Source organism: Methylobacterium planeticum, from assembly GCF_008806345.1.
Classification (GTDB): Bacteria; Pseudomonadota; Alphaproteobacteria; order Rhizobiales; family Beijerinckiaceae; genus Methylobacterium; species Methylobacterium planeticum.
Genome location: NZ_VZZJ01000005.1, coordinates 1 through 54,307, shown reverse-complemented (window position 1 = coordinate 54,307; position 54,307 = coordinate 1). Strand labels below are relative to the sequence as shown.

Below are 54,307 nucleotides of genomic sequence, written 5' to 3'. Positions count from 1 at the left end.
CCGTTGAGGCGCCCGAGCCGCCCGCCCGCCGGATAGGCCGGCCAGTGCGGCGGGCCCATGCGCTGCACCCGGCCGCCCTCCTGGTCGATCAGGATCGGCGCGTCGCCGCGGCCGACGGCGTCGCGCAGCGCCCCGGTCAGGGCCCGCACCTCGTCCGGCGTGCCGATGTTGCGCTTGAACAGGATGAAGCCCCAGGGCCGCACGTCGCGGAAGAAGGCCGCCTCCTCCGCGGAGAGGGTCCGGCCGGCGCAACCGAGGATCAGGGCACGGGAGGTCATCGGGGGGCTCGCGCGGGCAAGGTGGGGATCGGTCTGGCGGCGGAACGGGGAATCAACGCGGAACGGGACGATCGGACGCGGGCAGGATCGGATCGCCTCTGGGGTGCCGGCAAGGCGAAACCGGGGCGTGCCGCCGGGTCGGCCCCCGGGCCGCCGTCCGGTGTTGCATCCGGGTTTCAGCCGGGGGACCGCCGCGAGCCCGCGGCGTCCTTGGGCGAGCCCGCGGCGTCCTTGGGCGAGCCCGCGGCGTCCTTGGGCGAGGACGCCCCGTTCCCGTCCGGCCCGGACCTTCGGCTCCGCGCGTGGCGGCTCAGTTCTTGGCCACGAAGCACTGGCCGCCGGCGCCCTGGAGCTGGCTGCACAGGCTCGTCGCCTCGGTCTTGCCGAGGGGCCCGACGCGGACGCGGAAGATGGTCTTGCCGTTGACCTCGGCCTGCCGGATCAGCTCCGGCTGCCCGGCGAGCTGGGGATGCTTGGCCTGCATCTGCTTGAACGCGAGCTGCGCCTCGCGCTCGCTGGTGCGCACGCCGAGCTGGACCGAGAACCCGCCGACCGCGGCGCTGCTCGCCGAGGTGGCGGCGGTGGTCGCGGGCGGCTCGACCGGCAGGACGGCGTCAGGCGCCACCGAGGCGACCCGCTGGGGCGCCTTCGGCCGGGTCGGGGCCGGCGCGGCGATCACCGGCGTGGCCTCGGCGGGCGCCGCCGCGGTCGGGGTCGCCACCGGGGCCGGCAGGGCCGCGGCCTGCCGCACGGGGCGGGCGCGGGGGGCCGGCGCGGGCTCGTCGCCCGGCAAGGTCATGGTCGGGATCGGCGAGGGCGTCGCGGTCTCGGCCGCCTGGGCCTCGCGCTGCGGCGCCGGGGCCGGCGTGTCGGGCTTCACCGAGACGGTGCGCACCCGGCGCGGCTCGCCGAAGGCGTCGGAGAGGCCGCCCTGCGGGGTGGCGCCGCCCGGCGTGACGCCGGCCTCGGAGCCCCGGTTCGAGGAGCCCTGCGCCATGCGGGCGGCCTGGGCCACGTCGAGGGGCTGCTCCTCGCGGTTGACGATGCGGATCTGGCCGTCCTTCGCCTTCGGCTCGTAGATCTGCTTGTTCTGGTCGGGGATCTCGACGCCGTCGGCGGTCTTGGGCGCGATCTTGAGGGGGGAGGTGTCGGCCTGGATCACCGGCACGCCGCCGCCCGAATGGCCCGAATGCAGGCTGCGCCAGGTGAGCGCGCCCGTGATCGACACGGCCACCACCGCGAGGCCGGCGCCGACGGAGACGAGGCGCTTGCGCTGGCCCGTCCGCTTCAGGCCGCGGCCCTGGAACGCCTCGGGGGCCTGCGCGGCCTCGCCCTCGGCATAGGCCGGCTCGTTCGGGTACTCGCGCTCAACGGAGGCGAGGTACTGGTCGAAGGCATCGGCCGGGTTCGCCCCGTAGCCGCCCTGGGAGGGGCCCGCGCCGGAGGCGGCGGGCTGGGCCTGATTCGCGCCGGGTTCGCCCTGGGCCGTCGGCGCGCCGTAGGCGCCGTCGGCGTGATTCGCCGTTCCGGCGGGTTCGGAGCCGAAGCTCGGCTCGATCCGGCGCTGCTCGGCGCGGGCGCCGTCTCCGCCGCGTCGGCCGTCGCGGGCCTCGAGCAGGGCCCGGAAGGGGTCGTCCTGTCCGACGATGCGGGCGAGCTCGGCGAGGGGGTCGGCCTTCTGGCCCCCGGCCGGAGCCGGGGCCTGCGGCACCGGCCGCGGACCGGCAGCCGGCTGCGGGTGAGGCTGCTGAAGCTCGCGGGCGAAGGCTTCGAAATCGACTGTCGCGCGCGACGCGTTCGTCATGGCAGCATCCTCATATCACGCCGAATCACCTCACCGCATTTCGGCCGGCGCGGTGACACCCAGGATCGCGAGGCCGGAGGCGAGAGTGCCCCTGAGAGCCTCGACGAGGGCCAGCCGCGCCCGTGTGGACTTTCGGTCGGTTGGATTAACAAACCGTAATTGCGGCAAGTCTTTGCCCTTATTCCAGAAACTATGCAGGGAACTGGCGACTTCGTAGAGGTGGAAAGCGATGCGGTGTGGCTCGTGCGCCGCGGCCGCCGATTCCAGCACCCGCGGCACCTGCGCGATCAGCCGCATCATCTCCGCCTCCCCCGGATCGGTCAGCAGCGCGAGGTCGGCATCGGCCGCGAGACGTCCCGCCGAGAAATCCTCGTCCGGCATCGCCTCACGCGCCTGCCGGAACACCGAGTGGCAGCGGGCATGCGCGTACTGCACGTAGAAGACGGGGTTGTCCTTGGATTGCTCCACGACCTTGGCGAGGTCGAAGTCCAGGGTGGCGTCGTTCTTGCGGAACAGCATCATGAACCGGATCGCGTCGCGCCCGACCTCGTCGATGACTTCCCGCAGGGTGATGAACTCGCCCGCCCGCTTCGACATCTTCACGGGCTCGCCCCCGCGCAGCAGGCGCACCAACTGGCAGAGCTTGACGTCGAGGGTGGCCTCCCCCGCCGTCACGGCCTTCACGGCCGCCTGCATGCGCTTGACGTAGCCGCCGTGGTCGGCGCCGAGCACGTCGATCATGTCGGTGGCGCCGCGCAGGAACTTGTCCCGGTGATAGGCGATGTCGGAGGCGAAGTAGGTGTAGGAGCCGTCCGACTTCAGGAGCGGCCGGTCGGTGTCGTCGCCGAACTCCCGGGTGCGGAACAGGGTCTGCTCCCGGTCCTCCCAATCCTCCGGCACCTGTCCCTTCGGGGGCGGAAGCCGGCCCTCGTAGACGAGGCCCCGCGCGCGCAGGTCCGCGAGCAGCGCCGAGACCGAGCCCGGGCCCTCCCCGTGCAGGGTGCGCTCGGAGAAGAAGACGTCGTGGTGGATGCCGAGCGCCGCCAGATCCTCCCGGATCAGGTCCAGCATCATGGCGATGGCGGTCTCGCGGACCCGGGGCAGCCAGGCGGCCTCGGGCGCGTCGAGGAGGGCGCGCCCGTGCGTGCGCGCCAGCGCCTCGCCCACGGGCTTCAGGTAATCGCCCGGATAGAGTCCCTCCGGCACCGGCCCGACGGGCTCGCCCAGGGCCTCGCGGTAGCGCCGGTGGGCCGAGCGGGCGAGGACGTCGACCTGCGCGCCGGCGTCGTTGATATAGTACTCGCGCGTGACGTCGCGGCCGGCCGCCACCAGGAGGTTCGCCAGGGCGTCGCCGAACACGGCGCCGCGGCCGTGGCCCACATGCATCGGCCCGGTCGGGTTGGCCGAGACGTACTCGATGTTGACCCGGCCTCCCGGCATCCGGGCGCGCCCGTAGGCGGCGGGGTCGGCCAGCGCCGCCCGCACCACCGCGTGGAAGGTCGCGGGGTCGAGGCGCAGGTTGATGAAGCCCGGCCCGGCGACGCTCGCCTCGGTGACCCGGGGATCGGTGCGCAGCTCCGCCGCCAGCGCCTCGCCGAGCGCCTTCGGGTTCGCCTTCGCCTCCTTGGCCAGGACCAGGGCGGCGTTGGTGGCGAGGTCGCCGTGGGCGGGATCGCGCGGCGGCTCGACCACGACGCGGGACAGGTCGAGCCCGGCCGGCAGGGTCCCTGAGCGGACGAGGCTCTCCAGGGCTTCGCGGACGCGGGCCTCGAAGATGGCGAAGATGTTCATGGGGCGGACCGGCTATCGGGGGCTCAGCGACCCTCCGGACGATCCGCGCGGTGCGGCCGTTCCGGAAGCCGGCCGTGGGCGGCCGGGCTGTTCAAGGGCGGCGGCATAGCAAGTGCGGCTCCAAGTGTCACCGCAGGTCCGTCACCGCAGGTCCGTCACAGCAGGCCCGTCACCGCAGGCCCGTCACCGCAGCTCTGGCGGGCCGGGCCCGCCGCGCGGGCCGGCTCGTCCCGCCGCGGCGCCGGCCGCCGCCGTCGACGTGCCGCAAGACAGGCGAGCGATGCGGCAAGCAACCCGGGAAGCGATCCGGCACGCGGTCCGAGGACATCAGGTCGTCGCGCCCGGCACCAGTCCGGCCAGGGCCCGCCGGAGCGGCGCGGGCAACGCGACGGGGCGGCGGCTCTCCCGGTCGACGTAGACATGAACGAAGTGGCCCTGCGCCGCCGCCCTGTCGTCGTCCTCGCGGAACAGCCCGATCTCGTAGCGCACGCTGGAGCGGCCGAGATGGGCGACCCGCACCCCCGCGGTGACCCGGTCCGGGAAGGCGATCGGCGCGAAGTAGCGGCAGCCCGTCTCGACCACGAGGCCGATGACGGGGCTCGCCGCGATGTCGAGGACGCCCGACGCGATCAGGCAGCCGTTCACGGTGGTGTCGAAGAAGGCGTAGTAGACGACGTTGTTGACGTGGCCGTAGACGTCGTTGTCGCCCCAGCGGGTGCCGAGGGCGACGTGGCGCGGATAGGCCGAGCGCGGCTCTGGGCCTGAGCGCGGCTCTGGGCTTGAGCGCGGCTCGGGGCCGGGCGGGGCGGGCTCGCGCGTCATCTCAGGGCTCCGCCAGCGGCAGGCCGCGGCTCTCCGGGCTCCAGTGCAGGTCCGGCGTCGTCGGGAACAGGCGCCGGTGGGCGAGGACCGCGTAGGTGTCGGTCATGCCCGCGATATAATCGGCGATCCGCCGGGCGACACGGCCCTCGCCCGCGCCCTCGAGGCCCGCGCTCCACTCCTCGGGCATGCGGGCCGGGTCCGCCGTGAAGGCCGAGTACAAATCGGCGACGATCTCGGCCGCGTGCGCCCGCACCGCCATCACGCCGGGGTGCCGGTACATGCGGGCGTACAGGAAGGTCTTGATCGCCGCGTCCGCCTCCGCGATCGCCTCCGAGAAGGCGATCACCGGCGCGCCGGCGGCGCGGATCTCCGCGACGCGCCCCGGCGCGAGGGCCGACAGGCGCCGGCTGCTCTCCGCGATCACGTCCTCGACGAAGCGGGTGATGACCCGGCGGGCGAGTTCGTGGATGCGCCGCGAGGTCTCGAGGCCCGGATGCAGCGCCTCGATCTCGTCGAGGAGGCCGCGCAGGAAGGGCACCTCCGCGAGGTCGGCGAGGCCGAACAGGCCGGCCCTGAGGCCGTCGTCGAGGTCGTGCGAATCGTACGCGATGTCGTCGGCGAGCGCGGCGGCCTGGGCCTCGGGCCCGGCGTAGCGGGCGAGGTCGAGGTCGTTCAGGGCATCGTATTCGAGGATCGCCGCCGGGATGCCGGCCGCGGCGTAGCGGGGCGTCGGGCGCCCGTCCGGCCGCAGCAACGGGCCGTTGTGCTTGACGAGGCCCTCCAGGGTCTCCCAGGCGAGGTTGAGCCCGTCGAAGCCGGCATAGCGCCGCTCCAGCCGGGTCACGATCCGGAGCGCCTGGGCGTTGTGGTCGAAGCCGCCGTGGCCGGCCATGCAGGCGTCGAGGGCGTCCTCGCCGGTATGGCCGAAGCAGGTGTGGCCGAGGTCGTGCGAGAGGGCGAGCGCCTCCGCCAGGTCCTCGTCGAGGCCGAGCGCCCGCGCCAGCGCCCGGGCGATCTGGCTCACCTCGAGGGTGTGGGTCAGGCGGGTGCGGTAATGGTCGCCCTCGTGGTGCACGAAGACCTGGGTCTTGTGCTTGAGGCGCCGGAAGGCGGTGGAGTGGATGATCCGGTCGCGGTCGCGCTGGAAGTCGCTGCGGGTCGGCGAGGCGGCCTCGGGGATCAGCCGCCCGCGGGTGGCCGCCGGGTCCGTGGCGTAGGGCGCGCGCCAGCGCTCACCGTTCTGCCGCAAGGCCGCTCCCTCATCCTTCGTCCGCCCTGGACGGGCTGCCGCGTTGCAGCGGGCGGTCCGGACCCATATCTTGTGGTCCGGGCCGCTCCTGGCAATCGCCAAAATGCCCGGCGGCCCGATTGGCCCCAGGCGAAACGCATGTCGAAACACATGTCGAAACGCATCCCGAGGCCGGTTCCCGAGAGGCAGAGTCCGACAGACATGGCCGAGATCACCCTGACGCCCCGCGCCGCCAAGCGCATCAACGAGATCATGGGCGCCGAGCCCCCCGGCGCCTCGCTGCGCATCAGCGTCAATGGCGGCGGCTGCTCGGGCTTCTCCTACGCCTTCGACGTGACGCGGGGCCGCGAGCCCGACGACGTCGCGATCGAGCGCGACGGCGCCACCGTCCTGGTCGACGCGGTCTCCCTCGAATACATGGCGGGCTCGACCATCGATTTCGTGAACGACCTGATCGGCCAGTCCTTCAAGATCGAGAACCCGCAGGCCACGGCCTCCTGCGGCTGCGGGACCTCGTTCTCGCTCTGAGCGGTCGTGGCGCCTCGACGACAGGCCGGGGCCCGCCTGCGGGCTCCGGGCACCTGCCCGATTGCCTCGACCCGGAAACTGCGGCACGGATGCGGGCCGTAGCGTTCGCCTTCCCGACCGACCTGAGACCAGCGCATCCCGCCAGCGATCCGGACAAGCTCATGACTGACCCGAAGGGCCGCGCCCGTCTCGCGCGGGCGGCACTGGCCTCCGTCTGCGCGCTCGCCCTCCTGACCGGGGCCGGCTCGCTCGCGGGGCCGAGCCTTGTGCTCGCCCAGGAGGCGGCCTCCGCCGTCCAGGACGTCACGCTGCAGGACGTCGCCCTGCCCTTCGGCGCCACCGTCCTGCGAGCGCCCCGCATCACCGTCAGCGGGACGCGCCTGTCGAAGGACGACCTCGTGGCGATCCTCAAGCCGGATTCCGCCGAGCCCTGGGCGAGCCGCCTCGCCCGCCTCGATGCCGCCAGCCTGACCATTCCGGAGCTGCGCTCGGACCATGCCGGCCCCGGCGCCTCGCGCCAGACCGTGGTCTACCGCGACGTCGCCGCCCGGGACGTGCGGGCGGGCCGCGCCGCCGAGCTCGTCGCCTCGGGGGCCGCCGTCACGGTGACGGGCGGGCCCGAGACCGGCTCGGGCACCTACGGCCGCATCAGCGCGACCGACCTCGACCTCGCGGCGCTCGCCCGCCTCTACGCGGTGGCGGGCGACGGCAAGGGGCCGGTCCAGAAGGTCTACGCCGCCGTCTCGATCGCCGACGTGGTCTACACCGACGACCGCGGCACCACCGTGAAGCTCGCCCGCATCGAGGGCCGCGACCTCGGCGGCCGCCAGATCCCGGGCGGCTGGACCGGCGCCCTCGCGGCCTTCTCGGGCGTCGACCTCGACAAGGCCGATCCGGCCCAGCGGGCCCGGATCACCGGCGCGGCGGCCGACCTCGTCGAGGCGGTCCATGTCGGGGCCCTGGAGGCGCGGGGCCTCAGCCTCAGCGAGACCAAGGGCAAGGACCCGCTCCTCGTCGAGATCGGCCGGATGGCCTACGCCAACCCGCTGGCCGAGCCCGGCCGCGAGGCGACCGCCCTCCCGGGCGCGGCCGCCAGCATGAACTTCGAGGACGTCGCCTTCGCGCAGGGGGGCCTGCGCTCGCGAGTCGGGCGCCTGTCGCTCACCGGCTTCTCGCTGGCGCCCACCGTCGCGACGCTCCGCCGCCTCGCCGGGCCCGACGCCAAGCCCACCGACGAGGAACTGCGCCGCCTGACCCCGGTCCTCGGCACCCTGGCGATGCAGGACATCAGCCTCGACCTCCCGGCCGACGAGGTCGCGGCGGCCAAGGACGCCGGCAAGGACTTCGGCAAGGACGCGGGCAAGAGCGCCGGGAAGGATGTCGGCAGGGACGCGGCCCGGGAGACGCGCCGGGAATCGGCCGCCGACCCCCTGGCCGAGGCGGCGCGCCGCGGCGCCGCGCCGGCCGTCCCGAAGCCCGGCGCCAAGGTCGGCGCGCCCGTCCACGTCACCCTGCGCAACGCCGCCATCACCTTCGGGCCGCCCCAGGACGGGGTCCCGACCGCGAGCCGCATCAGCCTCACGGGGCTGACCCTGCCGGCCTCGACGGTGGCGGGCCTGCCCGGCCTCGGGTCCCTCGCGGCCTACGGCTACCAGGACCTCGACCTCAACCTCGTGGCCGACACCGCCTGGGACGAGGCCAAGCGCGAGCTCGCCCTGCGTGAGGTCTCCGTCTCCGGCAAGGACATGGGCACCCTGCGGCTCGCCGGCACGCTCGGCGGCATCAGCCCCGAGATGTTCGATCCCGACGCCTCGGTCTCGGGGCTCGCCATGCTGTCGGCCACCGCCAAGGCCGTCGACCTGACCATCGAGAATACCGGCCTGTTCGAGCGCTTCATCTCGGCCCAGTCCAAGGTGCTGAGCCTCAAGCCCGACGAGCTGCGCCAGGAATACGTCACCGCGAGCGTCCTCGGCGTGCCGGTGATCCTCGGGAACTCCCCCGCCGCCAAGGCGATCGGCGCCGCGATGGGCCAGTTCGTGACGAAGCCCGGCCGGCTCTCGGTGAGCGCCAAGGCCAAGGACGGCGCCGGCCTCGGCGTCGCCGATTTCAGCACGGCCGGCTCGCCCGCCGCGCTGCTCGACAAGCTCGAGGTGAATGCCAAGGCGAACTGATCCGCCGCACTGACCCGCCGCGTCGGCCTGCCGAACTGAACCCATCGGGGCATCGCCGCGGCCGCGGCGCGCCCCTGCGCCGCAAGATCTCGGGGCATTGCCCCTGTTCTCGTCTGACTTGGCTGTATTTTTAATCCAGTGTTCAGGCGGGAAACCAGATGATCCCCCGAATGGGGAGCGCGGATGGGCCGTTTTGGTGTTTCTGTCCCGACGACGGAGACCGATACCATGTGCGCCGCGAAGGCATTCCGGCGCGAGGGCGGCGCCGGGGACGAACGGCGCGGGCGAGTCTCGTGCTGCTCCTGATCGGCCTGACCCTCGGCGCCGGCGTCACCACCGCTCTGGCGGCCCGGCGCCGGCCGCAGCATCGCGTCGGCTACGAGCGCGCGGCGGGCCTCCTCCTCCTGACCGGGCTCGTCATGCTCGGGATCGGCCTCGCGGGCTTCCTGCGGTTCTGAGGTCCCGGAGCATGTCCGCGCCGAAGCGCCGGCCGGCCGGGCGCGGGACGGCGCCCTAATCCGCGATCACCCCGGGATAGCGCGCCGCGAGGTCTCGGCGCTTCGCGTCCGCCCAGGCGCGGCCGCGCCCGCTCCGGGGCAGGTCGAGGGACACGGTGCCGACGAGGCTCGCCGGCCGGGGCGAGAGCAGGAGCAGCCGGTCGGCGATCTCGATGGCCTCGCCGACGTTGTGGGTGACCATCAGCACGCTCATGCCGAGCCGGTCCACCGCCCCGATCACGAGGGCGCGCAGGGCGGCCGCCGCCGCGTCGTCGAGGGAGACGAAGGGCTCGTCGAGGACGAGGAGGCGCGGCTCGTCGGCGAGCGCCCGGGCCAGGGCGACGCGCCGCTGCATCCCGAGCGAGAGGGCGCCCGGGTAGCGCCCGCGCCAGGGCGTCAGGCTCAGGGATTCGAACAGGGCGTCGAGGGGCCGGTCGCGCCGCGCGCGGGGGAGCGCGAGGCGCACGTTCTGCTCCACCGTCCGCCAGGGCAGCAGGCGTGGATCCTGGAACACCATGCCGGTCCCGGTGCCCCCGTCCCGGGGATCGGGCTCGACCGCGCCCTCGAAGTCCCGGTCGAGGCCGAGGAGGATGCGCAGCGTCGTGGTCTTGCCGGCGCCGGACGGGCCGATCAGGCAGACCACCTCGCCCGGCGCCACCGCGAAGGCGAGGTCGCGCACCGCCTCGACGGGCTCGCTGCGCCTGGCCCGGTAGACCTTGCGCAGGACGCGCACGCGCAGCACCGGCCGGATCCCGGCCTCCTGGCCGGTCTCCTGGCCGGCCTCCAGCCCGCCGATCCCCTGACCGGCCCCGTGACCGGCCCCTTGGCCGGCGACCCCCGCGGTCCGGGCGGATCCGTCAGCGCCAGCGTCGGACATGGGCGTCGAGGGGCTGCAGGACCAGGGTGTCGAGGGCGAGCATGACCGTCATGAAGACGAGGCTGTAGCCGATGACGGCGGTGACGTCGAAGAGCTGGAAATAGTAGTTGATCGCGAAGCCGACCCCGTTCGGACGGCCGATCAGCTCGACCACCAGGACGATCTTCCAGGCGAGCGAGATGCCGGAGCGCGCCGCCGCCACCGCGAAGGGCTGGAGCTGTGGCACCAGCACGTGGGCGATCCAGGTGCGCCGGTCGAACCGGTAGGTGCGGGCCATCTCCTCGAGCCCGGGATCGAGGCCGCGGGCGCCCTCGCGCATGATCACCGCGACGTTCGGCAGCTTGTTCAGGGCCACCGCCACGATCGCGGCGGTCTCGGTGAGGCCGAGCCAGACATAGGCCAGCACCGTGATGACGAGGGCTGGGGTGTTCAGCACCACGAGGAGCGGCGTGTCGAGGGTGCGGTCGGCGAGGCGCGAGCGCCCGAGCAGCACCCCGAGCAGCACGCCGAGGCTCATGGCGATGACGAAGGAGATCCCGACCCGCCCCAGCGTCACCCCGACATTGAACAGCATGCCGCCGGTCTCGATCTCGCGCACCACGAAGGCCGCCACCGCGCTCGGCCCCGGCAGGGTGCGGGGATCGGCGAAGGCCGAGGCCACCTGCCAGAGGGCGAGTAGGACCAGGAGCGAGGCGAGACGCGCGGCGGCGGCCATGGGCGGCTAGCGCGGCCCGGGGGGGGATTGGAGCGGGCGGGGCGGGGCGCCGGCTCCGTCAGCCATTGCCCGAGCCGTCGAGATAGAGGCCCTGCGGCAGGACCTTGGCATCGCCGACGAGACGCTCGCCGCCCAGCCGCGCGAGGGTCGCGTAGATGGTCTCGGCATCGCCCCGCTCGACCGCGAGCGGGCGGCGCGGGATGCCCGCCAGGAAATTGCGCCTGAGGGCCTCGAAGGTCGGTTCGTCCTCGGCGGCCATCAGCGGGCGGACCAGCGCCCAGGCCTGCGGATCGGTGGCGAGCGCCTCCTTGGCGGCCGTGGAGGCGCGGGCGAAGCCCTCGACGGCGGCGGCCTTGCCCTGCACCGCGCTGGCCTCGATCAGGTAGCCGATCAGCGCGACCGAGCCCTTGGCGCCGAAGGCCCGCATGATGTCGTCGGCGCTGATCAGGCGGCGGTAGCCCTTGGCCTCCAGGCGCGCGCAATAGGTCCAGTAGAGGAGCGCGGCGTCGAGCTCGCGGGTCTCGAGCTTCTGCATCAGCAGGGGTGGCGCCCCGTAGGCGACCTGGGCCGCGGCCTCGAGGTCGAGGCTGCCGCTCTCGCGGGCCTGGGCCCGGAGCAGGACCCAGTTCTTGTCGAGGGCCCCGCCCGCCACGCCGAGGCGCTTGCCGGCGAGGTCGGCCAGGGACTTGATCGGGCTGTCGGGGGGCACCATCAGGGCGCCCTCGGTGGTCGAGTAGGGCACGAACTTCACGCCGCGCCCCTCGTTGCGCAGGCGCGCGGCCCAGATCAGGTCGCCCACGATGGTGTCGAGCTGCTGGCCCTGGAAGGCGATGCGGGCGGCGTCGTTGCCCGCGAGCTTGACCGTCTCCAGGGTGAAGCCGTTCGCCGCGTCGAGCCCGCGCGCCTTGATGACCGCCGCCTCCCAGGAGGCGGTGCCGAAGGGCAGGACGCCGATCCGGATGGTCTCGCCGGCCGCGCGGGCCGGCCGGTTGAGGATCGCGGGCAGGGGCCAGAGCGCCGCCGTCGCGAGCAATCCGCGCCGTGACAGCATGGCGCCTTCTCCCCGATTGTGCTGCGACCGCCCGCGTCCCCGCTCCGGCCCGCGGGCGTCTCGCCTGGGCCGGGATGCGCAACCGTGACGATCCCCGTTGCGAACGTCCTTACGGCCTCGTGCCCCGGCCGTCCACAGGCCGGGGATGTGTGCTTTTGACCGGGGATGCGTGCTCTTGACCGGGGCGCGGGGCCCGGAAGCCCGGCCGGCCGCCGTGCCGCGGTCCGGTCGATCCGGCCTCCGCCCTGAAAGGCCCGGTCCCTTGCGCCGGCAACCCCGGAGGCGCAGGCTCGCGCCATCTCGATCTTGGAGGCTGCGATGGGCGAACGGCGCGAGGGCGTGCTTGACGACGAGGCGATCGTCGAGCGGCTGAGGACCGAACTGCCGCGTTGGCGCTACGAGGACGGCTGGATCCGCCGGACCTACAAGACCGCGGGCTGGAAGAGCACGCTCATGGTCATCAACACGGTGGGCCATCTCGCGGAGGCCGCCTGGCACCACCCCGATCTCACCGCCTCCTACGCCTGGGTCGAGGTGCGGCTGATGAACCACGCCGCCAAGGGCATCACCGAGAAGGACTTCGCCCTCGCCCGCAAGATCGAGGAGGTGATCGACTGGCAGCCCGGCACGGAGGGCGGCCCCCTCGAGGGCACCCCGACGGACCCGCGCTTCGCCTACATCAAGCACGACCGCTGAGGCCTCAGCCCGGCTGCTTCACCCGCCGGCACTCGGTCTTGAGGTAGGTCGTCCTGCCGATCTCCTCGCGCAGGTCGGTGCGGGCGATGATCTCCTGCCAGCCGCTCGAGCAGCCGAGCTCGTTCGCGACCCGGACCTTGCGCACCTCGATGGCCTTGTCGTCGGTGCAGGATTCGGTCGGGATCGCGCTGGCGCAGACCAGCACGACGGCGATGAAGCTGTTCATGGGGCGTCCTTCCTCGGCCGCGCCTGCGGGGCGGCTCCGCGGCGAGATGGGGCGGGCGCCTCCGCCGCCAAGCCGGCCGCGCCCGGGGCCGGCGCCCGTGGGCGCGCCCTACCCGACCGATACGATCCGGCTGGGGTCGAAGTTTCGGTCCTCGACCGGGTTCGCGACCCAGCGGCAGCGCCCGATCCGCAGGTCGTGCCCGGCGTGGAAATGGCCGGAGATCCAGACCTCCGGGCGCTCCGCGTCGGGCAGGTCGTCGAGGAGCGTCGTGGCGTAGAAGGCCGGCACCCACCAGGGCACCCCGGGGGCGTCCCGATAGGCGTCGGCCGCGCCCGGGCTCGCCGGATGATGCGTCACCGCCACCGTCGGACCGTCATGGGGGCGGCGCAGGGCGGCGAGCAGGGCCGCCCGCTCGGCCGCGTGCGCCGCCATGGCGTCGGCGGGCTGCCAGGGCGTGCGGTCGGCCTTGCGGATCGAGCCCCGGTATTCCCGCGAGCCCGTGACCGGATCGGTCATCCGGGCGGCCGCGTAGGCGACCGGGTCCTCGGGCCGGTCCGGCGTCTCGGGGGTGAGCCAGCGCCCGGCCAGCGACCAGTCGCTCCACAGGGTGGTGCCGACGAAGCGCACGCCGTCGATCACCACCGCGCCCCCGCCCCGGAGCAGGTGGATCGGGCCGCCCGGCCCCGCCTCGTTCAGGCGCGCGACCTCGCGCTCCAGCGCGGCGATCAGCTCCGGCGCGGTCCGGTCGTCGCCCGTCGGCGCGTAATGCTCGTGGTTGCCCGGCACCAGGACGACCGGCCTCTCGCCCGCGAGGTCGCGCAGGGTCGCGAGCCCGCGCTCCGGGTGCCCCTCGTGCAGGTCGCCGGCGCAGACGAGGACGTCGAAGGGCGCGCTCGGGCGCGGGATCAGGTCGGGCCGGCGCCGCTCGAGATGCAGGTCGGAGATGGGGAAGAGGCGCATCGTCAGGCTCCCGTGCGGCCCGGCCCGGCCGGGCCGGCCGGGCCGGCCACGCCGGTCTCCACCGCGCGCGCGGCGCGATGCTCGGCGCGGGCGGCCTTGAGGATGTCGTGGGCCGAATCCGCGTTGAGGATCGCGATCCCGGCCGCCGCCACGAGGTCCGGCCAGGCCGAGGGGTAGAGGGCGGTGGCGAGGCCGGCGGCGATCACCGCGAGGTTGGCCACCGTGTCGTTGCGGGCGGAGAGGTAGGCCGCGCGCGTCAGGCTGCCCGCCCCGTGCCGGTGCCGGGCGAGCATCAGCGCGCAGGCCACGTTGACGGCGAGCGCCCCCGCGCCGGTGAGCGTCAGCGGGATCGGCGCGGGGGCGGCGAGGTCCGAGACCTTCTCGTAGGCCGCGTAGGCGGTGGCGAGGGCGGGCACCAGCAGGATGCCGGCCAGGACCGTGCCGAGGCGGGCCCGGTTGCGCGCGCTCCAGCCGATGCCGGCGAAGATCAGCAGGTTGATCGCCGCATCCTCCAGGAAGTCGAGGCTGTCGGCGATCAGCGCCACCGAGCCGATGGAGAGGGCCACCGCGATCTCGACGCCGAAATAGGCGAGGTTCAGCCCCGCCACGCGGGCGACGACGGGGCGCAGGCGCGGCGCGGGCTCGGGCGGGAGGGACACGAAGGCTTCCGGATCTCGGGAGGGAACGGCCGGGCGGTCTCGCCCGCGCGCCCGCCTCATCGCGCATGGCCGGGCCGCCTGTCGAGGTGGAAATTGGGATGTGGAATTTTCCTGCGCGCGATACTGGATTCGGTGGCGCGCCTGTGCGAGGCCGGGCGCAATCTGCGCCGTATCGGCGCGCCGGATCACGCGAGAAGGGGCCACCGATGTTGCCGGAGCTGCGCATTCTGTATTTCGAGGACCTTGAGGTCGGTCTCTCCGAGACCCTGACCAAGGTCATCGCCTCCTCCGACGTGGTGGGCTTCGCCGAGATCACCGGCGACCGCAACCCGATCCACCTCTCGGAGCACTTCGCGGCGCGCACGCCCTTCGGCACCCGCATCGCCCACGGACTCTACACGGCGGGCCTGATCTCGGCCGTGCTCGGCACGCGGCTGCCCGGCCCCGGCGCCGTCTACATCAGCCAGACCCTGAACTTCCGCGCGCCCGTGCGCATCGGCGACACCGTCGAGGTCACCGTGGAAGTGGCCGAGCTGGTGCCCGAGCGCCGCCGCGCCCGCCTCACGTGCACCTGCTCGGTGGCCGGCGAGGTCGTGCTCGACGGCGAGGCCCTGGTGAAGGTGCCGAAGAAGGAGGAGGCCGACCCCCTGGCGATCCGCATGGGCGGGCGCCCGGGCGCCTGAGGGCTTGTCCGCGCCGATCCCCATCGACGATCCGGCCGATCCCCGCCTCGCCCCCTACACGGCGATGCGCGAGCGGGACCTGATCGGGCGGCAGGGCCGCTTCATCGTCGAGGGGGCCGTCACCCTGCGCCTGCTGCTGTCGCGGGCCGCGCGCTTCCGGGCGGAATCGATCCTCGTCGCCCCCGAGCGCTGGCCCGGCCTCGCGGACGCGTTCGCGGACCTGCCGGAGCCGCCGCCGGTCTACGCCGCCGCCAAGGCGGTGATGAGCGCGGTGGCGGGCTTCCCGATCCACCGCGGCGTCCTGGCGGTCGGGATCCGCGGGGCGGAGCCCGAGGCCGCCGCCCTGGTGCCGCCCGGCCCCGCGCCGGCCCTCGTCCTCGGGCTCGCGGGCCTGACGAACCACGACAATGTCGGGGGCCTGTTCCGCAACGCGGCCGCCTTCGGGGCGGATGCGGTGCTCCTCGACGCGGAGACCTGCGACCCGCTCTACCGCAAGGCGATCCGGGTCTCGGCAGGCGCCGCCCTGATCACGCCCTTCGCGCGGCTCCCGCGCGGCGCGGACTGGCTCGCTCTGGCCGAGCACCTCGGCCTCGTCCCCCTCGCCCTGTCGCCGGGCGGCGGCGAGACCCTGGCCGACCTGCCGCCCCTGCCCCGGGCGCTCCTCCTCGTCGGCACCGAGGGGCCGGGCCTGCCGGGGGGCCTGATGGCGCGGGCCCGCACCCTGCGCATCCCGATGGCGGCGGGCTTCGATTCCCTCAACGTCGCGACCGCGGGCGCCATCGCGCTGCACCACCTTGCCCGCCTCCCGCGACGCGGCTGAGGACGGTTGCGACCGGGCGCGCGACCGGGAGCGGGAGCGCGACAATGAGTGACAATTGCCTCGCGGTCGTCCCGACCTAGCTTGGCCTTGAGCAGGCCGGAAGGGTGTTCGACGGGCATCCGCGATTCGGACATCCTGGCCGGCGGGCGGCATGTTGCGGGAGTCATCGGCGTTGCTTCAGTCACGGGACGGCCTGCGGACCCTGTCCGGACGCCGGGTCATCATCGTCGGTGCCGGTCCCGGCGGCTTGGCGACGGCGCTCCTGCTCGCGCGCGCCGGCCTGCACGTCACGGTCTTCGACAAGGACGAGGCGGTCGGCGGCCGCACCAAGACCGTCGAGGCGCCGGGCAGCTACCGCTTCGACATCGGCCCGACCTTCTTCCTCTACCCCCAGATCCTGGCCGACATCTTCGCCTCCTGCGGCGAGCGCCTGGAGGACCATGTCCGCCTGGAGCGCCTCGACCCGCAATACCACCTCGTCTTCGAGGAGGGCGGCGAGATCCGCGCCACCGCCGACATGGACCGGCTCGAGGCCGAGGTCGCCCGCATCGCCCCGGACGATGCCAGGAACGTCCGCCGCTTCTTCGCCGACAACCGGGTCAAGCTGAAGTTCTTCAAGCCGGTGCTGGAGCAGGCCTTCCACACCCTGCGCAGCATGGCCTCCCCGGCGATGCTGACGGCGCTGCCGCACCTGCATCCCGGGCGCAGCGTCGACGGCGACCTCAAGCGCTACTTCGCCGACCCGCGCGTGCGCCTCGCCTTCGCGTTCCAGACCAAGTATCTCGGGATGTCGCCCTTCCGCTGCCCGAGCCTGTTCACGATCCTGTCCTTCCTCGAATACGAGCACGGGGTCTATCACCCGGTGGGCGGGTGCGGCGCGGTCTCCGAGGCGATGGCGGGTCTCGCCCGGCGCATGGGCGTCGATGTCCGCCTCGGCCAGGCCGTCGACCGGGTCACCTTCGCGGGCAAGCGCGCGAACGGCGTCGTGGCCGGCTCCGAGCACCTCCAGGCGGACGCGGTCGTGATCAACGGCGACTTCGCCAAGGTCATCCGGGACCTCGTGCCCCAGACCCACCGGCCGCGCTGGCGCGACGCCAAGATCGCCAAGGCGCGCCTCTCCTGCTCGACCTTCATGATGTATCTCGGGCTCGAGGGGCGGATGCCCGAGACGCTCGGCCACCACACCATCCTGCTGGCCAAGGACTACGCCCGCAACATCCGGGAGATCACCGACGGCACCCTGCCGATGGAGCCCTCCCTCTACGTGCAGCACGCCGGCTACACTGATGGCGGCATGGCGCCCCCCGGCCACACCGCCCTCTACGTGCTGGTGCCGGTGCCGAACCTGAAGGCCGGGATCGACTGGCCCGCGACCCGCCCGCCTTACCGCCGGCTCGTCCTCGAGCGCCTGAGGCTCCTCGGCCTGGAGGATCTGGAATCCCGCATCCGCTACGAGCGCATCGTCGATCCGACCCAGTGGCGCGACGATTTCGCGGTGCACGAGGGCGCCACCTTCAACCTCGCGCACGACCTGATGCAGATGCTGTACTTCCGGCCCCACAACCGCTTCGGGCCGGGCCTTTACCTCGTCGGCGGCGGCACCCATCCGGGCTCCGGTCTGCCGGTGATCTACGAGGGCGCGCGCATCACCGCGCGGCTCCTCATCGAGGAACTCGCCGGGGTGCGGGTGCCCGCCAGCGCGGTCGGCATGCCGGAGACGGCAGCCCTGACGGCGGGCGGCGAGGCTTCGTGAGGCGCCGCTCCGTCCTCGCCGCGGCCGGGCTCTGCCTGTCCGGGGCGGCCTCGGCCGCGGAGGTCGCCGTCGAGGTCGACGGCATCGAGCCCGGGCCGGGCTCCGTCTACGTGGCGCTCTGCCAGGGCGGCCTGTCCGAGTCCTCCTGCCGGGAGGGCCGGGAGGCCCCCGCGGGCGCGGCGCGGCGGCGCTTCGTCTTCGACGGCATCAGCCCGGGCACCTACGCGGTGGCGGCCTTCCAGGATCTCAACGGCAACCGCCGGCTCGACCGCACGCCGCTCGGCCTGCCCCTCGAACCCTACGCCTTCTCGGGGGATGCCGGTCGGACGGGGCGGCCGGACTTCGCCGGCGCCGCCTTCGCCCTGCGCGAGCCCGGAGCCTCGGTCCGGGTGCGGCTCGCCCGCGCCCTGCCCCGGCGCTGAGGCGGGATCCCGTGGGCGCCCCGGAGGAACAGGCGCCGCTGGTCGAGATCGCGGGCGCCGCGCTCAGCTACCGCGGCCGGCAGGTCCTGGCGGGCATCGACCTCGCCGTGCCGGCCGGTCGGACCTTGGCGCTCCTCGGGCCGAACGGCGCGGGCAAGACCTCGCTGATGCGCCTCGTCGCCGGGCGGCTGCCGCCGGATGCGGGCCGGGTCCGGGTCGGGGGGGCCGATCCGTTCCGGGTGCACGCGGCGCGGCGCGCCATCGGCTGGGTGCCCCAGGAGATCGCCCTCTATCCGCGCCTCACCGTGGCGGAGAATCTCGGGGTCTTCGCGCAGCTCGCCGGGATCGGCCGCCGCGCCCGCGGGGCGGCCGTCGAGGCGGCCCTGGCGCTCACCGACATCGCCGACGTCGCGCGCCGCCCCGTCGGCCTGCTCTCCGGCGGCTACCAGCGCCGGGTCAACATCGCCGCGAGCCTGATGGGCCGCCCTCGCCTCGTTCTCCTGGATGAGCCGACGCAGGGGGTGGACCTCGCCGCGCGGGCGGCGATCCACGCGGTGCTCGGGCGGCTGCGGGAGGACGGCACCGCCATCCTCCTCGCCACCCACGACTTCGCCGAGGCCGAGCGCCTCGCCGACCACGTCGCCTTCGTGGCCGGGGGGCGGATCGTGCGCGCGGGGGCGCTCGCCGAGCTCCTCGCCCGGATCCGATCCGGTGCCCCGGAGCACGAGGTCGCCCTCGCGCTGCCGCCGGACCCGGCGGCGGAGGCGGCCCTGCGCCGGGCCGGCTTCGCCCCCGTCGATACAGGGCTGACCTGGCGGGCCTCCGGCCGCGGCGGCCACATCCTCGACGGGGCCGCCCTCCTCGGGGCGCTGCGCCGGCAGGGCGTGCCGGTGAACGAGGTGCGGGTCCGGGCCCCGGGGCTCGACGCGCTCTACCTCGACGCGCTGCAATCCCGCGCCGGCGACCCGGTCCCGATCCCGCCTCGCCCCTTGAGGGCGGCCCGATGATCGGCGCCGCCTTCCGGGTCATGCTCCTGAGCCTCCTGCGCGACCGGGCGGCCCTGGTCATGGCCTTCGTGCTGCCGACCGTCATCTTCACGATCTTCGCGGCGATCTTCTCCGGCGCCATCGGCGACCGCATCCGCATCCATCTCGGCCTCGCCGACCTCGCCCGGACGGCCACGACCGCGCGCCTCATGGGTGCGCTCGAGGCCGACCCGTCCCTGCGCGTCTCGCGCCTCGACGGCACGAGCCTGGGCGACATCGTCGGCATCGTGCGCCGCGGCGAGGTCGACGTCGCCCTCGTGCTGCGCGGCGACCTCGCGGCGCCCCCCGCCGCCGGCACCGCCGCGCCGGCGCCCCCCGACCAGCCGGTGGTGCTGGTCGAGAGCCCGTCGCGGGCCCTCGCCACCCCCATCGCCCTCGGGCAGCTCCAGCGCGTGCTGAACGAATCCCTGCCCGACGTGGTGCTCTCCCGCGTCGTCGCGGATGTCGAGCGCACCGGCAAGATCGGCCCGGACGAGCGCGCCTTCCTGGACCAGGCCTTCGCCGAGCAGCGGGCCAAGCGCGAGCCCTTCTCCTTCGCCTCCCTGGTCGAGCGGCGGAGCACGGCGTCGGGCCGGGCGAACGAGCGCGTCGGCTACTACGCGGGGGCGATCACGGCGGTGTTCCTGCTCTTCGCCGCCATGCAGGGGGCGATGTCCCTCGTCGAGGAGCGCCAATCCGGCCTCGCCGACCGGCTGATGGCGGGTCCGGGCGGCCTGCACGTGGTCGTCCTCGGCAAGTTCGGCTTCCTGACCCTGCAGGGCCTCCTCCAGGCCGGGCTGATCTTCGCGGCCGCCGCCCTCCTGTACGGCGTCGAGATCGGCCCGCACTGGCCGGCCTGGCTCGCCACCTCGCTCCTCGTCTCCGCGATGGCGGCGGGCCTCGCGCTGGCGGCCTGCGCGGCCGCCGCCACCCGCCAGCAGGCCCACCTCGCCTCGACCTTCGGGGTGCTCCTGCTCTCGGCGGTGGGCGGCAGCATGGTGCCCCGCTTCCTGATGCCGCCCTGGCTGCAGCAGGCCGGCTGGCTCACCCCGAATGCCTGGGCCATCGAGGCCTATCAGGGCGCCCTCGGCGAGGGCTGGCACGCCGCGTCAATCGCCTGGGGCGTGCTCGGCCTCGCGGCCTGTCTCGGCCTCGGCGCCGCCCTGGCGCTGGTGTCCCGCCCGGCCGCGGCGCGCCCCTGATGCGCCGCGCGGGACGACGCACCGGCGGCGCGACCGGTTATCGCGTTGACCGGGACAAGCGGGCTTCTAGCTTAGCTTCCCAGGGGCGGATGACGCTCGTTGTCCTCCTCGGGAGCTCAGAAGAACATGCGGGCTGAATCCTCGGTCGCGGTGGTGGGGTCGGGTCTCGGCGGCCTGGCCGCCGCCTGCGTGAGCGCCGCGCGGGGCCATCGCGTCACCCTCTACGACAAGAACGCCTGGCTCGGCGGCAAGGCCGCGGTCCTGCACGAGGGCGGCTTCCGCTTCGACATGGGGCCGACGATCCTCACCGTGCCGCGGGTGCTCGAGCGCATCTTCGCCGAGGCGGGCCGCGACATGCACGACTACCTCGACCTGCGCCGCCTCGACCCGCAATGGCGCTGCTTCTTCGACGACGGCTCGCAGATCGACCTGATGCAGGACGTCGAGGCGATGGCCGCCGACATGGACCGGTTCGTGCCCGGCGCCGGGGCGGGCGAGGGCTACAGGCGCTTCATCGGCATCTCGCAGCACCTGCACGACGTCTCGAACCGGTTCTTCTTCTGGAAGCCGGTGGAGGATCTGTTCGACACCATCAACATCCGGGCGAACATGAACCCCGGCACCCTGCGGGACGTGCTGTCCCTGCGCATGCACGCCTCCGTGGCGAGCACCATCCGGGGCAAGGTCAAGGATGCGCGCCTCGCCCAGATGCTCGACCACTTCGTGCAATATGTCGGCTCCTCGCCCTACGGGGCCCCGGCCGTCCTCTGCGCCATCGCCCACATGCAGACGGCCGAGGGCGTCTGGTACCCGATGGGCGGCACCCGCGCGGTGGCCGAGGCCCTGGCCAGGCTCGCGGGCGAGCTCGGCGCCACCCTCAAGCCCGCGAGCGAGGTGACGGGCCTCGCCATCGAGGATGGCGCGGTCACGGGCCTGAGGACGCGCGACGGCACGACGCCCTACGACGCCGTGATCTCGAACATGGATTCGGTGCGCACCTACCGGGAGCTCGTCGGCGGCGAGGTCGGCAAGGCCTACGAGCGCAAGAAGATCGAGCCGGCCTGCTCGGGCGTGGTGCTGTATCTCGGCCTGAACAAGCGCTACGAGCACCTCAACCACCACGATTTCGTCTTCTCCCGCAACCCGGAGGAGGAGTTCGATTTCATCTACAACAAGGGCGAGCCCGCCCCCGACCCGACCGCCTACCTGGCGGCCCCCTCCTCCACCGACCCGTCCGTGGCGCCGGAGGGCGGCGAGGCGCTCTACGTCCTGGTGCACACCCCCTACCTGCGGCCCCACCACGACTGGTCGACGATGTTTCCCGCCTATCGCCGGGTCATCCTCGACAAGCTCAAGCGCACCGCCAACATGCCGGACCTTGAGGAGCGCATCGTCGTCGAGCGGCACCTGACGCCCCAGGACATCCACGAGCGCTACAAGGTCCTGAACGGCGCGATCTACGGCCTCGCCTCGCACGGGCGGGTGATGGGTGCCTTCAAGCCGGGCAACCGCTCGCGGCAGGTGCGCAACCTCTACCTCGCGGGGGGCGCGGCCCATCCGGGGCCCGGCATGCCGATGGTGATGATGTCGGGCTGGATCGCCGCCGACGCGCACGATTCGGACGTGCGGGGCGTCGAGCGCAGGACCGCTTGAACCGCCGGCGCGACCGCATGGCCCGGCACGACGGCGTGCACGGCGCGTGAACCAGCCCGCCGCCCGGTCGGTTGACCGCACGGCCCATGGTGCAATCCGAGGCGAGAGCGTGCTCGACGTCGAAACCAGTCCCGCGGCCGTTCCGAGCCGCGGCGCGCAGAGCCGGGCGAGCCAGCCCGCGCCGGTCTCGCCCGTGATCTGGCGCTTCATGGTCGCGTATTTCGACCGCTTCCTGCGCCGGCACCTCAACGCCGTCCGCCTCGCGCGCTGGGGCCTGCCCCGCTGCGCCGAGCATCCCGGCCCCATCGTGGTCTACTGCAACCACCCGGCCTGGTGGGATGCCGCGACCGTGATCCTGCTCGCCGGCCGCCTGTTCCCGGCGCGGGAATCCTACGCGCCCTTCGACGCCAGGGCCCTCGCGCGCTACGCCGTGTTCCGCCGCATGGGCGCCTTCGGGGTCGACCTCGAGACGGCGCGGGGCGCGGCCCAGTTCCTGGCGGCCTCGCGGGGCATCCTCAGCCGCCCGCACCGGATGATCTGGATCACCGCGCAGGGGCGCTTCGTCGACGTGCGCACCCGGCCCCTCGGCCTGCGCCCCGGCGTCGCGCGCCTCGCCGCGATCGCCCCCGACGCGCTGTTCCTGCCGCTCGCCCTCGAATACGCCTTCTGGGAGGAGCGCGGGGCCGAGGCCTGCGCGGCCTTCGGGACACCGATCCCGGCCGCGGACCTCCTCGCCCTGCCCCGGACCGGGCGCCTCTCCCGTCTCGAGGAGGCGCTCACCGCGACCCTCGACCGCCTCAGCGCCGACGTGATCGCCCGGGAGCCGGCGCGCTTCGTGCCGCTGGCCTCCGGCGCCAAGGGCATCGGCGGCATCTACGACCGCTGGCGCCGGTTGAAGGCGCTGCTCGCCGGGCGCCCCTTCGACCCGGCCCATCACCCCGCTCGGGACGCCGAGAGCGAGGTCCCGTGATGCTTGATCTCGCGCTCCTCGCCCTGGCTCTCCTGTCCCTCGCCTGCGCGCTCCTGCCCGCGATCCTGGCGGCCATGAACCTCACGCTGCTGCGCACCCCGGAGGCGGATGCGGAGGCGGCCACGCCCGGGCTCGTCTCGATCCTGATCCCGGCCCGCAACGAGGAGGCCAATATCGAGCCGACGCTCCGTGCGGCGCTGGCGAGCGCCGGAACGGCGATCGAGCTCCTGGTCGGGGACGACCATTCCACCGACCGGACCGCCGAGATCGTGCGGGGCCTTGCCGCGGAGGATCCGCGCCTGCGCCTCCTGGCGGTGCCGGGCCTGCCCGAGGGCTGGACGGGGAAGAACCACGCCTGCGCGTCCCTCGCCGACGCGGCGCGGGGCGAGCATCTGCTCTTCGTCGACGCCGACGTGCGCCTCGAGCCCAACGCCGCCGCGGGCCTCGCCGCCCATGCGCGCCGGACGGGGGCCGCCCTCGTCAGCGGCGTGCCGCGTCAGCGCATGCCGACGCTCGGAGAGCGGCTCACCGTGCCGATGATCAACTTCCTCCTCGTCGGCTTCCTGCCGGTGGCGATGATGCGCGCCTCGCCCCGCCCCGCCCTCGGCGCCGCCTGCGGGCAGCTCGTCCTGATCCGGCGCGCGGTCTACGCCGAGACCGGCGGCCACGGCGCCATCCGGTCCTCCCTCCACGACGGCGTGCACCTGCCCCGGCTCCTGCGGGGGGCCGGCCACGGCACCGACCTCGTCGCCGGGCAGGCGCTCGCGACCTGCCGGATGTACCGGGGCTTCCGGGAGGCCTGGGCCGGGTTCTCGAAGAATGCCCACGAGGGCATGGCGACCCCCCGGGCCCTGCCGGTCTGGACGCTCCTCCTCGTCCTCGGGCAGGTGCTGCCCGCGGCCCTGGTGCTCGCGGGCCTGTTCGGGGGCCTGCCGGGCTACGCCCTCGCGGCGGCGATCGCGGCCCTGATCGTCTCGCTCACGACCCGCGCGGCGATCACCCTCGTGGTGAACGAGCCCGTCGCGACGATCCCCCTGCATCCCCTCACGGTGCTCACCGCCCTCGCGATCCAGTGGAACGTCCTGCTGCGGCACGAGCGGGCCGGAGCCGCGACCTGGAAGGGCCGGAGCTACCCGGTCGGCGGCGCCTGAGCCGGGCTTGAAGGGCGCGGGCGCCGCGGTAGCTGAGGGCCGGTGCCGCGCCCCGGCACGGAGCCCCCCGGGAGTTCTTCGCGATGCCGATCGACCGCCGCACGATCCTGGGCGCCGTGCCCGTCCTCCTCGCCGCCGCGGAGCCGGCCGCGGGCGCGCCGGCCGCCCCCGAGGGCGCGCTCCCGGGCGCCTATCGCTACCGGCTCGGCGCGGCGACGCTGACCGCCCTGCACGAGGGAACCCTCGCCCGGCCGCTCGAGGCGAGCTTCATCCCGAACGCGCCGATCGAGGCGGTGCGGGCGGCGATGGCGCAGGCCTTCCTGCCGACGGACCGGCTCGACATCACCTTCACGACGCTGCTCATCGAGGCGGGCGGACACCGCATCCTCGTCGATACGGGCTTTGCCGATAACGGGCCGCCCGGCACGGGCGGGACGCTACGGGGCCTCGCCGCCGCGGGGATCGAGCGGGCCGCGATCGACACCGTGGTGATGAGCCATTTCCACCTCGACCACGTGCTCGGTCTGCGGCTCAAGGACGGCAGCCTGACCTACCCGAATGCAGAGGTGCTGGTGCCCGAGGCCGAGTGGGCCTTCTGGATGGACGAGGCCGCCGCCGCCCGCGCGCCCGAACGCCTGCGCCCGAACTTCGCGGCCGTGCGGCGCATCTTCGGCTCCGGCGGTCCACGGGTGACGCGGTTCGGCTGGGACCGGGAGATCCGTCCCGGCCTCACGGCGCTGCCCGCCCCCGGCCACACGCCCGGACACACGGTCTTCCTGCTGGAATCGGAGGGCGCGCGCCTCCTCCACCTGTCGGACGTCACGAACCACCCGGCCCTGTTCGTGCGCCACCCCGACTGGTCGGCGGTGTTCGACATCGATGCCGACCAGGCGCGCGCCACGCGCCGGACCCTCCTCGACCGCGCCGCCGGCGAGCGGCTGCAGGTCGCCTTCTACCACGCGCCCTTCCCGGCGACCGGCCATGTCGCCCGCGCGGGCGACGGCTACGCCTTCGTGCCGGTCCAGTGGGGGGCTCCGGGCTGATTCAGCCCGGAGTTCCGGTCTCCGCCAGGATCCAGGCCGCCGTGTCCGGATCGGCTCCGGCGACCGCGAGGTGCAGCAGGATCGGCGTCTCGTAGGGGTGGCGTGCCTTGAGCTCCGCCGACACCGCCTCGGCGAGGCCCTCGCGGCTCTTCACGATGGCGACGACCTCGGAGCCCTGCTCCACCGCCCCCTTCCAGGCATAGACCGACCGCATGCCCGGAATCACGTTGACGCAGGCGGCGAGCCTGGCGCGCACCAGCGCCTCCCCGACCGCGAGCGCGGTCTCGGCATCGGGGAATGTGGTGTAGACGAGGAACGGACGCTCCATGCTATGGCTCTCCCGCGAAGACGTTGCCGGTGACGCCTCCAGGGAGGCGCACCCGGTGGCGCCGCGTCAACAGGGCGGACCTTGATCAGCATGGCGCGGCGCTTCCACAAGATCGCCTTCGTCGCGAGTCCCACGCCGGATGCGCGGCAGGCCGCGGCGGCCCTGATGCGGCGCTACGACCACGTGGCCCCCGAGGATGCCGACGTCGTCGTGGCGCTCGGCGGCGACGGCCTGATGCTGCAGGTGCTGCACCGCTTCATGGATCGGGTGAAGCCGATCTACGGCATGAACCGCGGCACCGTCGGCTTCCTGATGAACGAGTTCCGCGAGGACGGGCTGATCGAGCGGCTGGAGCGGGCGGAGCGCAGCGTGGTCCATCCCCTGCGGATGGAGGCCCGCGACACCGAGGGGCGCCTGCACGAGGCCCGGGCGATCAACGAAGTCTACATGCTGCGCCAGACCCACCAGACCGCCAAGCTGAAGATCGCGGTCGATGGGCATGTCCGGCTGCCAGAGCTGATCGCCGACGGGGTGCTCGCCGCGACGCCGGCCGGATCCACCGCCTACAACCTCTCGGTCGGCGGCCCGATCCTGCCGCTCCACGCCCAGCTCCTCGCCCTCACGCCGATCTCGGCCTTCCGGCCCCGGCGCTGGAGCGGGGCGCTGCTGCCGAACTACGCCCGGATCCGCATCGAGGTGCTCGATGCCGAGCACCGCCCCGTCGCGGCGGTGGCCGACCATACCGAGTTCCGCCGGGTCTGCACCGTCGAGACCTGGCTCGATCAGGCCACCGACCTCGTGCTCCTGCACGATCCCGGGCACAGCCTCGACGAGCGCATCCTGCGCGAGCAATTCGGGTAGCGGCCGGCCCGGCTCAAGCCGCGAGCCGCAGACGCGCGCGGTCCTCGCGGTAGCTCGCGATCAGCCCCTCGGGGATCGTCTCCAGCACGGCCTCGGCCGCCTCCCTGGCGCGGGCCGCCTCCCCGTCCCGGTGCAGGCGCTCCTGCTCCTCGCGGAAGCTCGCGAGCAGCGCATCGGGCAATGTGTCGAGCACCGCCTCGATCGCGTCCGGCGCGGCTTCCGCCGGGACGCGGGCGGCTGGCGCCTCGAGTGACGGCAGCGCACGGGCTTCGAGTCCGGCCTCCTGCCGTTGGGCCGCGAGGCGCTCCGCCTCCAGGCCCTGCGCCGCGCGCCACTCGGCCTCGAGCCGCTCGGTGTCCAGGCGTGCGGCCTCGCGCGCCTGCGCGGCCGCGGCGATCGTCCGGGCGACGGCGCGGGCCTCGTCGCGCGCGGCCTCCGCCTCGTAGCGGGCGAGGAGGGCCGTCACGGCCTGCATCTCGGCGAAGGGCATGCCCTCGCAGGCGGTGAGGGCGCGTTCGATCATGCGGCGCGACAGGCCGGCGCCCTGCAGCGTGCCGGCGCCGCTCGCCGCCTCGCGCCAGGCCGTGAGGGCGGCCTCGAAGGCGGCGAGCAGCGGCTCGGGCAGGCCGGCACGGCGATGCAGGGCCGCGGTGCCCCGCGGCTGGCGCATCAGCCCGGCCACCCGGGCCCGGTCGAAGCCGGTGAGGTCGGCATAGGCGGCTTCCGCGAACGGCATCTGGCCGGAGAGGATCGCCCGCAGGATGAGGCCGGCATTGAGCTGCCCGGTGCTGCGCAGGTGCTGGACGACGCGGCCGAGGGCTCCGGCTCCCGCATGCGCGCAGAGGTCGAGGACGGAGCGCTCGCTCGCCTCGCGGCTGACCCGCTCGCCCCGCTCCGGGGAGAGCCAGCCGCAGGCGGTCACGAAGTCCGACAGCGCCCGGGCGAGGCGCCCCGCCACCGCGTGGCGGACCTCCAGCGGCAGGTCGGCCCGGGCGAGCAGGGCCTCGCGCAGTCGGGCATCGTCGCCGTGGCGCTCGACCATGCGCAGGAGGCGCCCGGTGGTGATCTGAGCCGTCGGGTTCGCGGCGAGGCGGGCCAGGGTGTCCGGGCCGCCGATCTCCGCGAGCGCGCCCGCCACTGCGTAGGCCAGGTGGTGGCGGGCCGCGATCACGGCCCGGATGCTCTCGCCCCCCATCGCGGCGGCGTCCACGAGGTCGGCATCGGTCAGGATCGGCGAGCGGGCGAGGACGAGGCTCGCGATCTCCGGCTGGTCGGCCGCGAGGGAGACCACGAGGGGGCGCGGTGCCCGCGCCGAGGCCGCGCAGGCCTCCGCGAGGGCGCGGCGCACGATGGGGGCGGGATCGTCGAGGAGGGCGAGGATCGCGGTCTTGGCTTCCCAGGCCGCCTCGGGGTCGAGGTTGGTGTAGAGATAAGCCCGCACGAGGGCGGAGGCCGCCTCGGCCCGGCGCCCGGCCGAGCTGTGCTGCGTCCAGGCCAGGAACTGGCGGATGATCATGGACCGCTCCGGATCGTGAACAGGGACAGGTCGAGCGGGGTGCCCGCGCGAGGGCCGGCCGCGCTGCGGCCGGCGGTGAATTCGGCGGGGCGCCGCGGCGGCAAGGGAGCGCCGAGGATGGGAGCGCCGAGGATGGGAGCGCCGAGGATGGGAGCGCCGAGGGTGGGCGTGCCGAGGGTTGGCGTGCCATTCGCCGGGGCGGCGTTCGCGATGGCTCCGGTCTCGGTCACCGGATCCGCGCCCTCGTCCGAGCGCGGGAAGTAGGTCGGGGCGCTGCGTTCGCCGTCGCCCGCGGAGCGGCCCTGCCAGAGCTTGGCGACGCCGTCCGAGATCGCGCCCTGGCGCCGGTCGGTCTGGAACAGGGCGCGCAGGCCCCCGCCGTCGATCGCCGCGTAGGCGCTCGTGCCCTGCGGCAGGGCCGTGACGTCGGTCGCCGCCGCGGTGCCGGGGCGGCCTCCGGCGGCGGCGGTCGAGAGGGTGGCGTAGAGCTCTGCCGAGGTCCGGGGCCGCCCGGCCCTGTCGTAGAACAGGCCCCGGTTCGCGGCCGCCGCGTCCGGCAGATCGAGGGCCGCGGCGCGGGCCGGGCTCGCCTGGGCCGAGCCGATCAGGGTCGTGGCGCCCCGCGCCCCGAGCACGTGCGCGGCGTAGAGGTCGCCGCTCGTGGGCTCGCGCCCGAGCGATGCGCTCAGGGCCTCCCGGTTCTTCTGGGTGAGGGCTCCGGCGAGCGTCGAGGCGATCTTCGGGTCGCGGCGCAGGTCGAGGATCGTCTGCCGCGTCGCGGTGTCGGAGACCGTGTAGGTGCCGTCCGGCCGCGTCGTGATCGCGTCGGCGTAGTCGGAGAGGCCGAGCTTCGGCCCCGCCGTCTTCATCACGCCGAGCCAGGTCTGATCGATGAACTGGAACAGGCCGGTGGCCGAGGAGGTGGCGGCCTTGGCGGCCGGGTCGAGGGCGGATTCGCGCTGCGCGGTGGCGAGCAGGTAGTCGAAGCCGACGCCCGTGCTCTGGGCCCCGTCCCGGATCGCCTCGACCACCGCCGTGGCGCCCGCGCTCCGCGCCGGCGCCACGGCGTTCGGGCCGGTCTCGCGCGGGTTGGCGGAAGGGGTGGTGAACAGGAACATGCAGGGTCCGACTCGGGACGCGCCGGCCCGGACCGGGTCCGGCGCGAAGGAGCCTGAACACGCTCCCCTAGGAGCCTGATCCTGTTGCCATCATGGTAAAGGAAGATTGAAGGCGTACGGCCCCGGACATTCCCGTTTCGGGGGAATGCCTGCCCGGTCTTAGGCCCAATCCGATGATCCCTTCGGGATGGCGGATTTGGCCTTCGCTCAGGCGCCGCGCGGGCTTGCCGATGCGGCGTCCGCTCCGATCGAGCGGACGCCGTCTCAGCCGCCGCCCTTCGGCCGGCGCATCTCGAAGCGGGTCTCGGGCGTCGCCGTGAAGTAGTCGAAGTAGCCGCCCCGCATGATCGGGCGCATCGCCCCCGTATCGACGCGCCCGTCCGCGACGAAGCGGTCGTCGATGTAGATCGAGACCACCTGCCCGATCACCAGGAAGTTCGCGGGCTCGCCGCCGCCGAGGGGCACGAGCGGCACGGTCTGCAGCCAGCGGCACTCGATCGCCGCCGCCGCCTCGGCGACCCGGGGCGGCCTCACCTTGCGGGAGGGGGCGGTCGTCAGGCCGGCGAAGTCGAACTCGCTCTCGCCCCGGGGCAGCGCGGCCGAACTGGCGTTCATCGCCTCGCGCAGGTCGTAGGTGGCGAGGTTGCAGACGAACGCCTCCCCCTCCTCCGCGAAGGTCATGGCGTCCTTCCGGCCCGAGGACGAGAACGCCACCATGTCGTCCGCCACCGCGTTGAAGAACGAGTAGGGCGCGAGGTTGAGCCGACCCGACCGGCTCATGGCGCTGATCCAGCCGATCGGCCGCGGCGCCACGAGGGCCTTCAGGGGGTTGTGCGGCAGGGTCCGGTTCTCGGGATCGTAGTGCATGGCCGGGATCCTAGTGGCTCCCCGCGCTCGTGGGGATTCAATTCTGCCGCGGGCGCTGGGCTTGCGCGGGACAGAGCCGGGGTTTCGTCGCGCCGGCCCCGCTCAGAGCCGGGTCACGATCTCGGCGAGGTCCGGGCGCGGCCGGTCGCTCGGCGCCTCGCTGGCGCGCCCGATATGGACGAAGCCCGCGAGCTTCTCCCGCGGATCGAGGCCGAGCGCGTCGAGCACCCGGCGGTCGTAGGCGAACCACTCGGTCAGCCACGCGGTGGAAAAGCCCGAGGCGTTCGCCGCCAGGACGAGGTTCATGGTCGCCGCCCCCGCCGAGAGCACCTGCTCCCATTCGGGGATCTTGATGTGCGGACCCGCCCGGGACACGATCGCGACGACGAGGGGCGCCTGGACGAGGCGTCGGCGCTCGAGGTCGAGCCGGGCCGCGTCGGCCTCGGGGTGATCCGCCGCGTAGGCATCCGCGATCACCGCGCCGAGCCGCGCGCCGGCCTCGCCCTCGATCACGAGGAAGCGCCAGGGCGCGAGCTTGCCGTGATCGGGCACCCGCGCGGCGATCCGCAGGATGGTGTCGAGCGCCTCCCGCGTCGGGCCCGGCCCCTTCAGGAGCGGCGGGGCGACGGAGCGGCGGGTGCGGAGCAGGTCGAGGGTCGGGTTGCCGGGGGTCGGGTCGTCTGGGTTGAGATTCATGCGCGGGCGGCTTCCGAGGGGCGTGGTGCGCGGCGCGCTCCGGTTGCGCGGGAGGCGGGCCGCGTGGGACAGGGACCGGCGGGCGCGGCCATGCCGCCGCCACGGTCCGGGTTCAGAGGGCGTGCTTACCTGGCGCCTGCGCGGCCGTTTGGCAATCGCGGGCGGGGTCGGAGGCGCGGAATGATGGGCGGACGGTTCGGGCTCGGGGGCCTCGTGGTGCTGGCTGTGCTGCTGCCGGTCGCGGTTCCCGCGCAGGCGCCGAACCCCTTCGCCAACAGCCTGCCCTCGCCGACGATGCCGGAGCCCGCGGAGGGCGAAGCGCAGCTTTCCCTGCGGGCGGTGCTGTCGGGGGCCGACCGGGCCCTGCGCTCGGGGCTCGCCTGGCGCATCTACGAGGACCGCAGCGACGGCACCCGCCCGGCGATCGTCGCCCGCTCGGCGGAGCCCGAGCCGAGCTTCCGCCTCGCCCCCGGATCCTACGTCGCCACCGTCACCTACGGCTATGCCAGCGCCTCGAAGAAGCTCGTCATGGCGGGCCAGCCCTTGAGCGACCAGCTCCGCGTCAGCGCCGGGGCGCTCAAGCTCTCGGGCGCCATCGGGGATTTCAAGATCCCGGCGCCGCAGCTCTCCTTCTCGGTCTTCGTGCCGATCGGCACGAACTCGGAGGGGCGCCTCGTGCGCAGCGGCGTCAAGGCGGGCGAGCTCCTGCGCCTGCCCGAGGGCACCTATCACGTGGTCTCGACCTACGGGGAGTCGAACGCCATCCAGCGCGCCGACCTCAAGGTCGAGAACGGCAAGGTCACGGACGCGACCATGAACCACCGCGCCGCGACCGTGACCCTCAAGCTCGTGGCGAACCCCGGCGCCGAGGCCTTCGCGGGCACCGCCTTCAGCGTGCTGACGCCGGGCGGCGACACCATCCGGGAGGCGATCGGCGCCTTCCCGCAGGTGACGCTGGCGGAGGGCGACTACGTGCTGATCGCCCGCCATGACGGGCAGGTCTACACCCGCGAGTTCAAGGTCGAGAGCGGGCTCGACCGGGACGTCGAGGTGCTGGCCAAGGCCTCCTGAGCGGCCCTCATCGGACCGGCGCACCCCTGGCGGGGTCCGCCTTGGCCGATCTCACCGCCACGTGCCGGGCGCCCGCCACGCAGGCCACGACCGCACCCGCCGCGACGAGCATGCGCGCCTCGATGGCCTCGCCGAGGACGAGGCCGGCGACCAGGAACCCGAGGAAGGGCTGCAGCAATTGCAGCTGGCCGATCGCCGCGATGCCGCCCCGCGCCAGGCCGCGATACCAGAACACGAATCCGATCAGCATGCTAAACAGCGAGACGTAGGCGAGGCCGGCCCAGGCCGGGGTGCGGATCGCGCCGGGATCGGCCGGCAGCCAGAGCAGGGCCAGCGGCATCGTGACGGGCAGCGACAGGATCGCCGCCCAGGCGATCACCTGCCAGCCGCCGAGGCGCCGGGCGAGGCCCGCCCCTTCGGCGTAGCCGAGGCCGCAGGCCAGGATCGCGGCGAGCATCAGCCCGTCGCCGATCCGGGAGGCCGAGATGCCGTTGCCCGCCGCGAACCCGATCGTCACGGCGCTGCCGAGGCCCGAGAGCAGCCAGAAGGCCGGCGGCGGGCGCTCCCCGGCCCGGATCGCCCCGAACAGGGCGGTGGAGAGCGGCAGCATGCCGACGAAGACCGCCGCGTGCGCGGCGTCGATGTGCCGGAGCGCCAGCGCCGTCAGCAGCGGGAACCCGATCACGACCCCGAGGGCGACCACCGCGAGGGACGCGAGGTCGGCGCGGGCGGGCCGGCGCCGCTCCAGCAGCAGCAGCGCCGCGCCCGCCACGATCCCCGCGATGGCCGCGCGGGCCGTCGTCAGGAACAGGGGCTCGAGGTCCGTGAGCGCGAGCCGGGTCGCCGGGAGCGAGGCGCTGAAGATCAGCACGCCGAGGAGCCCGTCCGCCAGCGCCCGGGGCCCGGGGGCCGCCGGCGCGAGACCGGAGACCGGGCTCACGCGCCGACCGCGATGAGGAGGAAGGCCAGCGCCAGGGCGCCCGCCACGATCGCGGCATCTCCGAGGCGGCGCAGGATCCAGCCCGGAGGTCCGGCCCGCCGCGGCGTCCAGGCGCCGCGCGCCTCGACCCCGTCGCCGTGTTCGCATCGCGTCGCCATCGCAACCTCCCTGTCCGAATTTGGACGATGCCGGGACGGCGGCTGGCGCGACAGGGACGGTTCCAGTACGCTTCAACCGAACTGTCCTGAATGACGAGCAGTACGGATGGCAGATACGGCCCTGGATCCCGGCCTCAGCCGGGTCGGCAGCGTGATGGCGGCGATCGAGGCGCGGATCGCCGGGCGGACCCTCGGCCCCGGCGCGCGCCTGCCCTCGATCCGGGCCTTCGCGGACACGATGGGGGTCTCGAAATCCACCGTGGTCGAGGCCTACGAGCGCTTGGGCGCGGAGGGCGCGATCGTGTCCCGGCCGGGCTCGGGCTTCTACGTCGCGGGCCGGGCCGAGCCCCTCTGCCTCGCGGCGATCGGCCCGCGCCTCGACCGGGCGGTGGATCCCCTCTGGATCGCCCGGCAATCGCTCGAGGCGGGGCCGGACATGCTCAAGCCCGGCTGCGGCTGGATGCCGCCGCACTGGATGCCGGAGGAGGGCCTGCGCCGGGCCCTGCGCCAGCTCGCCCGGGACACGGACCAGAGCGTCGGCTGCTACGACGTGCCCCTCGGCCACCCGCCCCTGCGCCAGCTCCTGGCCCGGCGGCTCGCGGAGCGGGGCATCCCGGCCCATCCGGACGCGATCGTGCTCACCGATTCGGCGACGCAGGCCCTCGACCTGATCTGCCGCTTCCTGGTGGAGCCGGGCGACACGGTGCTGGTCGACGATCCCTGCTACTTCAACTTCCACGCCCTGCTGCGGGCGCACCGGGTGCGGGTCGTCGGCGTGCCCTTCGGCGCGTCCGGGCCGGACCTGACGGCCCTCTCCGCCGCGCTCGCGGAGCACCGGCCGCGCTTCTACCTGACGAATTCCGGGCTCCACAACCCGACCGGCGCGACGGTGAGCCCGGCCACTGTCCACCGGGTGCTGCGGCTGGCGGAGGCCCACGACACCCTCATCGTCGAGGACGACATCTACGCCGATTTCGAGCCGGAGCCGGGGCCGCGCCTCGCCGGCTTCGACGGGCTCGAGCGGGTCATCCATATCGGGGGCTTCTCGAAGACCCTCTCGGCCGCCGCCCGCATCGGGGTGATCGCGCTCCGGCCCGACTGGATCGAGCGCCTCGTCGACCTCAAGCTCTCGGTCAGCCTCGGCAGCGGGCACCTCACCGCCGCCCTGGTCCACCGCACGCTCAGCGACGGCTCCTACCGGCGCTACCTCGACGGGATGCGGGCCCGCCTCGCCGAGGCGCGCGGCACGGTGCTGCGGCGCCTCGCGGGGGCCGGCCTCACGGTGCCCCACCTCCCCGCCGCCGGCATGTTCCTGTGGGCCCGGCTGCCGAACGGCCTCGACGCCGCCGAGGTCGCCCGGCGGGCGCTGGCCGAGGGCGTGGTGCTGGCCCCCGGCCCCGTCTTCAGCCTCGGCCGCGACGCCACCGACCGCCTCCGGTTCAACGTCGCCCAATGCGGCGACCGGCGGGTGTTCGACGTGCTGGCGCGGGCGATGGACGCGTGAGGCGGCGCCCGGGCGGCCGCCGTCCCGGCGGGCCGGCCGGCGGGACTGCGGCGAGCCAGGCCCAGGTGAGGCCCAAGCCAGGCCCAGGTGAGGCCCAACTCGGGCTCACGGCGCGTCCCGGGCTTCGCGCCACGGCCCCACGGCCGCCCTACGGCGCCGGCCGCACCCCGTGGTGCGCGTCGAGCACGGTGTCGCTCGTCGGCACCGTCTCCTCCACGGCCTGCGCCCGGGCGAGGTCGGGGGAGGTCGCCTCGGCGGCCAGGGCGGCGAGCGCCTCGGTCAGGGGCAGCGTCCGGGTCTGCTGGCTGCCGAGGCGGCGGATCGAGACGGTGCGCTCCTCGCCCTCCTTGCGGCCGACGACGAGCATCACCGGCACCTTGGCGAGCGAGTGCTCGCGGACCTTGTAGTTGATCTTCTCGTTGCGCAGGTCCGCCTCGACCCGCAGGCCCGCCCGGGCCGCGGCCGCGATCACCGCGCGGGCGTAGTCGTCGGCCTCGCTGGTGATCGTCGCCACCACCACCTGGACGGGGGCGAGCCAGAGCGGGAAATGCCCGGCGAAATGCTCGATCAGGATGCCGGTGAAGCGCTCCATCGAGCCGCAGATGGCGCGGTGGACCATCACGGGCGGCACCTTCTGGCTCTCGGCGTCGACGTAGAAGGCGCCGAACCGCTCGGGCAGGTTGAAATCCACCTGCGTGGTGCCGCATTGCCAGTCGCGGCCGATGGCGTCGCGCAGCACGTACTCGAATTTCGGCCCGTAGAAGGCGCCCTCGCCCGGGTTCACCGCGGTCTTGATGCGCCCGCTCGACTGCTCCTCGATCTCGGCCAGCACCCGGGTCATCACCGCCTCGGCGTGGTCCCAGAGGGCGTCCGAGCCGACGCGCTTCTCGGGGCGCGTCGAAAGCTTCACCAGGATCTCCTCGAAGCCGAAATCGCCGTAGGTCGAGAGGATCAGCTCGTTGATCTTCAGGCACTCGGCGGCGAGCTGGTCCTCGGTGCAGAAGATGTGCGCGTCGTCCTGGGTGAAGCCGCGCACCCGCATCAGCCCGTGCATGGCCCCCGAGGGCTCGTAGCGGTGCACCACCCCGAACTCGGCCATGCGCAGGGGCAGGTCGCGGTAGGATTTCAGCCCGTGCTTGAAGATCTGCACGTGGCCGGGGCAGTTCATGGGCTTGAGGGCGAACCAGCGCTTGTCCTCGGCCTCCTCGCCGGCGGATTGGGCCGCGAACATGTTCTCCCGGTACCAGCCCCAGTGGCCCGAGGTCTCCCACAGGGACTTGTCGAGGATCTGGGGGGCGTTCACCTCGGCGTAGTCGCCCTTCAGGCGCCGGCGCATGTAGGCGATCAGCTCCTGGAACACGGTCCAGCCCTTGGCGTGCCAGAAGACGACGCCCGGCCCCTCCTCCTGGAAGTGGAACAGGTCCATCTCGCGGCCGAGCCGGCGGTGGTCGCGGCGCTCCGCCTCCTCGAGCCGGTGCAGGTAGGCGTCGAGGTCGGCCTGACTGGCCCAGGCGGTGCCGTAGATGCGGGTCAGCATCGGGTTGTTCGAGTCGCCCCGCCAATAGGCGCCCGCGACCTTCATCAGCTTGAAGGCGGTGCCGACCTTGCCGGTCGAGGTCATGTGGGGGCCGCGGCAGAGGTCGAACCAGTCGCCCTGGCGGTAGATCTTCAGGTCCTCGCCCGGCGGGATCGCGTCGACGAGCTCGACCTTGTAGGCCTCCCCCTTGCCGGCGAACAGGCCGCGCACGTCGTCCCGGGTCCAGACCTCCTTGGTGAAGGGGGCGTCCCGGGCGATGATCTCGCGCATCTTCGCCTCGATCGTCGGGAAGTCCTCCGGGGTGAAGGGCTCCGCCCGCGCGAAGTCGTAGTAGAAGCCGTTCTCCACCACGGGGCCGATCGTCACCTGCGTCCCGGGCCAGAGCGCCTGCACGGCCTCGGCCAGCACGTGCGCGCAATCGTGGCGGATCAGCTCCAGCGCGCGGGGATCGTCGCGGCCGAGGAACTCGATGCGGGCGTCCCGCCCGATCCGGTCGTCGAGGTCGTGGACCGCGCCGTCCAGCGCCATCGCGACGGTGCGCTTGGCCAGCGACCTGGCGATGCCCTCGACGACGCTGCGGCCCGTCACCGCGTCGTCGTAGGCGCGGGAATGGCCGTCGGGGAAGGTCAGGATGGGCATCGGGCAGGCACTCCTTCGGGCTCACTCCTGCGAACGAGGCAGGTAAGCGGGGATGGGTCTGGGGCGCGGGCCGTCACGGCCGGGCGCGCGCCGCGCCGTTTAGACCGATTCCGTCCGGGAAGGAACACGGGCCGGCACGGGACGCGCGAAGGCCGCCCGCCGCCGGGCCCGGCGCGGGATCTTCGGATCGGCTGCGGGTGGACGCGGGACGCCGCGGAACCACTCATTGTGTTTCTGTTGCCGGTTCCCCGGCGTCCCGCGGGACGGCTCTGGCGAGCCGCGCTCCGCTCTCGCGTCACGGTGTCTTCCTCGGCGTCGGGGACTTCGACTCGTGGCAGCCCTCCTCCCGCGCCGGAGCGCGGACGGCCGACTTATCCGGGCCCGCAGGCCCCGCATCCGCCTCCTAGTGGGCGGACGGGTCGATGGTCTGGGAGTGCCCCAGGTCCCGGGTCCGGCGCTCGCGCACCTACCCGCCCACGGCACCCTGCGTCCTCACGCGCCGCCCGGGGCGATGGCGAAACCGGACCACCGACGCGGGCACCGTCTCCCCACCCGCAACCCCCCGCCCGGTCCGCCGGGGAGCCTCACCACCGGGCGGCGAGCGGGCGTATTGAGAGCACGAACTAGGAATTTTGTCAAGAACAAAACGGGGGTGAGGGATGCGGGCTCTCCGGAAAGGTCGCACCCCTCACCGTTCCGCTATCGCGGATTCGACCACTCCCGGACGGGAGAGGTGGGGCGGGCCGCCGTCCGGCGTGAGTCGTGGTTCCGGGGTGGCGCGGGTGGCGCGACGGGCCCCCTCTCCCGGACGGGAGAGCCGAGGCGCCCCCGTCAGCCGCTCAGGGCCTGCAGCTCGCCCCGGGCGATGCCGAGGAGCGTGCGGGCGGCGAGCGCTGCGATCACCAGGGTGGCGAAGGCGAGCAGCCCGATCGCCACGGCGTCGGCGACCGGCGAATCGGCGTAGGGGGCGTAGCGCAGGGCCGCGCCCGCCGAGGCCGCGAGAGGGAAGCTGACCGCCCACCACGAGACCCGGAACGGGCAGGCGGCCGCGAGGCTGCGCAGCTGCCCGACCAGCACCGCGAGGACGAAGAGCGAGAGCAGGAACAACCCCTCCGCGAAGGCGTCGACGCCCCCCGTGGTGGCGACGTAGCTCGAGAAGCCCACCGCGAAGGGCGCCACCAGGATCATCAGGGTCGGGCGCAGGGCCGCCGGCAGCGGCTCCTCGAACAGCAGCCGCGAGAAGATCAGGGTGAACAGCGGCACCGCGAAGAACAGGCCGGTGCTCAGCGCGAACACCGTGATGCCGTGGGTGTGGGACAGGCCGAGGGCCGGCACCGCGAGCGGCACGTCGAGGAGCCCGACCACGGGCACGATCCAGGCCGGCGTCGCGTGGGCGACCTGCTGGCGGCTGCCCATCCAGCGGCTGACGATCACGAAGGCGAAGATCACCATCCCGGCCGTGCCGGCGATCCAGAAGGCCTCGGCCAGGAGCGGGCTGAGCCGCACGAGGACGATCGGCAGGAGCAGCAGGCTGATCAGCACGGTGCCGAACAGGTTGCCGGCGATGGGGTGGGCGAACTCGGCCCGCACCGCGCCGGGCGCCGTCACGGCCTTGAGGCCGTAGGCGACGGCGAGCGCCAGGAAGGCGCCGAGCGCGCACCAGCCGATCAGGTCGGCCACGAGGCCGGGCGCGCCGTAGCGCTCCGCCGCGAGGCGCCAGACGGCGGCGAGGCCCACGAGGCCCATGACGGCGCCGAACAGGCTGACGGGCAGGTAGGCGAAGCGGGCCTTGAAGCGGCCCCGGCCGGCGGGGGCGTCCTCGGACGCGGCCTCGGATGCGAGCAGGGTGGACATGGATGCACATCCTCCGGGAGGGGCGTTCGCCGGAGCGTCCGGGGCTCAGCGCCGGGACGCGACGGGAACGGCCGGGCGACGGGGCGCCCGGGCTTGCGGGTGGCCGGGGTCTGGCCGGCTTGGTTCGGTTGTAGCGTGCGCTGCGCGCAACTGAAGCGTGCCAAAACGCGAGCGGCAGGTGAATTCGGGCCGGCAAGCCTCCGGCCGCCCGGCGCACAGGGCGGAACTGCTGGCGCAGATGGCGGAACCGGAGAGCGCCCCCCGCAGCACGGCCCGGTCGGGGTGCCCCGCCGGGCGCGGCCTCAGCCCTCCTCCACGGCCTCGCAGGCGAAGGGCGACGGGGGCGCGTTCACGCCGCGCCAGCGGGCATAGGCCCAGGGGCGGTGCCAGGCGGCGCCGGCTGGGGGCAGGTCGGGCACGAGGTCGATGCCGTGGGTGCCGAAGGGCCCGCAGCGGCAGATCCGGGCGAAGCCCATCCAGCCCCCGGCCCAGAGCCCGTGGCGCTGGATCGCCTCGTCCGCGTAGGCCGAGCAGGAGGGCCAGTGCCGGCACTGGCGCCCGACGAGGCTCGACAGGGTGAGCTGGTAGGCGCGGATGAGGCCGTGGGCGGCGCGCCGGACCACGGCGCTACTCGGCGGCCTGGGGCTCGGCCCCGCCCGTCTCGCCGCCCCGGCGCCGCGCCTCGATCTGGTCGAGGGCATCCACCACCGCGTCGAAGGTGAGGAGCGTCGAGGCGTGGCGGGCCTTGAAGCCGCGCACCGGCTCGAGCACCGCGAGGTCGGCCCAGGTCCCGGTCGGGGGCGGGCCGTCCGCCTTCAGCATCGCCCGCATGGTCCGGCGCAGGTCCCGCAGGTCCTCCGCGCGGGCGCCGACCACGTGCCGGGCCATCAGCGAGGCGGAGGCCTGCCCGAGGGCGCAGGCCCGCACCTCGTGGGCGAAGTCGCGCACGGTCCCGTCCGGGCCGAGGGCGAGGTCCACCGTGACGGTCGATCCGCAGAGCCGCGAATGGGCGGTGGCGCTGGCATCCGGCGCGGCGAGGCGGCCGAGGCGGGGGATGTCGGCGGCGAGTTCGAGGATGCGGCGGTTGTAGATGTCGTCGAGCATGGTTCGGATCCTGCCTCGCCGGGCGGCGCGGTGGGGGCGCGGGTGGGGCGCGCCGGTCGCCTCGATGGTCTGCCGCCTCGATGGTCTGATGCGCAGCCGGTGCATTGCGCGATCGGGCGAGAACGACGATATAGGCGGCATCGTGCCGTTTCGCGAGGAGGCGGCCCGTCGACCAGGGTCGCGCCCACGGCCACGGAACCCGTTCCCTGCCAGGGCGCTGGTCTGCGATGATGGTCCCAGGCCGAGACGGTCCGACGCGATGTACGCAAAGCCTGACAGCACCACGATGACGGCCCGTGTGGCTCGGGCGGGAGATGCCATGGATGCCGCGCTCAAGTCCTTGTCCTACCCGACCGCCGACGGCGACGCGGCGCGCGGCCTGAACGGAATGCGCAACGACAACGCTCCAGTCTCGGCCCCGATTCCGGTCCCGGCCCCGACGCCGCTCCCGGTGCGCCCGGTCGAGGTGGCGCCCCAGCCCGCCTCCGCCCAGCGCGTGCCCGACGCGATCGGCATGGCCCGGCCGAGCCGCGAGGAGGCCGAGGCCGCCGTGCGCACGCTCCTGCGCTGGGCCGGCGACGACCCGAACCGCGAGGGCCTGATCGACACCCCGGCCCGGGTGGTGAAGGCCTACGGCCAGCTCTTCGGCGGCTACAGCCAGGATGCCGACGCGCTGCTCGAGCGCGTCTTCGAGGAGGTCGAGGGCTATTCCGACGTCGTCCTGGTGCGCGACATCCCGTTCTACTCCCATTGCGAGCACCACATGGTGCCGTTCATGGGCCTCGCCCACATCGCCTATTACCCGACCAAGGGCGTGGTCGGCCTCTCGAAGCTCGCCCGCGTGGTCGACACCTTCGCGCGCCGCCTGCAGACGCAGGAGACCATGACGGCCCAGATCGCCGACGTGATCGAGAGCATCCTCAAGCCCCGCGGCGTCGCCGTGATGGTGGAGGCCGAACACCTCTGCATGGCGATGCGCGGCGTGCAGAAGGCCGGCGTCTCGACGATCACCACCCAGTTCAAGGGCGTGTTCAAGGACGACGCGAACGAGCAGGTCCGCTTCCTCACCCTCGTGCGCAACAAGGGCTGAGCCGGGCCCGAGCCCATGAGCGTCCCCCCGAGCCCCCTGCCCTCCGCGAGCCCCCTGCCCTCCGCGAGGAGCCCCCTGCCCTTCGCGAGCCCGGGATCCCGCGCCGCCGTGGAGGAGGGCGGGGCCTTCATGCCCCGCTTCGACGCGAACGGGCTCGTCGCCTGCATCGCGGTCGACGCCCGGGACGGGCGCGTGCTGATGCTCGCCCACATGAACGCCGAATCCCTCGCCCGCACGCTGCAGACCGGCGAGGCCTGGTACTGGTCGCGCTCCCGCGGCGAGCTCTGGCACAAGGGCGCCACGAGCGGGCAGGTCCAGCGCGTCCTCGAGATGCGGGTCGATTGCGACCAGGACGCGGTGCTGATCCGGGTCGAGGTCGGGGGCGACGGCGGCTGCTGCCACACCGGCCGGCGCGACTGCTTCTACCGCAGCGTCGGCCTCGACCCCGCGAGCGGCCGCGCGGTCCTGCGGCACGACCCGTCATCCCGCGATCCCGCCCCGCACGACCTGCCCTCGGCTGCCGGGGCATGAGCTGGGACGGCGCGCCCTTCCGCGAGGCCGCCCTGCACCGTTCCGGACCCGTCCCGGCCTTCGTCGTCCCCGGCGCCGTCGAGCCGGTGCGGGCGCCGCGCCCGCGCGGGCCCCGGATCGGCCTCGCCCTCGGCGGCGGCTCGGCCCGGGGCTGGTCGCATATCGGGGTGATCCGGGCGCTGGAGGAGGCGGGCATCCACCCCGAGGTGGTGGCCGGCTGCTCGATCGGCGCCGTGGTGGGCGGCTGCTACGCCGCCGGCAAGCTCGACGTGCTGGCGGAGTTCGCCCTGTCGCTGACCAAGCGCCGGGTGATGGGCCTGCTCGACGTGCGCCTCTCGGGCTCCGGGCTGATCGGGGGCGACCGCCTGCGCCAGCGCCTGGAGGGCGACCTCGAGGACCGGCGCATCGAGGGCCTGCCGGTGCGCTTCGCCAGCGTGGCGACCGAGCTCGGCACCGGCCACGAGGTCTGGCTGACCCGGGGCGGCCTCGTCGAGGCGGTGCGGGCCTCCTACGCCCTGCCGGGCATCTTCCCGCCCCTCGCCCTCGACGGGCGCCTCCTGATGGACGGCACCCTCGTCAACCCGGTGCCCGTCAGCCTCGCCCGGGCGCTCGGGGCCGACCTCGTCATCTGCGTGAACCTCAACTGCGACCCCCGGGTGCGCGGCGGCACCGTGATCGCCCCGGCCGAGGCGGGGGGCGAGGCGGACGCGGTCGCCGGGGCGGTGGCGGGCGCCGTCGAGGTGCGCCGCCGCTGGAGCCTGCTCGGGCGGATGCGCGGCGCGGGCCGGCGCCTCGCCGGGCGCCCCGCGGCGGCGCTGCCCGCGCGCGGGCCCGCCGGCGCCCCCGGCATCGCCCGGGTGATGTTCGACGCCTTCAACATCACGCAGGACCGGATCTCGCGGGCGCGCCTGGAGCGCGACCCGCCCGATGTCAGCGTCAACCCGCGCCTGGCCGAGATGGGCCTGTTCGAGTTCCACCGCGCCGCGGAGGCGATCGCGCTCGGCCATCAGGCCGCGCGCGCCGCCCTGCCCCGGATCCGGGCGGCGCTGGAGGGGGCGTCCGCCCGGACGTGAGGGGCGCGTGCCCGCCCGGACGTGAGGCGAGCCTGCCCGCCCGGGCGTGCGGGAAGCGTGTCCGCTCAGGCCATGGTGATGTAGTCGCGCATGGCCTGGTGCTCGGCCTCGACGGTGGCGATGCGCCGCTTGACAACGTCGCCGATCGAGACGAGGCCCGCGAGCTTGCCCTCGTCGCAGACCGGCACGTGGCGGAAGCGCCCGTCCGTCATCAGGTGCATCACCTCCTCGATGGTGGTGTCGCGCTTGCAGGTGGTGACGTTGGTGGTCATGTGGCTCGAAATCGGCGCGTCCATGGCCCCCGCCCCCTGGCGCGCCAGCGCCCGCATGATGTCCCGCTCCGACAGGATGCCGAGCACGGCCTCCGCCGCGTCGGTGACCACGAGGGCGCCGATGCCCTTCTCGGACAGCACGTGGATCGCGTCCGCGATACTGCGGTCGGGCTGCACGGTGACGACGGTGCGGCCCTTCTCGGCGAGGATGCGTGCGACGGTCATGGATGTCCCTCCCTGGACGTTGAATGCGCCGTCAGCCCGCGGCGCCAGATGGGCCTGTCGGCCGGGTTGATCCCGGCTCGTGCCCAGAAGGGCGCAAGTGTGTGGTCCCGGCGGCGAGATGGCAAGCGCGGACGGGCGCCCGCCGCGGGCCCGGGCGGCGGAATTCGTCGCGCCTCCACAGGGGGGCGCCAAGCCCACGGCAGGACGCCAAGCCCACGGCGGGAGGCGAAGCCCTCGGCGGGGCGCCGGACCCTCAGCGGGGCGCCCGGCCCCGCCCGTCCACGAGGGGGAACAGCAGGAAGCCCGCCACGAAGCCCCCGAGATGCGCGTCCCAGGCGATGGCGGCGCTCTCGGCCCCGAGCGGCAGGGTGACGACCCCGAACAGCAGGTTCGTGACGAGCCAGATCCCGAGGAACATCACGGCGGTGCGGTTGCGCAGGAGCTCCGGGATGGTCTCGAGGGGCTGGCGCGGCGGCACCTGCCAGCTCTGGACGCTCAGGCCCGGCGGCGGGGGCTGGAACACGAAGCGGGCCGCCGCCGCCATCAGGGCCGAGACCCCCGCCGAGGCGCCGACCAGGGGCGCGAGGCTCAAGGGGTCGAGGAAGACGTGGAACGCGCCCCCCGCCACGGTGCCGGCGAGGGCGAGGATCCCGTAGCGCCAGGCGCCGCAGCGGCGCGCCACCGGCGAGCCGAAGGCGGCGAGCCAGACGCTGTTGAAGATCACGTGCAGCCACGAGCCGTGCAGCAGCGCGTAGGTGGCGAAGGTCCACGGCATGGCGCCGGGCTGGGAGACGACGTAGCGGGCGAAGATCTCCCGGGCGGCGGCGGTGTCCGGGTCGCCCCCCGCCGCGGCCCGCAGGAGGTCCTCCGCCTGCGCGGGGTCGACCGACACCGTCCAGCGCGCCGGCAAGAGGGCGAGGTCGACGATCATCCGGGTGTCCCAGCTGTCGGGCAGCACGAAGTCGCGCAGGGCGTGGATCGCCAGCAGCAGGCCGATCGAGGCCGTGACCACCGCCGGCATGTTGAACACGGGCACGCGGCTCTGGCGGGGGAAGTCGGGCGAGGCATCCATCGCGCCACCATGTCGGGGGCCGGCCCCGGGCGGCAAGCCCCCCGGCGAGCGGAAAGACGTTTCGTGCGCGCGCCAGGACGGGGACCGGGGCGCGGTCATATCCGCGCAGGGCGTGCGGGGGCGAAAAGGAGGGAGGGCCGCCCGAACCGGCGGCCCTCCCCCAAGCGCGGGACCTCCGGCCGGATCGACCGGCCGGAACGCCGCCCGGACCAGGGGGCGGCGCGGGCCGCTGAGGCCCGTCCCCACGTCCGTGGGGCGGCCGCACCCCTGGGGGGCCGGCCGCCGAAGACGCGATCACCCTCGCTTACGCCCGGTTCCGGGGCAATATCAACAGGTCCTTAACCTTAACGAAAGCTTGCACGAGCCTCGGCGCGCGCCGGACCCTAATGTTGTCCGCAGAGCGGACGAATCGCGGCCCGGTCGGGCGCGACCCCCGATCCGCAGCGCTCTCGCCCTTCGCCCGGAATCGGTCCAGGACCCCATGAAGCATCCGACGAGCCGCCTGCTCCACAGCTACTGGGACCGGTTGCGGGGCGAGCGGGCCGCCCCCGAGCGCGCCGAGATCGAGCCCGGGGAGATCCGCAACCTGCTGGCCGACAGCCTCATCCTCGAGCTCGACATGCCGGGGCGCCTCGCGCATCTGCGGCTGGCGGGCACCCGGGTCTGCGCCCTGTTCGGGCGCGAGCTCAAGGGAGACTCCCTGCCCGGGCTCTGGGGGCCCGGCAGCGCCGACCCGTGGCGCCTGATCGAGATCGTGGCGAGCGACACGGTGGGGGTGGTGGCGGGCCTGCAGGGCCGCACCGCGCAGCACGAGACCATCGAGCTCGAGCTCATCCTCCTGCCCCTGCGTCATCGCGGCCGGACCCAGGCCCGCATCCTCGGGGCGCTGAGCCCCACGGTGGTGCCGCACTGGCTCGGGCTGCGCCCGGTCACGGGGCTCGCCACCACCTCGCTCCGGGTCCTGAACGGGCGGGAGGCGGCGGCCGAGCCGGTCTTCGCCCGCGCGGCGGACGAGCCGGTCTTCGTCCGCGCGGCGGACGGGGCCGAGGCGATCCTCGGCGCCCTGCCGGCGCCCGCCAACGACAGCGTGCCGCTGCGGCGCGGCCATCTCCTGGTCCACCGGGGCGGGCGCATCTGAGCACCTTTGTGGTCCGTATTGCCGCCCGGCGCCGGTGAGGCAAAGGCTTTCGTAACCTCGCCTCAACTACAAAAGCCCGATGCCCACAAGGACAGGTCGGGGATGATCGAGGCCGCCGCACGCTCCGCCACCAGCGCATTCCGCCTGCCCAGGATCACCGACCAGCGTCGCCACCAGCGCGTGCAGGTGGCGATCCTCGGGCGCTACATGCTGTCGGACCGTCGCGAATTTCCCTGCCAGACCATCGACATGTCGCCGGGGGGCGTGCGCCTCACCTGCGTGGCGGTGGGCGAGATCGGCGAGCGGGTCGTGCTCTACCTGGAGCATATCGGCCGGATCGAGGGCACCATCGCCCGCCACACCGCGGGCGGCTTCGCGGTCCAGCTCACCGCGACGCCGCGCAAGCGCGACAAGATCGCCTCGCAGCTGACCTGGCTCGCCAACCGCGAGACCCTCGGCCTGCCCGAGGGCCGCTCGCACGAGCGCCTCACCCCGATCCAGCCCGGCATCGTCCTGCGGCTCGAGAGCGGGCGGGAGCTGCCCGGCCGGATCGTCGACGTCTCGATGTCGGGCGCGGCCATCGCCTGCACCAGCCAGCCGCCCCTCGGCGCCGTGGTGGCCGTCGGCCGCACGCCGGGCCGGATCGTGCGCTACTTCGAGGGCGGCTTCGGCGTGCAGTTCCTGCTGCCGATCTCGCCGGACAAGTTCCACGAGGGCATGACGCTCTGAGCCTCGCTCCGCACAGCGCCCGCGGCGGGGCTTTCCGCGCCGCGCCCTGAGACCGGGATGCCCGGCGCGGATCCCGCCGGGACCGGCCGGAGGGCGCCGCCGCGACCGCCGCGCCCGCCCCCACGCGTCCTTCGGGGAAGGCCCGCCCCGCGGGCCGGCCCGGACGGGCGGGCCCCGGGACCGCGGCCCGTTCCCGAACCTCCCCCGCGCCCGCGCGCCCTCTCGGGCACCGGCCGGCCGCGGGACCGCGCGCGCCATGCTTTCCACCTCCTGAATCCACCCCGGACAGTCCTTAGCATCGGCGCAGGCCCCGGTTCGGGCTGTTGCGAGGCGCGGCCGGTCGGGGCCGGAATTCGATAAAATTGCGCCGATCCGCTTCAGCGCGGCACAGGGCGGCCGCCGGCATCGTCACCCTCGTGGACGGGGATGGTCTCGATGCGCTACCGGAACTCACTCGCTCTCGGATTGCTGGCGCTGGCGGCCCTCCTGGGGGTCGGCGCGCCCGGCATCCCGGCGCAGGCCCAGACGCTCGCGGCCCTGCCCGCCCCGACGGCCGCCGCCGCCCCGGTCGGCGAGGCCCGGCCGATCATCGCCTGGGTGGCCTTCTGCCAGGCCTACGCCGCCGAATGCGTCCTCGACCGCAACGAGCCCGCCCGGATCGCCCTGACCCCGGCGACCTGGAACACGATCGTGACCATCAACCGCCGGGTGAACCGCTCGGTGCGCGCCATGACCGACATGGAGCATCACCACGTCGCCGACCGCTGGGACCTCGCCGAGGACGGCATCGGCGATTGCGAGGACTTCCAGCTCCTGAAGCGGCACGCCCTCGCCGCGGCCGGCCTGCCCCGGCGCGCCATGCGGATGACCGTGGTGATCGACGAGAAGGGCGAGGGCCACGCGGTGCTCACCCTGATCACCGACCGGGGCGACTTCGTCCTCGACAACAAGACCAGCGTGGTGCTGCCCTGGCACCAGACCGGCTACACCTTCATCAAGCGCGAGAGCCAGGACGGCGTCGCCTGGGTCTCCCTCGGCGGCGTCACCTCGCCGGTCACCACCGCCAACCGCTGAGTTCGCCCCTCGCCCGTTGGCCCTGGCCCCTCGCCCGTTGGCCCCTCGCCCCCGCCCGCCTCAGACGAGGCCGCCGGTCAGGCTCCGGTGCAGGCGGTCGATATGGCCCTCGACCCGGCTGATGAACCCGGTCAGGTGCGGCGCGAATCCCTGCAGGCAGGCGAGGTCCCGCAGCAGGATATCGAGGGCGACCGCCTGATCCGCCTTCGGGAAGGCGGTGACGTGCCGCTCGACCGCGTGCTCGGCGAGCCCGATGGCGCCGACCCGGTCATCCTCCGCCAGAGCCCGGATCAGCCGCAGCAGGCCGGGCGCCGCGGGAGGCGCCGCGCTCACGGGCGCCGCCTTGCTGACGGGCACCGCCTTGGACGAACCCTCCGGCCGCCGGGCTTCGAGAACCGATTGCGTGCCCATCACCTGCCCCGCGTCTCGCCCCATGCGTCTCGTCCCACACGCTCGCCCAATGCGCCTCGCCCAATGCTTCCGATCGCACGGAAACCCTTGCCCGTGCCGGTTCTGGCACCGATCCTGTATCCAACGGTAGCGGGTTCACTCGACGGCGCAATCTGGGCAGAATCAAGAAGCCCGGCGGCCGGGCAGCCATGTCCTGCGCCAGCCCCACCGTACGGTTGCAGACTTGCATCACGGTCCCGGTTTGGAACCGAACCTTCGCGACTGCGTTAACTCCCGGTTAATTTTCGATTGAGCACCGCCTGCAGCCATGCGAGCTTTGCCGCCTGACCATCGATTGGCGGGACGTCGGGCATGTGGCACGCGGTTCTCCAGGCTCGGCGCGCAGGCGACGCCGGCACCATCGCCCGGGCGGTCGCCAGGCGGGCCGGTCACGCGGCGGCCTTCGGTCTCGTCGGCGCCATCCTGATGCTCGGGGGCGCCGCCACGCAGGCCCGCACCCGCCCGCACCTGCCGGAGGACGCCACCGCCGTCGAGATCGGCCCGACCGCCAAGCCGGTGGCGGCCTGGACCGACTTCTGCAACCGGATGCCGGCGGAGTGCACGGTCGACTTGGCCGAGCCCGCCACCATCCCGCTCAACGCCGCCCTGTGGCGGACGCTGACGAGCGTCAACCGGCGGGTGAACGCGCGCATCAAGCCGATCACCGACCAGGCCCATTGGGGCGTGATCGACCGCTGGGACTATCCCGACGACGGGTTCGGCGATTGCGAGGATTACCAGCTGCTCAAGCGCCGGATGCTGGTGGAGCGCGGGCTGCCGCGCCGGGCCCTGCGGATGACGGTGGTGATCGACGACATCGGCGAGGGCCACGCCGTCCTGATGGTGCGCACCGACCGGGGCGACTTCATCCTCGACAACAAGACCAACACGGTCCTGTCCTGGCGCAGCACCGGCTACGCCTACATCAAGCGCGAGGGGCAGGATGGCAGCCGCTGGGTCTCCCTCGACGGCGGCGCCTCGCCGGTGACGACGGCGAACCGCTGAGGGGCGCGGGCGCGGCGGCGCCCGCCGGGCGGGGCCGCGCGCCGCACCGCGAAACCGTCAGGCGCCGACGAGGAGCGCCGCGAGGTCGAGGGCGATCCGGCCCGAGAGCAGGCCCCAGCCGCAGGCGATGATGGTGGCCAGCATCACGAAGGGGATCGGGCGGCCCTCGATGCGCCGGCCCCGCACGGTGTTGCGCAGGATGATGAAGGGCGCCGAGAAGGCGAGCACCGGCAGGGCCGCCACCGCCGCGACGCCGCCGCCCTCGAGCAGGCTGAAGCTCGCCCGCCGCTCGGTGAAGAGCTCGAAGGCGCTGGCCAGGAGCCCCGCGAGGGCGAGGCCGACCAGCAGGGTCTGGATCGAATCGAGGGCCTGTGGGCTGAGGGCCAAGGTGCTGGGGGCCAAGGTGCTGGGGGCCATGACGCGCGCACTCCACCGTTAACGAACGATGAAGGCACTCTGCCCCAGGGTTGACGAAACGTTAAGCGCTGGCCGGGATCAGGGTTAACCCCGTGCACAGGCCGTGCGTGCCCGGGGGGCGCTCAATCCTCGAGGTCCATGTCGAGGATCGCCATGTTGAACTGGAACGAGCGGTCCCCGTCCTCGTCGTCGACCGAGACGACGCCGAGGAATTCCTCGCCGATATAGACCTCAGCCGAATCGTCCTTCTTCGGGCGGGGGACGATGCGGATGCTGGCATTCGCGAAGGTGCGGCGAAGGTAGTCCTGCACCTTCGTGATATCGGTCTTGTTCACGCTGTCTCGCCTCTCGCGCTGTTGAACGGGCCGGGACCGGGGCGCGGTCGCCGCCGCCGGGCGCGCCGACCGCGCGGCCCGCGGATCGCGCTGGGCTTGCCACGTCGTCCGCAGGGGAGCAAGCGGGGCCGTGCGGCGCTGATGCGCCGCTCCGGTTCGGATCCTCTGTCTTCAGATCCCCTCGGCCATGTGGATGAACTGGTCCATGCTGACGAGCTGGTCCATGGCGCGGGCGGGCTCGGCGCAGCCCGCCGTGCCGACGACCCGGGCCGGCACGCCGACCACGGTGGTGTTCGGCGGCACCGGGCGCAGCACCACCGAGCCCGCCGCGACCCGGGCGCAGGCCCCGACCTCGATGTTGCCGAGGATCTTGGCGCCCGCCCCGATCATCACCCCGCGGCGGATCTTCGGGTGGCGGTCGCTGCCCTGCTTGCCCGTGCCCCCGAGGGTGACGGCGTGCAGGATCGAGACGTCGTCCTCGATCACCGCGGTGGAGCCGACCACGAGGCCGGTGGCGTGGTCGAGGAAGATCCCGCGCCCGATCCGGGCCGCCGGGTGGATGTCGCACTGGAAGACCTCCGAGGACCGGCTCTGCAGGTAGAGGGCGAGGTCGCGCCGGCCCTGGCTCCAGAACCAGTGGGCGAGGCGGTGGGCCTGCAGCGCGTGGAAGCCCTTGAAGTAGAGCACCGGCTCGATGGCGCGCGAGGTCGCGGGGTCGCGGTCCATCACCGCCACGATGTCGGCCCGGAAGGCCTCGCCGATCCGGGGATCCTCATCGAGCGCCTCGCGGAAGCCGTGGGCGACGAGCTCGGCGGGCAGCGACGGGTGCCCGAGCCGGGCCGCGACCCGGTGCCCCACCGCACCCTCGAGGGTCGGGTGGTTGAGGATGGTGGCGACGATGAAGGAGGCGAGCTGCGGCTCCTCCCGCAGCACCGCCTCGGCCTCCTGGCGCAGGCGCGACCAGACCGGATCGAACAGGCCGACGCGGGATTCCGGACCCTGGACCGGGCTGAGGGACGGGCTGGCGGACATGGGCTCCTCCTCGGGATCCGGGCGGAAAGGTTTTAGCGCAGATCGGCCGGGCGCGCGAAGACCCGCCTCCCCGGCGCCGGCCGGACGCGGGATTTGGTCTCGCGCGCCGCCGGGGCGCGGCGCGGGGCGTCGGCCGGTTAAGCGTGGGGTCCGGGCCCGGCCCGATCAAGGCCCCGGACGCGCCGCACGCCGCCCCGCCGTGACAGCCGCACCGGATCGTGATGCGGTGCAGCGAACATCGGCGCGGAGGCGCCTCCGTCAGGGCCTCCCGGAGGGGGGCGCCCGCCCCTCAGGCGCTGCGGCGCTCGGGATGGGCGTCGAACCGCGCCTCGATCACCGCGGTGAGGCGGTCGGCCATGAGCTCGACCGGGATGTCGGAGGTGTCGACCACCGCCGAGGCGCGGGCGTAGAGGGGCTCGCGGCTCGCCAGCACGGCGCGCAGCTCCTGCATGGCGGTGGCGTGGTCGCCGGTGCGCACGAGATTGTCCTGGTTGCGCACCCGCTGCATGTGCTCCTCGGGCCGCGCCTTGAGCCAGACCGTGAAGAAGGCCTGCAGCAGCAGGTCGTAGGTCAGGGGCTCGGCCACGATGCCGCCGCTGGTGGCGAGGATCAGGGGGCCGGGATGCTCGGTGAGGCGGCGCAGGGCCGCCTGCTCGAGGCGCCGGTAGCCCTCCTGGCCGTAGATCGCGAAGATCTCCTTCACCGAGAGGGCGTTCTCGCGCTCGATCTCGGCGTTGAGCTCGACGAAGGTCCAGCCCAGGCGCTCGGCCACCATGCGCCCGAGCGTCGACTTGCCCGCGCCCCGCAGGCCGATCACCGCGACCCGGGGCTTCGGCGCGTTGCCGCCCCCCGGGGCGCCGCCGGCGAGGAGCGCCTTGGCGGCCGCGATCTGGTCGGGGCTCGCCTGGGCCACGAGGTCGCGCATCACCTGCCAGTCCGGCGTGACGTCGCTGCCGGCGATCAGGTCGTCGAGGCGCACGCCCATGGCGTTGGCGACCCGGCGCAGCAGGATGATCGAGACGTTGCCCTGGCCGCCCTCGAGCTGCGCGATGTAGCGCTCGGACAGGCCCGAGGTCTGCGACAGGAGCTTGCGTGAGAGACCGCGCACCGTGCGTGCGTGGCGCACGCGGCGTCCGAGATCCGTGAGGAAAAGTGCTTCTTGCTCTACCGCGCCGGCCATGGCGTCGCCCGTCATCCCAATCTCTCGCCGAAGGCGGATGCCCTGCGCGAGCGTACATACAAGAGGCTTGCGGGTTCGTCTCCACACGACGATCGGGCGGCAGGATTGTGCCTGCGCCTGTGGATGACAACCTGCGGGGCCTTGCGGTGTGGAATTGTATTTCCCGGATCAGGACGATCCGATGACATGCGAATGTTCACGCGCAAGGCTCTGCGCTGCCGAACGCAAGGCGTATGCCGTCATTGCATGTGTTGATGCGGGACCGGCGCTTCAAGGCGGGATCGATCGCGCGGGGGCGGCGCCGGGGGCGGAGGCGCCCCGCCCGCGCCCGCCGGTGCCTATTGGGCGGGCGGCAGGGCCGAGGCTTCGAGCACCGGCACGCCGGCGACCTTCGGGGCGGCGGGGCGGCTGACGGCGGCGAGGCGCTGGGCCGAGGGGCGACGCGGCGGCAGCGGCACCTCGATCGCCTCGGCGGCGGCCACCGCCCGGCGCGACGCCGCCGCGCTCCCGGCGGGCTCAGCCTGAGCCGCCGCGGGCTGGGCCTGAGCCGCCGCGGGCTGGGCCTGAGCCGCCGCGGGCTGGGATTGGGGCGTCAGCGAGAGGGAGGCGAGGTCCGCGGTGGCGGCCGGCGCGGGGGTTGCCGCGAGGGTCGCGGCCTGCAGCGCCGCGAAGGCGGCGGGCCGGCGCGGCGGCAGCGGCACCTCCACGACGGCGATCTCGCTCGCCGTGACGGCCACGGCCTGCTGGGACGCGTTGGGCGCCAGCGAGACGCCGGCGAGGTCGGAGGCGAGGGCCGCGACCTGAACCTGGCCCGCGAAGGCGGCGGGGCGGCGGGGCGGCAGCGGCACCTCGACCACCTCGGTCGGCGCCGCGGTCGGGGCGTAGGCGAGGGCGGTGCTCGCCGCGCCGAGGTTCGGGTCCTGGCTCGGGCGCAGGGCGAAGACGCTGGCGAAGCTGCTCGCCGAGGAGGCGGCGGGGGCCTCGGCCTCGACCACCTCGGTGGTGAGGCCCTGGCGCTTGGCGGCGTAGTAATAGCCGCGGTTGTAATAGTGGTAGGCCTTGGCGAGGTCGCCCTTGGCGGTGCGGTAGGCGCCCGCCAGGTAGGCGATGCCGTAGCGCAGGTTCACCTTGGGGTCGTAGAGGCCGCTCGCCTCGCCCTTGTAGCCGAGGCCCCGGGCGGTGGCGTGCTTGATCTGCATCAGGCCGAGCGCGCTGCCGCCCCGCGCGTTCGGATTGTAGTTGCTCTCGCGCTTCACGACTTGGTGCACGAAGGCCGCCGGAACGCCGTTCGCCCGGGCCTGCTCCTCGATCAGCGCGTCGATGTTGTCGCGGGCCGCCTGAGCGAGCACCGGAACCGGCACGGCCGCCAGGGCGGCAGCGAGGAGCAGGAGGCGCTGGTTCATTCGCGAGACCCGGTTGTTGTTCTGACTGCCTAGGTCGAGGCGAATTGAGGCCGGAAAGGGGCTGGGACGCTCACGCTTGTGGGCAGGCCGGACGTTCGGCGGCGCCTGTGCCATGTGCGCCACAGCACGTGGACCGGCCCGTGGACCGGCACTTGGCCGTGCGCCGGGGCATCCGGGCGACGGCGCGGCCTCGCCGCGGTCCGGGTGACATCACCCCTCAGGGCAGGAGGAAGCGCGCGACCCCGTCCGCGAATCCGTCCGCGTCGTTGCCCGCCGCCACGTGCCCGGCGCTCGCCTGGACCGCCGGCTCGGCGTTGCCCATCGCCACCGCGAGCCCGCTGCGGGCGAACATGGCGCTGTCGTTGCCGGCATCCCCGAAGGTGGCGATCCGGTGCTCCGGGATGTCGAGGTGGCGGCTCATCCAGGTGACGAAGCTGCCCTTGTCGAGGCCGGGCGGGGTCACGTCGAGGTAGTAGGCCTGGGAGCGGTGGACCGCCGCGCGGGCCCCGAGGGCTTCGGCGATCCCGGTCTCGCAGGCGGCCAGATGCGCGAAGTCCGGGCTGACGCCGACGAGCTTCGAGGCGGCGCCGAGGAGCGGCCCGAGATCGTCCACGATTGCGGGCTCGGCCTGCAGCGTGCGCCGCTCCACGTCCGTGTAGGGGCCCTGCCCGTCCCGCAGCGACCAGCGCCCGTGCGCGAAGACCCAGAGGTCGAGCCCCGCCGCCTCGAGGCGGGCGGCCGCCTCCCGGGCGGTGGCCTCGGGGATCAGGGTCTCGCTCAGGATGGCGAGGTCCGGCCCCACCACGGTGGCGCCGTTGAAGGCCCCCATCGGCAGGCGCAGGTCGAGGGCGCCGACGAGGCCGGAGAGACCGACCGGCGGCCGGCTCGACGCCACCGTGAAGGCGATGCCCGCCGCCCCGAGGCGCCGGACCGCCGCCGCGACCGCGGGCGTCACCCGCTTGTCCGTGGTCACGAGGGTGCCGTCGACATCCGAGATCACGAGGGCGATGTCGGGCCGGGCCGTGCCGCCCCCGTCCTGGCGCGTCCGCTGCATCACCCTGCCCTCCCGCCGGCCGCACCGCCGTCCGGCGCCGCACCGCCGAGGCCGAGGCGCGCGATCACCGCCTCGGCAACCTGTTCGGGCGGGTTCTCGATCCCGACCGCGATGGCGTGCTCGTCGGGGCCGGGGGGCTCCAGGATCGCGAACTGGCTGTCGAGGAGGCCCACCGGCATGAAGTGGCCGTGGCGCGCGGCGAGGCGCCCGGCGATCAGCGCGCGGCTGCCCGCGAGATAGACGATCCGGACGTCCGGCCGGCCGCGGGTGAGCACGTCGCGATAGGCGCGCCGCAGGGCGGAGCAGACCACGACCCCGGGCTCCCCCGCGGCGAGGCGCTGCTCGATCCAGACCGCGATGCTCTCGAGCCAGGGGGCGCGGTCCGCGTCGTCGAGGGCGTGGCCCGCATGCATCTTGGCGATGTGCTCGGGGCTGTGGAAGCTGTCGCCGTCGACGAAGATCCAGCCCAGGCGCTCGGCGACGCGGGCCGCGACCGTGCTCTTGCCGGACCCCGAGACCCCCATCACCACGAGGACCTGGGGCGCCGCGAGGACCTGGGGCGGGATGTCCGGGTTCGGGAGAGCCAAGGCGGATCCTGGATTCGGGGACGGGATCGGGTTCGGTCAAGGGAGACAGCCTCCGGGCGTCGTGTCCAGGGGGCACAGGGTCCAGAGGGTGCGGTCCAGAGGGCGCGCGGCGCAAAGGCGCGCGCGGGACCGGGCCCGGGGCTGCGCGCGCGGGCGCTGATCGTCTTGTGTGCAGCGGGGACAGGCGGGGCCCGGCGGCGGGTGGACCGGCAGTGTGACACCCCCGCCACGGACAGTGACGTGCCTTTCGGCTAGGCAGCAGGCTAGAGAAACCGACAGGCGAGTCTGGATGCGCGCTCTCCCCCTTCTCCTCTGCACCGCGCTGACGGTGTCGGGCTGCTCGGTGCTTCCCGCATCGGGCCCGACGGCGAGCGCCGTGGTGGAGGGAGCGGACGTGGCGA

The 54,307-nt window shown here is 73.9% G+C and carries 56 protein-coding genes (1 of these 56 cut by a window edge); 24 read left to right on the top strand and 32 right to left on the bottom strand.

Annotation, left to right across the window (positions count from 1 at the left end; translation table 11 throughout):
* The 5 genes from nagZ to F6X51_RS07590 all read right to left on the bottom strand — a co-directional run.
* Positions 1-278, bottom strand: the 5' portion of a protein-coding gene (gene nagZ, locus F6X51_RS07610) for a beta-N-acetylhexosaminidase (protein ID WP_150962641.1). It extends 742 nt beyond the left edge of the window; only the first 278 of its 1,020 coding nucleotides appear in the window; it begins with the start codon at positions 276-278; the stop codon falls past the left edge of the window.
* A 310-nt stretch (positions 279-588) separates the two neighbouring features.
* Positions 589-2,082: an SPOR domain-containing protein gene (locus tag F6X51_RS07605; protein WP_150962640.1), complete on the bottom strand. Its 1,494-nt coding sequence runs from the start codon at positions 2,080-2,082 to the stop codon at positions 589-591.
* Positions 2,083-2,112: 30 nt separating this feature from the next.
* A complete protein-coding gene (gene argS, locus F6X51_RS07600) occupies positions 2,113-3,873 on the bottom strand; it encodes an arginine--tRNA ligase (RefSeq protein ID WP_150962639.1) in 1,761 nt (586 codons plus the stop codon).
* A 327-nt stretch (positions 3,874-4,200) separates the two neighbouring features.
* Positions 4,201-4,695: an acyl-CoA thioesterase gene (locus F6X51_RS07595; protein ID WP_150962638.1), complete on the bottom strand. Its 495-nt coding sequence runs from the start codon at positions 4,693-4,695 to the stop codon at positions 4,201-4,203.
* Between the two features lies 1 nt (position 4,696).
* Positions 4,697-5,944 carry a deoxyguanosinetriphosphate triphosphohydrolase gene (locus tag F6X51_RS07590; RefSeq protein WP_150962637.1) on the bottom strand — a complete coding sequence of 416 codons (1,248 nt, stop codon included), beginning with the start codon at positions 5,942-5,944 and terminating at the stop codon, positions 4,697-4,699.
* Positions 5,945-6,145: 201 nt separating this feature from the next.
* Here F6X51_RS07590 and F6X51_RS07585 point away from each other — a divergent pair, with 201 nt between their 5' ends.
* The 3 genes from F6X51_RS07585 (at position 6,146) to F6X51_RS27740 (ending at position 9,101) form a co-directional block, all read left to right on the top strand.
* Positions 6,146-6,472 (top strand): HesB/IscA family protein, encoded by a 327-nt coding sequence (locus F6X51_RS07585; protein ID WP_150962636.1) that lies wholly within the window; start codon positions 6,146-6,148, stop codon positions 6,470-6,472.
* 161 nt (positions 6,473-6,633) lie between these two features.
* A complete protein-coding gene (locus tag F6X51_RS07580) occupies positions 6,634-8,643 on the top strand; it encodes a hypothetical protein (RefSeq protein ID WP_150962635.1) in 2,010 nt (669 codons plus the stop codon).
* Between the two features lie 293 nt (positions 8,644-8,936).
* Positions 8,937-9,101 (top strand): hypothetical protein, encoded by a 165-nt coding sequence (locus F6X51_RS27740; RefSeq protein ID WP_191970033.1) that lies wholly within the window; start codon positions 8,937-8,939, stop codon positions 9,099-9,101.
* Positions 9,102-9,156: 55 nt separating this feature from the next.
* Here F6X51_RS27740 and F6X51_RS07575 read toward each other — a convergent pair whose 3' ends face one another.
* The 3 genes from F6X51_RS07575 to F6X51_RS07565 are packed head-to-tail and all read right to left on the bottom strand — an operon-like array spanning position 9,157 to position 11,783.
* Positions 9,157-10,017 (bottom strand): ABC transporter ATP-binding protein, encoded by an 861-nt coding sequence (locus F6X51_RS07575; RefSeq protein WP_150962634.1) that lies wholly within the window; start codon positions 10,015-10,017, stop codon positions 9,157-9,159.
* Positions 9,998-10,732 (bottom strand): ABC transporter permease, encoded by a 735-nt coding sequence (locus F6X51_RS07570; RefSeq protein ID WP_150962633.1) that lies wholly within the window; start codon positions 10,730-10,732, stop codon positions 9,998-10,000. The genes F6X51_RS07575 and F6X51_RS07570 overlap by 20 nt, the downstream gene beginning before the upstream one ends.
* Positions 10,733-10,790: 58 nt before the next feature.
* Positions 10,791-11,783, bottom strand: a complete 993-nt coding sequence (locus F6X51_RS07565; protein WP_150962632.1) for an ABC transporter substrate-binding protein — start codon at positions 11,781-11,783, stop codon at positions 10,791-10,793.
* A gap of 318 nt (positions 11,784-12,101) precedes the next feature.
* On the opposite strand from F6X51_RS07565, the gene F6X51_RS07560 reads away from it, so the two are divergent.
* On the top strand, positions 12,102-12,479 hold the full coding sequence (locus tag F6X51_RS07560) for a 4a-hydroxytetrahydrobiopterin dehydratase (RefSeq protein WP_150962631.1): 378 nt from the start codon (positions 12,102-12,104) through the stop codon (positions 12,477-12,479).
* 4 nt (positions 12,480-12,483) lie between these two features.
* On the opposite strand, the gene F6X51_RS07555 is transcribed toward F6X51_RS07560, so the two are convergent.
* The 3 genes from F6X51_RS07555 to F6X51_RS07545 all read right to left on the bottom strand — a co-directional run bounded on the left by F6X51_RS07555 (position 12,484) and on the right by F6X51_RS07545 (position 14,324).
* Positions 12,484-12,705: a hypothetical protein gene (locus tag F6X51_RS07555; RefSeq protein WP_150962630.1), complete on the bottom strand. Its 222-nt coding sequence runs from the start codon at positions 12,703-12,705 to the stop codon at positions 12,484-12,486.
* Between the two features lie 108 nt (positions 12,706-12,813).
* The gene (locus F6X51_RS07550; RefSeq protein WP_150962629.1) at positions 12,814-13,665 is read right to left on the bottom strand and encodes a metallophosphoesterase; all 852 of its coding nucleotides are present in this window, start codon (positions 13,663-13,665) and stop codon (positions 12,814-12,816) included.
* 2 nt (positions 13,666-13,667) lie between these two features.
* Positions 13,668-14,324, bottom strand: a complete 657-nt coding sequence (locus F6X51_RS07545; protein WP_246696678.1) for a cation transporter — start codon at positions 14,322-14,324, stop codon at positions 13,668-13,670.
* A gap of 206 nt (positions 14,325-14,530) precedes the next feature.
* On the opposite strand from F6X51_RS07545, the gene croR reads away from it, so the two are divergent.
* The 10 genes from croR (at position 14,531) to F6X51_RS07495 (ending at position 25,046) form a co-directional block, all read left to right on the top strand.
* Positions 14,531-15,007 (top strand): 3-hydroxybutyryl-CoA dehydratase, encoded by a 477-nt coding sequence (gene croR, locus F6X51_RS07540; RefSeq protein WP_150962627.1) that lies wholly within the window; start codon positions 14,531-14,533, stop codon positions 15,005-15,007.
* Positions 15,008-15,011: 4 nt separating this feature from the next.
* Positions 15,012-15,827, top strand: coding sequence for a TrmH family RNA methyltransferase (locus F6X51_RS07535; RefSeq protein ID WP_150962626.1), 816 nt, complete (start codon positions 15,012-15,014; stop codon positions 15,825-15,827).
* A gap of 172 nt (positions 15,828-15,999) precedes the next feature.
* Positions 16,000-17,580 carry a phytoene desaturase family protein gene (gene crtI, locus F6X51_RS07530; RefSeq protein WP_150962625.1) on the top strand — a complete coding sequence of 527 codons (1,581 nt, stop codon included), beginning with the start codon at positions 16,000-16,002 and terminating at the stop codon, positions 17,578-17,580.
* Positions 17,577-18,002, top strand: a complete 426-nt coding sequence (locus tag F6X51_RS07525; protein ID WP_150962624.1) for a DUF2141 domain-containing protein — start codon at positions 17,577-17,579, stop codon at positions 18,000-18,002. The genes crtI and F6X51_RS07525 overlap by 4 nt, the downstream gene beginning before the upstream one ends.
* A gap of 11 nt (positions 18,003-18,013) precedes the next feature.
* Positions 18,014-19,009 (top strand): ABC transporter ATP-binding protein, encoded by a 996-nt coding sequence (locus F6X51_RS07520; protein WP_150962623.1) that lies wholly within the window; start codon positions 18,014-18,016, stop codon positions 19,007-19,009.
* Positions 19,006-20,229 carry an ABC transporter permease gene (locus tag F6X51_RS07515; protein ID WP_150962622.1) on the top strand — a complete coding sequence of 408 codons (1,224 nt, stop codon included), beginning with the start codon at positions 19,006-19,008 and terminating at the stop codon, positions 20,227-20,229. Before F6X51_RS07520 ends, F6X51_RS07515 begins: the two co-directional genes overlap by 4 nt.
* A 126-nt stretch (positions 20,230-20,355) precedes the next feature.
* The gene (locus F6X51_RS07510; RefSeq protein ID WP_150962621.1) at positions 20,356-21,882 is read left to right on the top strand and encodes a phytoene desaturase family protein; all 1,527 of its coding nucleotides are present in this window, start codon (positions 20,356-20,358) and stop codon (positions 21,880-21,882) included.
* 208 nt (positions 21,883-22,090) lie between these two features.
* Positions 22,091-22,852, top strand: coding sequence for a lysophospholipid acyltransferase family protein (locus F6X51_RS07505; protein ID WP_150962871.1), 762 nt, complete (start codon positions 22,091-22,093; stop codon positions 22,850-22,852).
* Positions 22,852-24,003, top strand: coding sequence for a glycosyltransferase (locus F6X51_RS07500; protein WP_150962620.1), 1,152 nt, complete (start codon positions 22,852-22,854; stop codon positions 24,001-24,003). The genes F6X51_RS07505 and F6X51_RS07500 overlap by 1 nt, the downstream gene beginning before the upstream one ends.
* 83 nt (positions 24,004-24,086) lie before the next feature.
* Positions 24,087-25,046, top strand: coding sequence for an MBL fold metallo-hydrolase (locus tag F6X51_RS07495; protein WP_150962619.1), 960 nt, complete (start codon positions 24,087-24,089; stop codon positions 25,044-25,046).
* Between the two features lies 1 nt (position 25,047).
* Here F6X51_RS07495 and cutA read toward each other — a convergent pair whose 3' ends face one another.
* Positions 25,048-25,374, bottom strand: coding sequence for a divalent-cation tolerance protein CutA (cutA, locus tag F6X51_RS07490; RefSeq protein WP_150962618.1), 327 nt, complete (start codon positions 25,372-25,374; stop codon positions 25,048-25,050).
* Positions 25,375-25,464: 90 nt separating this feature from the next.
* On the opposite strand from cutA, the gene F6X51_RS07485 reads away from it, so the two are divergent.
* Complete coding sequence (locus F6X51_RS07485; protein ID WP_150962617.1) at positions 25,465-26,235, top strand: NAD kinase; 771 nt, start codon at positions 25,465-25,467, stop codon at positions 26,233-26,235.
* A 13-nt stretch (positions 26,236-26,248) separates the two neighbouring features.
* Here the strand turns inward: F6X51_RS07485 and F6X51_RS07480 are convergent, their stop codons facing one another.
* The 4 genes from F6X51_RS07480 to F6X51_RS07465 all read right to left on the bottom strand — a co-directional run bounded on the left by F6X51_RS07480 (position 26,249) and on the right by F6X51_RS07465 (position 30,432).
* On the bottom strand, positions 26,249-27,751 hold the full coding sequence (locus tag F6X51_RS07480; RefSeq protein WP_150962616.1) for a DUF2336 domain-containing protein: 1,503 nt from the start codon (positions 27,749-27,751) through the stop codon (positions 26,249-26,251).
* Positions 27,748-28,869 (bottom strand): lytic transglycosylase domain-containing protein, encoded by a 1,122-nt coding sequence (locus F6X51_RS07475; protein ID WP_150962615.1) that lies wholly within the window; start codon positions 28,867-28,869, stop codon positions 27,748-27,750. The genes F6X51_RS07480 and F6X51_RS07475 overlap by 4 nt, the downstream gene beginning before the upstream one ends.
* Before the next feature lie 264 nt (positions 28,870-29,133).
* On the bottom strand, positions 29,134-29,736 hold the full coding sequence (locus F6X51_RS07470) for a flavin reductase family protein (RefSeq protein WP_150962614.1): 603 nt from the start codon (positions 29,734-29,736) through the stop codon (positions 29,134-29,136).
* A gap of 102 nt (positions 29,737-29,838) precedes the next feature.
* Positions 29,839-30,432 carry a nitroreductase family protein gene (locus tag F6X51_RS07465; protein WP_150962613.1) on the bottom strand — a complete coding sequence of 198 codons (594 nt, stop codon included), beginning with the start codon at positions 30,430-30,432 and terminating at the stop codon, positions 29,839-29,841.
* A gap of 183 nt (positions 30,433-30,615) precedes the next feature.
* On the opposite strand from F6X51_RS07465, the gene F6X51_RS07460 reads away from it, so the two are divergent.
* On the top strand, positions 30,616-31,503 hold the full coding sequence (locus tag F6X51_RS07460; RefSeq protein WP_407658486.1) for a hypothetical protein: 888 nt from the start codon (positions 30,616-30,618) through the stop codon (positions 31,501-31,503).
* A gap of 7 nt (positions 31,504-31,510) precedes the next feature.
* Here the strand turns inward: F6X51_RS07460 and F6X51_RS07455 are convergent, their stop codons facing one another.
* On the bottom strand, positions 31,511-32,443 hold the full coding sequence (locus F6X51_RS07455) for a DMT family transporter (RefSeq protein WP_246696677.1): 933 nt from the start codon (positions 32,441-32,443) through the stop codon (positions 31,511-31,513).
* Positions 32,440-32,601 carry a hypothetical protein gene (locus F6X51_RS28515; protein ID WP_246696676.1) on the bottom strand — a complete coding sequence of 54 codons (162 nt, stop codon included), beginning with the start codon at positions 32,599-32,601 and terminating at the stop codon, positions 32,440-32,442. The genes F6X51_RS07455 and F6X51_RS28515 overlap by 4 nt, the downstream gene beginning before the upstream one ends.
* Positions 32,602-32,707: 106 nt before the next feature.
* Between F6X51_RS28515 and F6X51_RS07450 the strand changes: the two genes are divergently transcribed.
* Positions 32,708-34,105, top strand: coding sequence for an aminotransferase-like domain-containing protein (locus F6X51_RS07450; protein ID WP_150962610.1), 1,398 nt, complete (start codon positions 32,708-32,710; stop codon positions 34,103-34,105).
* 148 nt (positions 34,106-34,253) lie between these two features.
* Here F6X51_RS07450 and thrS read toward each other — a convergent pair whose 3' ends face one another.
* The 4 genes from thrS to F6X51_RS07430 all read right to left on the bottom strand — a co-directional run bounded on the left by thrS (position 34,254) and on the right by F6X51_RS07430 (position 39,239).
* The gene (gene thrS, locus F6X51_RS07445) at positions 34,254-36,281 is read right to left on the bottom strand and encodes a threonine--tRNA ligase (protein ID WP_150962609.1); all 2,028 of its coding nucleotides are present in this window, start codon (positions 36,279-36,281) and stop codon (positions 34,254-34,256) included.
* Between the two features lie 831 nt (positions 36,282-37,112).
* Complete coding sequence (locus tag F6X51_RS07440; RefSeq protein ID WP_150962608.1) at positions 37,113-38,135, bottom strand: SLAC1 anion channel family protein; 1,023 nt, start codon at positions 38,133-38,135, stop codon at positions 37,113-37,115.
* Positions 38,136-38,437: 302 nt separating this feature from the next.
* Positions 38,438-38,758 (bottom strand): membrane protein insertion efficiency factor YidD, encoded by a 321-nt coding sequence (yidD, locus tag F6X51_RS07435; RefSeq protein ID WP_150962607.1) that lies wholly within the window; start codon positions 38,756-38,758, stop codon positions 38,438-38,440.
* Positions 38,759-38,762: 4 nt separating this feature from the next.
* The gene (locus F6X51_RS07430; protein ID WP_150962606.1) at positions 38,763-39,239 is read right to left on the bottom strand and encodes an iron-sulfur cluster assembly scaffold protein; all 477 of its coding nucleotides are present in this window, start codon (positions 39,237-39,239) and stop codon (positions 38,763-38,765) included.
* A 259-nt stretch (positions 39,240-39,498) separates the two neighbouring features.
* Between F6X51_RS07430 and folE the strand changes: the two genes are divergently transcribed.
* The 3 genes from folE (at position 39,499) to F6X51_RS07415 (ending at position 41,933) form a co-directional block, all read left to right on the top strand.
* Complete coding sequence (folE, locus tag F6X51_RS07425) at positions 39,499-40,329, top strand: GTP cyclohydrolase I FolE (RefSeq protein WP_150962605.1); 831 nt, start codon at positions 39,499-39,501, stop codon at positions 40,327-40,329.
* 129 nt (positions 40,330-40,458) lie between these two features.
* Positions 40,459-40,860, top strand: a complete 402-nt coding sequence (gene hisI, locus F6X51_RS07420) for a phosphoribosyl-AMP cyclohydrolase (protein WP_246696699.1) — start codon at positions 40,459-40,461, stop codon at positions 40,858-40,860.
* Positions 40,857-41,933, top strand: coding sequence for a patatin-like phospholipase family protein (locus F6X51_RS07415; RefSeq protein WP_150962603.1), 1,077 nt, complete (start codon positions 40,857-40,859; stop codon positions 41,931-41,933). The genes hisI and F6X51_RS07415 overlap by 4 nt, the downstream gene beginning before the upstream one ends.
* 65 nt (positions 41,934-41,998) lie before the next feature.
* Here F6X51_RS07415 and F6X51_RS07410 read toward each other — a convergent pair whose 3' ends face one another.
* Both F6X51_RS07410 and F6X51_RS07405 read right to left on the bottom strand, forming a co-directional pair.
* A complete protein-coding gene (locus F6X51_RS07410; protein ID WP_150962602.1) occupies positions 41,999-42,430 on the bottom strand; it encodes a CBS domain-containing protein in 432 nt (143 codons plus the stop codon).
* Positions 42,431-42,683: 253 nt separating this feature from the next.
* A complete protein-coding gene (locus tag F6X51_RS07405) occupies positions 42,684-43,502 on the bottom strand; it encodes a rhomboid family intramembrane serine protease (RefSeq protein WP_150962601.1) in 819 nt (272 codons plus the stop codon).
* Positions 43,503-43,983: 481 nt separating this feature from the next.
* On the opposite strand from F6X51_RS07405, the gene F6X51_RS07400 reads away from it, so the two are divergent.
* The 3 genes from F6X51_RS07400 to F6X51_RS07390 all read left to right on the top strand — a co-directional run bounded on the left by F6X51_RS07400 (position 43,984) and on the right by F6X51_RS07390 (position 46,443).
* The gene (locus F6X51_RS07400) at positions 43,984-44,640 is read left to right on the top strand and encodes a PAS domain-containing protein (RefSeq protein WP_150962600.1); all 657 of its coding nucleotides are present in this window, start codon (positions 43,984-43,986) and stop codon (positions 44,638-44,640) included.
* A 102-nt stretch (positions 44,641-44,742) separates the two neighbouring features.
* Positions 44,743-45,369, top strand: a complete 627-nt coding sequence (locus F6X51_RS07395) for a PilZ domain-containing protein (protein WP_150962599.1) — start codon at positions 44,743-44,745, stop codon at positions 45,367-45,369.
* Between the two features lie 435 nt (positions 45,370-45,804).
* Complete coding sequence (locus F6X51_RS07390) at positions 45,805-46,443, top strand: transglutaminase-like cysteine peptidase (protein WP_150962598.1); 639 nt, start codon at positions 45,805-45,807, stop codon at positions 46,441-46,443.
* A gap of 60 nt (positions 46,444-46,503) precedes the next feature.
* Here the strand turns inward: F6X51_RS07390 and F6X51_RS28510 are convergent, their stop codons facing one another.
* Complete coding sequence (locus F6X51_RS28510; protein ID WP_246696675.1) at positions 46,504-46,878, bottom strand: hypothetical protein; 375 nt, start codon at positions 46,876-46,878, stop codon at positions 46,504-46,506.
* A gap of 327 nt (positions 46,879-47,205) precedes the next feature.
* Here F6X51_RS28510 and F6X51_RS07380 point away from each other — a divergent pair, with 327 nt between their 5' ends.
* The gene (locus tag F6X51_RS07380) at positions 47,206-47,898 is read left to right on the top strand and encodes a transglutaminase-like cysteine peptidase (protein ID WP_150962597.1); all 693 of its coding nucleotides are present in this window, start codon (positions 47,206-47,208) and stop codon (positions 47,896-47,898) included.
* A gap of 57 nt (positions 47,899-47,955) precedes the next feature.
* Here the strand turns inward: F6X51_RS07380 and F6X51_RS07375 are convergent, their stop codons facing one another.
* The 7 genes from F6X51_RS07375 to F6X51_RS07345 all read right to left on the bottom strand — a co-directional run bounded on the left by F6X51_RS07375 (position 47,956) and on the right by F6X51_RS07345 (position 53,843).
* A complete protein-coding gene (locus F6X51_RS07375) occupies positions 47,956-48,285 on the bottom strand; it encodes a DUF6949 family protein (RefSeq protein WP_150962869.1) in 330 nt (109 codons plus the stop codon).
* Between the two features lie 152 nt (positions 48,286-48,437).
* The gene (locus F6X51_RS07370; RefSeq protein WP_150962596.1) at positions 48,438-48,650 is read right to left on the bottom strand and encodes a DUF3126 family protein; all 213 of its coding nucleotides are present in this window, start codon (positions 48,648-48,650) and stop codon (positions 48,438-48,440) included.
* Between the two features lie 171 nt (positions 48,651-48,821).
* Complete coding sequence (gene cysE, locus F6X51_RS07365; protein WP_150962595.1) at positions 48,822-49,682, bottom strand: serine O-acetyltransferase; 861 nt, start codon at positions 49,680-49,682, stop codon at positions 48,822-48,824.
* Positions 49,683-49,971: 289 nt separating this feature from the next.
* Positions 49,972-50,862 carry a helix-turn-helix transcriptional regulator gene (locus tag F6X51_RS07360; RefSeq protein WP_150962868.1) on the bottom strand — a complete coding sequence of 297 codons (891 nt, stop codon included), beginning with the start codon at positions 50,860-50,862 and terminating at the stop codon, positions 49,972-49,974.
* 338 nt (positions 50,863-51,200) lie between these two features.
* Complete coding sequence (locus F6X51_RS07355) at positions 51,201-52,265, bottom strand: transglycosylase SLT domain-containing protein (RefSeq protein WP_150962594.1); 1,065 nt, start codon at positions 52,263-52,265, stop codon at positions 51,201-51,203.
* A gap of 217 nt (positions 52,266-52,482) precedes the next feature.
* Positions 52,483-53,319: an HAD-IIB family hydrolase gene (locus F6X51_RS07350; protein WP_150962593.1), complete on the bottom strand. Its 837-nt coding sequence runs from the start codon at positions 53,317-53,319 to the stop codon at positions 52,483-52,485.
* Positions 53,319-53,843: a gluconokinase gene (locus F6X51_RS07345; RefSeq protein ID WP_150962867.1), complete on the bottom strand. Its 525-nt coding sequence runs from the start codon at positions 53,841-53,843 to the stop codon at positions 53,319-53,321. Before F6X51_RS07345 ends, F6X51_RS07350 begins: the two co-directional genes overlap by 1 nt.
* Between the last annotated feature and the right edge of the window lie 464 nt (positions 53,844-54,307).

Bases quoted from the DNA above. Each gene is read 5' to 3' on its own strand.
- F6X51_RS07605 (WP_150962640.1), bottom strand. From the start codon at position 2,082: ATGACGAACGCGTCGCGCGCGACAGTCGATTTCGAAGCCTTCGCCCGC.
- argS (WP_150962639.1), bottom strand. From the start codon at position 3,873: ATGAACATCTTCGCCATCTTCGAGGCCCGCGTCCGCGAAGCCCTGGAG.
- F6X51_RS07595 (WP_150962638.1), bottom strand. From the start codon at position 4,695: ATGACGCGCGAGCCCGCCCCGCCCGGCCCCGAGCCGCGCTCAAGCCCA.
- F6X51_RS07585 (WP_150962636.1), top strand. From the start codon at position 6,146: ATGGCCGAGATCACCCTGACGCCCCGCGCCGCCAAGCGCATCAACGAG.
- F6X51_RS07580 (WP_150962635.1), top strand. From the start codon at position 6,634: ATGACTGACCCGAAGGGCCGCGCCCGTCTCGCGCGGGCGGCACTGGCC.
- F6X51_RS07575 (WP_150962634.1), bottom strand. From the start codon at position 10,017: ATGTCCGACGCTGGCGCTGACGGATCCGCCCGGACCGCGGGGGTCGCC.
- F6X51_RS07570 (WP_150962633.1), bottom strand. From the start codon at position 10,732: ATGGCCGCCGCCGCGCGTCTCGCCTCGCTCCTGGTCCTACTCGCCCTC.
- F6X51_RS07565 (WP_150962632.1), bottom strand. From the start codon at position 11,783: ATGCTGTCACGGCGCGGATTGCTCGCGACGGCGGCGCTCTGGCCCCTG.
- F6X51_RS07560 (WP_150962631.1), top strand. From the start codon at position 12,102: ATGGGCGAACGGCGCGAGGGCGTGCTTGACGACGAGGCGATCGTCGAG.
- F6X51_RS07555 (WP_150962630.1), bottom strand. From the start codon at position 12,705: ATGAACAGCTTCATCGCCGTCGTGCTGGTCTGCGCCAGCGCGATCCCG.
- F6X51_RS07550 (WP_150962629.1), bottom strand. From the start codon at position 13,665: ATGCGCCTCTTCCCCATCTCCGACCTGCATCTCGAGCGGCGCCGGCCC.
- croR (WP_150962627.1), top strand. From the start codon at position 14,531: ATGTTGCCGGAGCTGCGCATTCTGTATTTCGAGGACCTTGAGGTCGGT.
- F6X51_RS07515 (WP_150962622.1), top strand. From the start codon at position 19,006: ATGATCGGCGCCGCCTTCCGGGTCATGCTCCTGAGCCTCCTGCGCGAC.
- F6X51_RS07510 (WP_150962621.1), top strand. From the start codon at position 20,356: ATGCGGGCTGAATCCTCGGTCGCGGTGGTGGGGTCGGGTCTCGGCGGC.
- F6X51_RS07505 (WP_150962871.1), top strand. From the start codon at position 22,091: ATGGTCGCGTATTTCGACCGCTTCCTGCGCCGGCACCTCAACGCCGTC.
- F6X51_RS07500 (WP_150962620.1), top strand. From the start codon at position 22,852: ATGCTTGATCTCGCGCTCCTCGCCCTGGCTCTCCTGTCCCTCGCCTGC.
- F6X51_RS07495 (WP_150962619.1), top strand. From the start codon at position 24,087: ATGCCGATCGACCGCCGCACGATCCTGGGCGCCGTGCCCGTCCTCCTC.
- cutA (WP_150962618.1), bottom strand. From the start codon at position 25,374: ATGGAGCGTCCGTTCCTCGTCTACACCACATTCCCCGATGCCGAGACC.
- F6X51_RS07485 (WP_150962617.1), top strand. From the start codon at position 25,465: ATGGCGCGGCGCTTCCACAAGATCGCCTTCGTCGCGAGTCCCACGCCG.
- F6X51_RS07480 (WP_150962616.1), bottom strand. From the start codon at position 27,751: ATGATCATCCGCCAGTTCCTGGCCTGGACGCAGCACAGCTCGGCCGGG.
- F6X51_RS07475 (WP_150962615.1), bottom strand. From the start codon at position 28,869: ATGTTCCTGTTCACCACCCCTTCCGCCAACCCGCGCGAGACCGGCCCG.
- F6X51_RS07470 (WP_150962614.1), bottom strand. From the start codon at position 29,736: ATGCACTACGATCCCGAGAACCGGACCCTGCCGCACAACCCCCTGAAG.
- F6X51_RS07465 (WP_150962613.1), bottom strand. From the start codon at position 30,432: ATGAATCTCAACCCAGACGACCCGACCCCCGGCAACCCGACCCTCGAC.
- F6X51_RS07460 (WP_407658486.1), top strand. From the start codon at position 30,616: ATGGGCGGACGGTTCGGGCTCGGGGGCCTCGTGGTGCTGGCTGTGCTG.
- F6X51_RS28515 (WP_246696676.1), bottom strand. From the start codon at position 32,601: ATGGCGACGCGATGCGAACACGGCGACGGGGTCGAGGCGCGCGGCGCC.
- F6X51_RS07450 (WP_150962610.1), top strand. From the start codon at position 32,708: ATGGCAGATACGGCCCTGGATCCCGGCCTCAGCCGGGTCGGCAGCGTG.
- thrS (WP_150962609.1), bottom strand. From the start codon at position 36,281: ATGCCCATCCTGACCTTCCCCGACGGCCATTCCCGCGCCTACGACGAC.
- F6X51_RS07440 (WP_150962608.1), bottom strand. From the start codon at position 38,135: ATGTCCACCCTGCTCGCATCCGAGGCCGCGTCCGAGGACGCCCCCGCC.
- F6X51_RS07430 (WP_150962606.1), bottom strand. From the start codon at position 39,239: ATGCTCGACGACATCTACAACCGCCGCATCCTCGAACTCGCCGCCGAC.
- folE (WP_150962605.1), top strand. From the start codon at position 39,499: ATGTACGCAAAGCCTGACAGCACCACGATGACGGCCCGTGTGGCTCGG.
- hisI (WP_246696699.1), top strand. From the start codon at position 40,459: ATGCCCCGCTTCGACGCGAACGGGCTCGTCGCCTGCATCGCGGTCGAC.
- F6X51_RS07415 (WP_150962603.1), top strand. From the start codon at position 40,857: ATGAGCTGGGACGGCGCGCCCTTCCGCGAGGCCGCCCTGCACCGTTCC.
- F6X51_RS07410 (WP_150962602.1), bottom strand. From the start codon at position 42,430: ATGACCGTCGCACGCATCCTCGCCGAGAAGGGCCGCACCGTCGTCACC.
- F6X51_RS07405 (WP_150962601.1), bottom strand. From the start codon at position 43,502: ATGGATGCCTCGCCCGACTTCCCCCGCCAGAGCCGCGTGCCCGTGTTC.
- F6X51_RS07400 (WP_150962600.1), top strand. From the start codon at position 43,984: ATGAAGCATCCGACGAGCCGCCTGCTCCACAGCTACTGGGACCGGTTG.
- F6X51_RS07395 (WP_150962599.1), top strand. From the start codon at position 44,743: ATGATCGAGGCCGCCGCACGCTCCGCCACCAGCGCATTCCGCCTGCCC.
- F6X51_RS07390 (WP_150962598.1), top strand. From the start codon at position 45,805: ATGCGCTACCGGAACTCACTCGCTCTCGGATTGCTGGCGCTGGCGGCC.
- F6X51_RS28510 (WP_246696675.1), bottom strand. From the start codon at position 46,878: ATGGGGCGAGACGCGGGGCAGGTGATGGGCACGCAATCGGTTCTCGAA.
- F6X51_RS07380 (WP_150962597.1), top strand. From the start codon at position 47,206: ATGTGGCACGCGGTTCTCCAGGCTCGGCGCGCAGGCGACGCCGGCACC.
- cysE (WP_150962595.1), bottom strand. From the start codon at position 49,682: ATGTCCGCCAGCCCGTCCCTCAGCCCGGTCCAGGGTCCGGAATCCCGC.
- F6X51_RS07360 (WP_150962868.1), bottom strand. From the start codon at position 50,862: ATGGCCGGCGCGGTAGAGCAAGAAGCACTTTTCCTCACGGATCTCGGA.
- F6X51_RS07355 (WP_150962594.1), bottom strand. From the start codon at position 52,265: ATGAACCAGCGCCTCCTGCTCCTCGCTGCCGCCCTGGCGGCCGTGCCG.
- F6X51_RS07350 (WP_150962593.1), bottom strand. From the start codon at position 53,319: ATGCAGCGGACGCGCCAGGACGGGGGCGGCACGGCCCGGCCCGACATC.
- F6X51_RS07345 (WP_150962867.1), bottom strand. From the start codon at position 53,843: ATGGGGGTCTCGGGGTCCGGCAAGAGCACGGTCGCGGCCCGCGTCGCC.